At 38.9% G+C, this 42,940-nt stretch carries 36 protein-coding genes and 1 pseudogene; 31 read left to right on the forward strand and 6 right to left on the reverse strand.

Annotation, left to right across the window (positions count from 1 at the left end; translation table 11 throughout):
• Window positions 1–171 precede the first annotated feature (171 nt).
• The 11 genes from ACX3PU_RS09905 to ACX3PU_RS09955 all read left to right on the forward strand — a co-directional run bounded on the left by ACX3PU_RS09905 (window position 172) and on the right by ACX3PU_RS09955 (window position 16,470).
• Window positions 172–1,086, forward strand: a complete 915-nt coding sequence (locus ACX3PU_RS09905; protein ID WP_459084878.1) for a glutaminase — start codon at window positions 172–174, stop codon at window positions 1,084–1,086.
• Between the two features lie 345 nt (window positions 1,087–1,431).
• Window positions 1,432–1,779: a hypothetical protein gene (locus ACX3PU_RS09910; RefSeq protein WP_459084879.1), complete on the forward strand. Its 348-nt coding sequence runs from the start codon at window positions 1,432–1,434 to the stop codon at window positions 1,777–1,779.
• A 61-nt stretch (window positions 1,780–1,840) separates the two neighbouring features.
• On the forward strand, window positions 1,841–2,467 hold the full coding sequence (locus tag ACX3PU_RS09915) for a TlpA family protein disulfide reductase (protein ID WP_459084880.1): 627 nt from the start codon (window positions 1,841–1,843) through the stop codon (window positions 2,465–2,467).
• A 110-nt stretch (window positions 2,468–2,577) separates the two neighbouring features.
• On the forward strand, window positions 2,578–4,251 hold the full coding sequence (locus ACX3PU_RS09920; RefSeq protein ID WP_459084881.1) for a DUF6377 domain-containing protein: 1,674 nt from the start codon (window positions 2,578–2,580) through the stop codon (window positions 4,249–4,251).
• Window positions 4,252–4,493: 242 nt separating this feature from the next.
• Window positions 4,494–7,310 (forward strand): SusC/RagA family TonB-linked outer membrane protein, encoded by a 2,817-nt coding sequence (locus ACX3PU_RS09925; RefSeq protein WP_459084882.1) that lies wholly within the window; start codon window positions 4,494–4,496, stop codon window positions 7,308–7,310.
• A 12-nt stretch (window positions 7,311–7,322) separates the two neighbouring features.
• Window positions 7,323–8,894, forward strand: coding sequence for a RagB/SusD family nutrient uptake outer membrane protein (locus tag ACX3PU_RS09930; RefSeq protein WP_459084883.1), 1,572 nt, complete (start codon window positions 7,323–7,325; stop codon window positions 8,892–8,894).
• A gap of 13 nt (window positions 8,895–8,907) precedes the next feature.
• Window positions 8,908–10,026, forward strand: coding sequence for a SusE domain-containing protein (locus ACX3PU_RS09935; protein ID WP_459084884.1), 1,119 nt, complete (start codon window positions 8,908–8,910; stop codon window positions 10,024–10,026).
• 15 nt (window positions 10,027–10,041) lie between these two features.
• Window positions 10,042–11,148 carry a SusF/SusE family outer membrane protein gene (locus ACX3PU_RS09940; RefSeq protein WP_459084885.1) on the forward strand — a complete coding sequence of 369 codons (1,107 nt, stop codon included), beginning with the start codon at window positions 10,042–10,044 and terminating at the stop codon, window positions 11,146–11,148.
• Between the two features lie 35 nt (window positions 11,149–11,183).
• On the forward strand, window positions 11,184–12,548 hold the full coding sequence (locus ACX3PU_RS09945) for an alpha-amylase family glycosyl hydrolase (RefSeq protein WP_459084886.1): 1,365 nt from the start codon (window positions 11,184–11,186) through the stop codon (window positions 12,546–12,548).
• Window positions 12,549–12,566: 18 nt separating this feature from the next.
• Entirely contained in the window at window positions 12,567–14,546 is a 1,980-nt protein-coding gene (locus ACX3PU_RS09950) for a glycoside hydrolase family 97 protein (protein ID WP_459084887.1), read from the forward strand.
• A gap of 565 nt (window positions 14,547–15,111) precedes the next feature.
• A complete protein-coding gene (locus ACX3PU_RS09955; RefSeq protein WP_459084888.1) occupies window positions 15,112–16,470 on the forward strand; it encodes an ATP-binding protein in 1,359 nt (452 codons plus the stop codon).
• Between the two features lie 60 nt (window positions 16,471–16,530).
• On the opposite strand, the pseudogene ACX3PU_RS09960 reads toward ACX3PU_RS09955, so the two are convergent.
• Window positions 16,531–16,738 (reverse strand): annotated as a pseudogene (locus tag ACX3PU_RS09960) (transposase domain-containing protein); the annotation flags it as partial.
• Between the two features lie 76 nt (window positions 16,739–16,814).
• Between ACX3PU_RS09960 and ACX3PU_RS09965 the strand changes: the two are divergent.
• The 16 genes from ACX3PU_RS09965 (at window position 16,815) to xseB (ending at window position 32,432) form a co-directional block, all read left to right on the forward strand.
• Window positions 16,815–17,114: a hypothetical protein gene (locus ACX3PU_RS09965; protein ID WP_459084913.1), complete on the forward strand. Its 300-nt coding sequence runs from the start codon at window positions 16,815–16,817 to the stop codon at window positions 17,112–17,114.
• A gap of 244 nt (window positions 17,115–17,358) precedes the next feature.
• Window positions 17,359–17,550, forward strand: a complete 192-nt coding sequence (locus tag ACX3PU_RS09970; protein ID WP_459084889.1) for a hypothetical protein — start codon at window positions 17,359–17,361, stop codon at window positions 17,548–17,550.
• 249 nt (window positions 17,551–17,799) lie between these two features.
• Window positions 17,800–18,363: a Crp/Fnr family transcriptional regulator gene (locus ACX3PU_RS09975; protein ID WP_459084890.1), complete on the forward strand. Its 564-nt coding sequence runs from the start codon at window positions 17,800–17,802 to the stop codon at window positions 18,361–18,363.
• Between the two features lie 60 nt (window positions 18,364–18,423).
• Window positions 18,424–18,753, forward strand: coding sequence for a DMT family transporter (locus ACX3PU_RS09980; RefSeq protein ID WP_459084891.1), 330 nt, complete (start codon window positions 18,424–18,426; stop codon window positions 18,751–18,753).
• Window positions 18,754–19,267: 514 nt separating this feature from the next.
• Window positions 19,268–21,454, forward strand: coding sequence for a DUF4838 domain-containing protein (locus tag ACX3PU_RS09985; RefSeq protein ID WP_459084892.1), 2,187 nt, complete (start codon window positions 19,268–19,270; stop codon window positions 21,452–21,454).
• Between the two features lie 398 nt (window positions 21,455–21,852).
• Window positions 21,853–22,599 (forward strand): sensor histidine kinase, encoded by a 747-nt coding sequence (locus ACX3PU_RS09990; protein WP_459084893.1) that lies wholly within the window; start codon window positions 21,853–21,855, stop codon window positions 22,597–22,599.
• A 16-nt stretch (window positions 22,600–22,615) separates the two neighbouring features.
• On the forward strand, window positions 22,616–23,254 hold the full coding sequence (locus ACX3PU_RS09995) for a response regulator (protein WP_459084894.1): 639 nt from the start codon (window positions 22,616–22,618) through the stop codon (window positions 23,252–23,254).
• Between the two features lie 336 nt (window positions 23,255–23,590).
• Window positions 23,591–23,944: a response regulator transcription factor gene (locus ACX3PU_RS10000; RefSeq protein ID WP_459084895.1), complete on the forward strand. Its 354-nt coding sequence runs from the start codon at window positions 23,591–23,593 to the stop codon at window positions 23,942–23,944.
• A 6-nt stretch (window positions 23,945–23,950) separates the two neighbouring features.
• Window positions 23,951–25,054 (forward strand): HEAT repeat domain-containing protein, encoded by a 1,104-nt coding sequence (locus ACX3PU_RS10005; RefSeq protein WP_459084896.1) that lies wholly within the window; start codon window positions 23,951–23,953, stop codon window positions 25,052–25,054.
• Window positions 25,054–26,511, forward strand: a complete 1,458-nt coding sequence (locus ACX3PU_RS10010; RefSeq protein ID WP_459084897.1) for a glycosyltransferase family 2 protein — start codon at window positions 25,054–25,056, stop codon at window positions 26,509–26,511. Before ACX3PU_RS10005 ends, ACX3PU_RS10010 begins: the two co-directional genes overlap by 1 nt.
• 10 nt (window positions 26,512–26,521) lie before the next feature.
• Window positions 26,522–27,319, forward strand: a complete 798-nt coding sequence (locus ACX3PU_RS10015; protein ID WP_459084898.1) for a YaiO family outer membrane beta-barrel protein — start codon at window positions 26,522–26,524, stop codon at window positions 27,317–27,319.
• 10 nt (window positions 27,320–27,329) lie between these two features.
• Window positions 27,330–29,456, forward strand: a complete 2,127-nt coding sequence (locus tag ACX3PU_RS10020) for a hybrid sensor histidine kinase/response regulator (protein WP_459084899.1) — start codon at window positions 27,330–27,332, stop codon at window positions 29,454–29,456.
• A gap of 144 nt (window positions 29,457–29,600) precedes the next feature.
• On the forward strand, window positions 29,601–30,311 hold the full coding sequence (gene aqpZ / locus ACX3PU_RS10025; RefSeq protein WP_459084900.1) for an aquaporin Z: 711 nt from the start codon (window positions 29,601–29,603) through the stop codon (window positions 30,309–30,311).
• A gap of 150 nt (window positions 30,312–30,461) precedes the next feature.
• Window positions 30,462–30,677 carry a hypothetical protein gene (locus ACX3PU_RS10030; protein ID WP_459084901.1) on the forward strand — a complete coding sequence of 72 codons (216 nt, stop codon included), beginning with the start codon at window positions 30,462–30,464 and terminating at the stop codon, window positions 30,675–30,677.
• A 157-nt stretch (window positions 30,678–30,834) separates the two neighbouring features.
• Window positions 30,835–32,238, forward strand: coding sequence for an exodeoxyribonuclease VII large subunit (xseA, locus tag ACX3PU_RS10035; protein WP_459084902.1), 1,404 nt, complete (start codon window positions 30,835–30,837; stop codon window positions 32,236–32,238).
• Entirely contained in the window at window positions 32,238–32,432 is a 195-nt protein-coding gene (gene xseB, locus ACX3PU_RS10040) for an exodeoxyribonuclease VII small subunit (RefSeq protein WP_459084903.1), read from the forward strand. The genes xseA and xseB overlap by 1 nt, the downstream gene beginning before the upstream one ends.
• Window positions 32,433–32,486: 54 nt before the next feature.
• Here xseB and ACX3PU_RS10045 read toward each other — a convergent pair whose 3' ends face one another.
• Window positions 32,487–32,744 carry a hypothetical protein gene (locus tag ACX3PU_RS10045; protein WP_459084904.1) on the reverse strand — a complete coding sequence of 86 codons (258 nt, stop codon included), beginning with the start codon at window positions 32,742–32,744 and terminating at the stop codon, window positions 32,487–32,489.
• 300 nt (window positions 32,745–33,044) lie between these two features.
• The gene (locus ACX3PU_RS10050; RefSeq protein WP_459084905.1) at window positions 33,045–33,353 is read right to left on the reverse strand and encodes a helix-turn-helix domain-containing protein; all 309 of its coding nucleotides are present in this window, start codon (window positions 33,351–33,353) and stop codon (window positions 33,045–33,047) included.
• Between the two features lie 414 nt (window positions 33,354–33,767).
• On the opposite strand from ACX3PU_RS10050, the gene ACX3PU_RS10055 reads away from it, so the two are divergent.
• On the forward strand, window positions 33,768–34,238 hold the full coding sequence (locus ACX3PU_RS10055; protein ID WP_459084906.1) for a PH domain-containing protein: 471 nt from the start codon (window positions 33,768–33,770) through the stop codon (window positions 34,236–34,238).
• A gap of 124 nt (window positions 34,239–34,362) precedes the next feature.
• On the opposite strand, the gene ACX3PU_RS10060 is transcribed toward ACX3PU_RS10055, so the two are convergent.
• On the reverse strand, window positions 34,363–34,884 hold the full coding sequence (locus ACX3PU_RS10060; RefSeq protein WP_459084907.1) for a hypothetical protein: 522 nt from the start codon (window positions 34,882–34,884) through the stop codon (window positions 34,363–34,365).
• An 865-nt stretch (window positions 34,885–35,749) separates the two neighbouring features.
• Between ACX3PU_RS10060 and ACX3PU_RS10065 the strand changes: the two genes are divergently transcribed.
• From ACX3PU_RS10065 to ACX3PU_RS10075, 3 genes are read left to right on the forward strand one after another with little or no spacing between them, the layout of a single operon-like run.
• On the forward strand, window positions 35,750–37,048 hold the full coding sequence (locus tag ACX3PU_RS10065; RefSeq protein ID WP_459084908.1) for a TlpA family protein disulfide reductase: 1,299 nt from the start codon (window positions 35,750–35,752) through the stop codon (window positions 37,046–37,048).
• 34 nt (window positions 37,049–37,082) lie between these two features.
• A complete protein-coding gene (locus tag ACX3PU_RS10070; RefSeq protein ID WP_459084909.1) occupies window positions 37,083–40,259 on the forward strand; it encodes a SusC/RagA family TonB-linked outer membrane protein in 3,177 nt (1,058 codons plus the stop codon).
• A gap of 11 nt (window positions 40,260–40,270) precedes the next feature.
• Window positions 40,271–41,620: a RagB/SusD family nutrient uptake outer membrane protein gene (locus tag ACX3PU_RS10075; protein ID WP_459084910.1), complete on the forward strand. Its 1,350-nt coding sequence runs from the start codon at window positions 40,271–40,273 to the stop codon at window positions 41,618–41,620.
• Window positions 41,621–41,668: 48 nt separating this feature from the next.
• Here the strand turns inward: ACX3PU_RS10075 and ACX3PU_RS10080 are convergent, their stop codons facing one another.
• Window positions 41,669–41,989: a hypothetical protein gene (locus ACX3PU_RS10080; protein ID WP_459084911.1), complete on the reverse strand. Its 321-nt coding sequence runs from the start codon at window positions 41,987–41,989 to the stop codon at window positions 41,669–41,671.
• Window positions 41,990–42,174: 185 nt separating this feature from the next.
• Window positions 42,175–42,762, reverse strand: a complete 588-nt coding sequence (locus ACX3PU_RS10085; protein WP_459084912.1) for a MauE/DoxX family redox-associated membrane protein — start codon at window positions 42,760–42,762, stop codon at window positions 42,175–42,177.
• Window positions 42,763–42,940: the final 178 nt, after the last annotated feature.

Raw genomic sequence — 42,940 nt, forward strand, 5'->3', positions numbered from 1 at the left:
AAAAGCTACCGGAGGTTTAGTTCAACAAGGGTTTTGCAATAGTGGGGCGAAACTGCAAAATTCAACGGTTGTTCTTCGGTTTAACTTTTGTGCAAAATTGAAGATTTGTGCTTCGATTGCCCCACCATCACAAAGCCCCGAAACGTTGTGTACAATTAAATTAAAAAAGAGGTGAATTTAGAAGAAATAGTTAGGGCAACCTATGAAGAGGTTAAAAATACAGATGACAAAGGACGATTGGCATCTTATATTCCTGAGTTGGTTAACGTTGATTCGGAAAGTTTTGGAGTATTCATATCAACAATTGACCACACTAATTTTGGTATTGGCAATTTTAACGAAAAATTTTCGATTCAGAGTATTGCAAAAGTACTTTCACTAAGCTTAGCATATAGTATTCTTGGCGAGAAAATTTGGACAAGACTTGGAGTAGAACCTTCAGGAACAGCATTTAATTCTCTAGTTCAACTTGAAGCAGATAAAGGCATACCTCGAAATCCCTTTATAAATGCTGGAGCAATTGTTATTTCAGATATTCTACTTAGCAATCTGAAAAACCCAAAAGAAGAATTTTTATCTTTTATTAGAAGCATTTCCAATAATTCAGAATTAAACTATTCACGCAATATAGCTGCTTCAGAAAAAAGCGTAGGATTTCGAAATGTGGCATTATGTAATTTCATTAAATCCTTTGGAAATATTGAAAATGAACCCTCAGATGTTCTTGACTTCTATTTTGATCTTTGCTCTCTTGAAATGAATTGCAAAGAGCTTTCAGAATTATTTTTGTTTTTAGCAAACAATGGCTGTGACATATTTGCTAACAACTCGATACTTACCAAAAGCCAATGCAAAAGAATAAATGCACTAATGCAAACTTGTGGCTTTTATGACGAATCTGGAGAATTTGCCTTTAAAGTTGGACTTCCTGGAAAGAGTGGTGTTGGAGGAGGGATTGTTGCAATCCATCCAAATCATTATGCGATTGCAGTTTGGAGTCCGAAATTGAATGAAAAAGGAAATTCATATAAAGGGATGAAATTTCTTGAAGAGTTTACAACAAAATCTCAGTTATCGATATTTTGAGATGAAATAGCCATGATTGAAACAAATCACCAACCGAAGATGATATTATAACCAATCTGGCGTATTCCATGTGACCCATAAAAATAAATAATAACACATGAAAACTGTACACAACATGTGTTTTGCAAAATTTCGGGTTTGAGGTGGAACTAAAGTTTTTGGGTAAATACCGCAAAAGCCAATCATATTGGCTTTTTTATTAAATTAGCAAATATTAGTGGCTTTTGCTACGTTTCGGCTGAATTGAAACTTAACGCTTCAATTCTCCGCAACTTCGCAAAGCACAGAAACGTTATTTGAAACCATTTAAGAACGAATCAATCCAACCAAAAATTTTAAACATTTATGAACTTTGACTTAGCTGACGAATTAAACGAATATTTAAACGAGAATAGACTTGGTGAGGCAATTGATTTAACTGAAAAGAAATTTAACAAATTACCTAAAACTGAGTTTAATAATATTATTAATAGAAATTTAAAGCCTTTAACTGAAAATATTGTCGAATATATTTCAACATTTTATACTAATCATAAAAGTGATTTCAATATAAAAGCAATTTATTCTGAAATGAATGGATTCACAATAAATTATGATTTGTGGTTTATTGACTTATTTGCATATACTGAGATTGGAACTTTAGAAGATTTAGATTGGTTGGCAGATTTTGAAACTTCATCAGATGAAAGTTAAATAATTTTATACTTTTAAACCGTACTGTTTTCGGGGGAGCTTACACACTAATAACAAACCAATGAACAATCATAATCAAAATACAAAGCCTCAGAAAGGCCAAAATAAACTTTGGTCTTTCTTAAAAAAGAATGGATTTACGGTTCTTATGCTAGGCTTGATGGCCGCCATGTTCCTAAGTCCTGACTTTAAAGCTTTTACCATACGTGGACTTATGCTAACGGGTTTATTCAATCCAAAAATTGAATCGAACGCGTCAGAATCTGAAAAGCTTCCACCAGTCGAATTTGCTTTTGCGAATGAGAAGGGTGAAGTTCAAACGATATCCTCCTTAAAAGGGAAGGTGGTCTTTATTAACTTCTGGGCCTCTTGGTGCGGCCCTTGCCGCGCAGAGTTTCCTTCGATTCAGGCATTATACAAAGAGTTTAAAGACGATCCAAATGTGTTTTTTTTGCTTTTGAATGAAGACTCCGATCTTAGTCTAGCTAAAAACTACTTACAAAAGGAGCACTTTACAATGCCTTTTTATCAGACGCTCGGACCTGTTCCAAGTGAAGTGTACAAAGGAGTTCTACCTACAACGCTTGTCTTAGATAAAAACGGGAATATAGCACTTCACCACAAAGGTTTTGCCAATTACGACGCCCCAAAGTTTAAAGAGCAGCTTTCTAAATTGATGGCGGAGTAAGTCGCTACAGAGAAGATCGTTTTAATTTTGTTAGAATAAATCTTACCTTCGCCTTTTCAAGCCTTTTTTGTTGCAATCACATCGAAATAGAACAGAAAAGGCGACTTTTTATGGGAATATTAACAAAAGAAGCTTCAAAAAGAGTTTTGACCGCACTGCTAGTTCTAGTGGTGGGTTCGCTTTTTTATGGACAATCGAAACTAGATTCCTTAATCTCTGTTATTGATAAAACCATTGAGAATGAGGCGGATTATATTTCTTCGAAATCGAAGGCGATTGAGAAAATTAAAAAGCAGCTTCTTAAAACAAAGTCTTTGAAGGAGCGCTATTCACTTTATCTTTCGCTAGGAGAGAACTATCAAGTTTTTGTAGCCGACTCGGCGCAGCATTACTCCAATTTAGCCATTGGACTAGCAAAGGAGCTAAAGGATCCTTATAAATTAAACCAAAGTCGGATTCTACTTGCAAGTGTAGAGTCTAAGACGGGAATGTTTCCAATCTCTTTAGATATCTTAAAACAGATTGATCAGAGCGTCATGGACACAAAACAAAAGATTGCGTATTTAAAAACGCTTTCTGAGGTTTATATCTATTGGATGGAATACCAACAAGGACATGATACGCAGGGGCTGGTGCAAAGAAGAGATGAGGTTAGGGATTCTTTGATTGCCATACTTCCTGCTTCCTCCATGGAATACGCGGTCAATCTAGGCACGAAATACATTGAACAAAACCGCCTTGATGAGGCCGAGAGAATCCTTCGAAAAAATTACGAGTCGGGCAAAGAAAACACGAGAGACTATTCTATCTACATGTCCATTCTAGCCTATCTTTATGAAATGAAAGGACAGAGAGATGCGCAGATGCACTATTTAGCGCTTTCTGCTATCTCCGATGTGAGAGGCTCTATTATGGAGAACTTGTCGCTTCGTACGCTTGCTGTAAAGCTTTATGAAAAGGGCGATTTTCAAAGAGCTAACTTTTACATCAAAAAGAGTTTGCAGGACGCAAACCTTTTTAATGCAAGACTTCGAAATCTGCAGGTCTCTCGAATCCTTCCCATCATTGACAAAGCCTACGAAGAAGAAAAGCTAGCGCAGCAGCAAAGACTAAAGTCCCTGCTTATTGTCGTGACTATTTTGTCTATCGTTCTTCTAGGCGCTGCCGCTTTAATATTTCGCCAAATGAAGAAGGTTTCTCGTTCTAAAAAAGAGATCTCTTCCATCAATGAGAAATTAGTCTCTTTAAACCAGGAGCTTTTTCTCGCAAATGAGAAGCAGGCCCTTATGAATGAGAATTTGTCTGAGAGTAATCTTGTAAAGGAGCAGTATATTCATAGTTTCTTAGAAATGTGCACGGAGTATATCGCAAGACTCGAAAACTTCAAACGAATTGCAGGCGGAAAACTTCGATCCGGGCAGGGCGCTGAACTCTTAAAGATCGTAGAGTCCTCCCAGATGGTCAATGACGAGTTAAAGGAACTCTACCGCAATTTTGACAAAGCCTTTTTGAACGTGTATCCAAATTTTATGTCGCAGCTCAATGCCTTACTTCGCACAGAGGAGCAGTACGAAGAAAGGCAGGACGGAAGTTTAAACCATGAACTTCGTGTGTTTGCTTTAATTCGTCTGGGAGTAAATGACCAAAATCAGATTGCCACCTTTTTGCATTACTCGGTTCGAACCGTGTACAACTACCGAAGCAAAGTCAAAAACAAAGCGATTAACCCAGCGGCCTTCGAATCTCAAATTCTAGGGATTGGTCTTGAAAATGACACGATTTAAAAGCCAATGTGAACGGAATTTTAACGAATATTAAGACGTAAAGTTTACTTTAGGTCTTGGACTAAAATTCTTTATATGTTTGAATATAAACCCATTAGGGTTTATATCGATTTGTAATTCTTTACTTTGGCCTTCCCCCAAGTGGAATCGCGTGAGCAAATGCTATACTTTTGGACTAGATCGTAAAAGGTCCTCTTCGAAGCTTTTTTTTCAGCTTTGAAAAGCCAAAATCTAAATAGCAGATGAATACAATTTCTAAATTTGAGAGCGAGAATTTCCAAAGGATTCCGCTTGCCTTTCACTCGAAGATCGTTTTCCCACTAGTTCTCGTGGTTCTAGGTTCTGGGATACTTAAAGCCCAAGAGATTCCAAGTGATACCACAGGTAAGGAGCAGCTGATAGAACAGGTGGTTTTAATTGGGTACGGAAACGTAAAGAAAGGAGATGAGACCGGAGCTGTGACAGCCATTAAGGCAGATCAAACGACCAAAGGGTTTGCTCCTAACGCGCAAGACATGTTAGTTGGGAAAGTAGCTGGAGTTCACATTGTAAGCGAAGGGGGATCGCCAAGTGGCGGATCTGTCATTCGAATTCGTGGAGGCTCTTCTCTTTCCGCAAGCAACGATCCCCTCATTATTGTGGACGGGGTTTCGATTGACAACCAAGGTTTAGGCGGTGCAGGAAATATCCTGAACGCGATTAACCCCACCGACATTGAATCCTTCACCATTTTAAAAGATGCTTCTGCTACAGCCATTTATGGGTCGAGAGCGTCCAATGGAGTTATTTTAATTACAACCAAAAAAGGAAGATCAGGCGGACTACGAGTCACGTTTGATGGGAACATGTCCGTATCCACTCCAAAAGACGGAATTGCCGTCTTAGATGCAGAAGAGTTCCGCTCGTTTATTAATTCGCGTTACGCGAACCAAGGAAACTTTGAGGAAATTCTTTCCAAACTTGGGACGTCCAATACAGACTGGCAAAAGCAGATTTTCCGCACGACTTTTAATTCTGAAAGCAATTTAAGTTTACTAGGATCGATTGCAGACAAAGTTCCTTTTCGCGCGTCCTTAGGATACACCACACTGAGTGGAACCTTAAAGACTTCCGAGATGGAGCGCTACACGGGAAGCATCTCGCTTTCTCCCAGCCTTTTTGAGGATCATTTGAAAATTAATGTAAATGCCCGAGGCATGAGCATTAAAAATAGGTTTGCCAACCAAGGAGCCATTGGGGCGGCCATTTACATGGATCCCACACAAAGTGTAATGGATCCAACCAGTCCTTTTGGAGGTTACTACTCTTGGAGAGGAAACGATGGGAATCTAATTCAAGTCGCAACGATCAATCCAGTGTCTCTACTCACCATGGCTAGCGACGAGGCGCGCGTAGATAATTTCATCGGAAATGCACAGTTTGATTACAAGGTTCACTTTTTACCAGAGCTAAAACTGAATTTAAATCTAGGACTCGATTACTCAAAGAGCGACGGATCAAAATTAATTCCAGCACTTGCTCCCTCGGATTACTTGTACGGAGGGCTTAATTCGTCTTGGGATCAGCAAAGAAGAAACTCAAGTGTGGATTTCTATGCCCAATACATCAAAGATTTAGGCTTCTTAAACAGTAGGTTTGATTTGATGGGAGGGTACTCCTGGCAGCATTACTACCGGGAAGGGAGTAACATCGGACATCGCGTTTCAAGATTCGATGAGTTTGGAGATCCCCTTTTAATTAGTACCAATGATTACGCATCTGAAAACTATATTGTATCCTTTTTTGGAAGACTGAACTATACGATTAACGACAAATACCTGTTCACCTTTACCCTTAGAAACGACGGATCGTCCCGTTTTGCAAAAGAAAACCGATGGGCCTTATTTCCATCCGCAGCCTTTGCTTGGAAGCTAAGTGACGATTTGTTCAAAGACTCAAGCGTAGTTCGCGATCTTAAACTAAGATTAGGGTACGGGGTCACAGGACAGCAAGACATTAACCAAGGAGATTATCCTTACTTAGGAACCTACGAGCACAGTGTCGGAAACGAAGCGAGCTACTTGCAAGGCTATAACAACGGAGAGCCGATTTGGGTTTCCCTCCTTAGGCCTTCCGCTTACAATCCCAACTTAAAATGGGAATCGACTGAGACTTACAACATTGGACTTGACTACAGTTTCTTTAATTCACGTTTGGAAGGAGCAATTGATCTTTATCAAAGAAAAACAAAAGACTTAATTAATGCGGAGACCAAAGTCGCCGCAGGAACCAACTTTAGAGAGTTTGTTGCCGCCAACATCGGTACGCTCGAGAATAGAGGAGCTGAGTTTTCCCTAAACAGCAAACCGATCCAAACCGAGAATTTTTCTTGGGATCTTGGCGGAAACATTGCCTACAACGAGAACACCATTACTTCTCTTAGTTACGGCGACGACAAACAAACGATGCGTCGTTATTCTGTAAACGTACATAAGGTAGGGTACGCCGCAGGGATGTTCTATTTATACGAACAAATCTATGACACCAATGGAAAACCAATCGAAGGGTTTTACAAAGACCAAAACAACGACGGTCTTATAAACGAGAACGATTTAATTACGTACCATAACGCGACGCCCGACTATACCTTTGGGATTAACACCAAATTTAGGTACAAAGCATTTGACCTGTCGATGGCTAGCCATGGTTCCCTTGGAAACTACAACTACAATTCCATTGCAGCAGGAGCAGGCGCTTTAAGTTCTTCTTCAGTCTACGCCAATGAGTTTATCGTAAACCGCGCAGAGAGTAGCCTTTACACCCAGTTTGAAACGAGTCACAATACTTCTAATTACTACGTGGAAAACGCCTCGTTCTGGAGAATTGACAACATCACCTTAGGATGGAATTTCAAAGGCCAAAGTGGGGCACACCGAGGAGGTAGAGTATACGCCGTGGTACAAAACCCGCTTATAGTGACCGACTATTCCGGACTCGATCCGGAAGTGTTTGGAGGCTATGACGGCAATATTTACCCAAGACCTGTTACCTTCCTTTTAGGTACAAGTATTAATTTTTAAAATCGGACTTAGATGAAAACCTATAAATTATTATTCGCCCTTTCTTTCTTATCGCTTGGAATTTTAAGTTCTTGTGTAAGAGATTTGGACACCGAGCCTTTAACCGATTCCATTCTGACGCCAGAGGACGCTTGGGCAGGCGAGGGTTCTTACGAGCAATTTGCCGCTAAAATCTATGCAGGCTTTTCTCTTTCAGGAAACGAAGGCCCTGCCGGAATGCCAGACATAAACACAGGTGACCAAGGAGAAGCCACTTTTTTACGCTCGTATTGGAACCTGCAACAATTAGGAACAGACGAAGTGATGGGCGCTTGGGACAATGAGACCCTAAGAGGGATGCAGTTCAACCAATGGACTTCCAGCAACAGCATTATCAATCTTAATTACACTAGAATTTACTTGAATATCGCTTATGCGAATGAGTTCCTACGGGAAACCACAGCGGAAAAACTTGCTGGTCGAGGAGTGGATTCTGCTCTTGCGAGCAAAGTGGAAGGACTACGAAATGAAGTAAGAGTTCTTCGCGCTATGAGTTATTACTTTTTAATGGATCTGTATGGAAACGTGCCTTTCATTCCTGAAGAATCGGGAGTAGGGGCCTACTTACCGGAACAAAAGGATAGAAATTTCCTATTCACTTTCATTGAATCCGAACTAAAGGCGGTGGAATCTTCGCTTCCTTCCAACGGAAAGGTGAACTATGGAAAAATCAATACGGCAACTGCTCAAATGCTTCTTGCCAAAATGTATTTAAATGCAGAGGTTTATATAGGGGAGGCCAAGTACTCAGAAGCGATTTCTGCTTTGACCAAGATCATCGGGGGAGGCTTTAGCCTTGAGCCCAATTATAAAAACATTTTTGTGGCAGACAATGACCTATCCCCTGAAATCATTTATTCTTTTGTCTACGACGGAAGAAGAGCAACCACCTACGGAGGAACAACGTTCCTTATCGCAGGAGCTCTTAAATCGGATATGGATCCCCAAGGGAACTTTGGATTTTCTCAGGCTTGGTCAGGAATTCGCTCGAAAGAAACCTTATCCAATCAATTTGGAGAAAACGACAACCGCGCCCTTTTTTGGAAGCAGGACCGAACCAAGGAAACCACGGAATGGTTTGATTTTGCGCAAGGTTGGTCCGTCACTAAATTCACAAACAAGAAGAAAGACGGATCCGATGGATCCAGCAACGTGTTTGCGGATACCGATTTTCCACTCTTTCGTTTAGCCGATGCGTACCTGATGTACGCAGAAGCCGTCGTGAGAGGGGGAGCCGGAGGAAGTAGGTCCACAGCCCTTGGGTATGTGAACGCCCTTCGCCTTAGAGCAAATGCTCCACTCATCGGAGACAGCGGTCTTACCCTTGATTTCTTATTAGATGAAAGATCAAGAGAACTCTATTGGGAAGGACATAGAAGACAGGATTTAATCCGCTTTGGAAAGTTCACCAAGAATTATGCGTGGCCATGGAAAAACGGAGTCTACAGTGGAATTGCTACGATTGATGATAAATTTAAACTTTATCCCCTTCCGTCTCAAGAACTCACCGCCAACCCGAACTTAAAACAAAACCCAGGATACTAAACGAAAAGAAATTATGAAAACGATCCCGCACTTTTTTGCTCCGCTTCTGCTTCTCCTAGTCCTACTGGGTTGTCGAGAAGAGTCGCTTCTGACCCTAGATGAGGTCAGTCCAAGTGAGCTTAAGCCTTTGGCGCAATCGGAGTTTACCCTTTCAGAACCCGTAAGTGGACAAAATCCCCTTGTGTTTACAGCGAATTGGAGTGAAACCGTCTTTCGTTTAAGCGAAAGTTCTAGTCCTACCCCTGGAGGCCCTGTCAGCTACAATCTTGAAATTGACCGCAAAGGAAATAATTTTGCAAGTCCAAGTGTCCTAGCGGCCACTTCAGACTTATATGCCCATGTGTTAACGAAAGATTTAAACCAGCTGCTTTTGTCTTCCTTTCAGGCGGACCCCCTAGAGCCTACCGAACTAGAACTTCGAATCGTAGCCTACTACGGAGAAAACAAAGCAAGCCAGGCGATTTCAGCAAACACGGTGGATTTAAAAGTTACAGTCTTTAAACCCGTGGATACGGTTCCTTCCATCTACTTAATAGGAGACATGAACGGTTGGAACAATACAAGTACAGAATTTATCATGTACCGAGATTCCAACGCCGTGAGTGACCATACCTATACCTACACAGGTAGACTGGCGGCAGGTACGTACTTTAAGTTCACACCGGAAGAATCTCTAGGTACCTACAAAGCGTATGTTAGAAAAGACGATTCTACTCTTGCCTACGAAGAGGCAGAAGGCGGAGCCTTCTTCAACGAAGTAGAACGCTACGTAACCATCACAATCGATACAGAAAGTCTGACCTACAGCATTGTGGACTTTGATGTTGCAGGCAAACCTACCTTTAGTACGTTAGGTCCTATTGGAGGCTTTACCAACTGGGATAACGAGCCGCCAATGACTAAGTCCCCTTACGATGCGCACCAATGGAGTGGAACCTTTGATATTACCGTGGCTACCGCCCTTAAATTCAGAGCGAACAAAGATTGGGCAAACAATTGGGGAGGAAATGCAGAAGATCACCCTTACGGAAAAGGGGTCTTCGATGGAGCAGGAACGGATATTTCCCTTCCTGGAACCTACAAAATCCATTTCAACGATTTGACCGGTCATTACGTGATTTTAAAACAATAAAAAAGAGTTAAGGACATGAAAACAATACGCACTATATTCTTCCTAGTACTGCCCTTACTTGCACTAGTGAGTTGTGAACGTGAATACCACGAGGAGCAGGGAGGCGTGGTTCTTACTGCGCCAGAGCTAAACCCCCTTGCAAGCAATTCTTGGAGTTTGGAAAGACCTGCAGAGGGTGAAGATCCCCTTGCAGCAAGAGTAAGCTGGAGCAAAGCGAAGTTCTCGTTTGAGAATGGAGATTACATCCATGCGGACGACACCAAGTATACTCTCGAAATAGACCTTGCCGAAAGTGATTTCTCTAGTCCACTTATTCTTGGAGAAACGCAAGAGCTCTTTTTTGACGTACATGCGCAAAGCTTAAAAGCCGCTATTGATCAGTTGGTGGGCGCTGAATCCACAGAGGTGCATAACTTTAATCTTCGGGTACGATCGGAATCTTCTCACGGACTGAGCCTTTCGAACCTAGTGCCGGTCTCGATTAAGAGTTATCTACTTGTAGATCCCTTTGTTTCTAATATCTACTTGATTGGAGATATGAACGGATGGGATCCGTCCAATACGGATTACATCCTGTTTAGAAATTCCAATGACTATAAGGATGGCGAGTATACCTATACAGGCTATTTCTCGCAGGGAAGTTATTTTAAAATGGTTTCTGAAGAAAATCTAGGAGGCTACGATAAAATGTACTGCGCTGGAGAAAATGGAGAGTTAACCTTTGGAGATCTAGGTGCTTTCTATGTAGAAGAAGGATACCACACGATCACCATCAATACCCTTGATAAAACCTGGACGATTGAAAGTTTTGACGGCAGTTCAAAACCGGTTTTCCAAACCCTAGGACCCATCGGAGGCTTTAGCGGATGGGATAACGAACCCCTTATGACTCAAAGTTCCTTTGATCCCCATCAATGGAGACTTGAGTACGAGTTTACAGAATCGAGCGCCGTGAAATTCAGAGCGGATCATGATTGGGGGAAAAACTGGGGTGGAAACGATGCAGAACTCCCTTACGGACTTGCGGTCTTTGACGGCCCGGGAGCTTCCCTAAACGAAACAGGAAACTATAAAATTTACTTTAACGATTTAACGGGTCACTATGCTTTAATCAAGCAATAAGTAAAGGCCACAATTCACTATAAAATTGAATGAACATGAACCGATATAAATTATTTTTTCTAAGTCTTGTCCTACTGCTATCCTTCGCAGGTTGCGATCGCAGTTCGGATGCAAAAGGACAAGAGATTGACAAGGGACAGGTAAGTCCTGTCTCCATGGACAACAAAGTCATCTACGAGTTAAACGTAAGAAACTATTCTTCGGAAGGCTTTAAAGGAGTTGAGAAAGACCTAGCTCGACTGAAAGATTTAGGGATTGATATTATTTGGCTTATGCCAATTCACCCCATTGGAGAAGTGAACCGAAACGGATCGCTTGGAAGTCCATACGCTATCAAGGATTATACGGATGTGAATCCTGAGTTTGGAACTAAAGCAGATTTTAAGGCTTTGGTGGAAGCTGCTCATAGCCAAGGAATGGAAATTATGCTAGACTGGGTTGCTAACCACACGGCGTGGGATCACCCTTGGGCGAGCGAGCATCCGGATTATTACTCTTACTCCGACACGGGAGAAAGACCTTATTCTCCAGAAGGATGGCTTGACGTGATTGAGCTAAACTTTGATAATCCCTCCATGCGTAAAGAAATGATTGACGCCATGAAGTACTGGGTTACAGAATTTGATATTGACGGATACCGATGCGACGCCGTTGTGTTTACCCCGGTCGATTTCTGGGCGGACGCCAGAGCGGCTATCGATCCGCTAAAAAAGATTACATGGCTTGCAGAAGGCGACCAGCCCGAATACATGAGCGTATTTGATTACGATTATGCTTGGGATTTTAGTGCAAAACTAACGCAGTTTGGTACGGGGAGTGATGTAGGAATCTTAAAAACGGCAGTTCAAGGACTGTTTGACAACCCTGCTTACAAGGACAAAGGAAGAATGATCTACTTAACTAACCACGATGTGAACTCTCATGAGAATACAGAGTTTACTCGATTTGGAGCCAACGTACTTCCGTTAAGCGTATTTTATTTTACCGCTTATGACATGCCCCTTATTTACAATGGACAAGAAATCGGAATGAACAAAATGCTTAGTCTTTTCGATTACGATCCGGTGTTATGGGAACCCGCAAATAAGATTTACCTTAATTTATTTAAGGATTTGACTTACCTTCGTCGTACGCATCCTGCCCTAGAAGCCGGTAAGAATCGGGGCGCTATTAAGTTTATTGAGACCAGCGATTCTAAAGTTCTAAGTTACACGAGGACAAGAGGAGACAAGCAAGTTTTTGTAGTCTTAAATTTTGGAGCCGTGGCATCCCAGGTGCAATTTCCAGAAGGAATGCCTAGTGGAGAGTTTACCGATCTGTTTTCAGGAGAAAAAGTATCGTTCCCTAATTCCAAAGGACTTACCCTTATGGAGAAAGGCTACAGTGTATTTGTAAAGTAAAAAATGTAATTCGATATAATGAAGTTAAGACTAAGTGTAGTACTTTTATTTGTACTCTCCATTAGCCTTTCGGCGCAAAAAGTATTTAAACTCTCTTCCCCGGATGGGTCCCTTGAACTTACGTTTCAAGAGAAAAAAGGAGAAGTGTATTATTCCCTTAAAAAAGACCAAAAACCCGTTCTTTCTAGTTCAAAGCTAGGCTTTGAATTGAAAGAAGGAGAGCTGTCCAAGAATTTTAAAATTGTGGATACGAAAACTTCGTCTAAAGATGAGACTTGGTCTCAAGTCTGGGGCGAAGAGATTGATGTTAGAAATCATTACAATGAACTTTTTGCAGAACTGAAACAGAAGAAGGGAGAGAAGTATGCTCTCAATCTTCGTTTCCGAGTCTTTAACGACGGGATTGGTTTTCGCTACGAGTTTCCAAAACAGGCCAAGCTAACGAAGTTTACGATCGTGGATGAATCCACAGAGTTTAACTTTCCAAGCGAAGCTAAAACTTGGTCACTTTCGCACAAAGCGGAGTTCTACGAAGGACTATACCGTGAAATGCCGCTGTCAAAGTTAGATACGGTAAAAACGCCACTAACTCTTGAAACAAAAGAGGGATTATTCTTAGCTGCGCACGAAGCGAATCTAACGGAATTTGCTTCCCTTAATCTATTCCCTAAGGAAGGAAATTCAACTCATTTGAAAGCTTATTTGACTCCTTGGTCCAATGGAGATAAAGTGTACGCAGAAACGCCCTCCGTATCGCCATGGAGAACTCTAATCGTTGCAAAGTCTGCAGGAGATTTAATGCTATCCAGACTGATGCTCAACTTAAATGAGCCTACCCAAATGGAAGATACCTCGTGGATCAAACCTGGTCGCTACATCGGAATCTGGTGGGGAATGCATATGAAAACCAATACCTGGGACATGGGTCCAACCCATGGCGCAGAAACAAGCAATGTACTTAGGTACATTGATTTTGCTGCTAAGCATAACTTTGCAGGCGTTCTCGTAGAAGGATGGAACAAAGGCTGGGAAGACTGGAAAAGCTTTGAGTTTTCTACTCCTTATCCTGATTTTGATATCAAGAAAATCACCGACTATGGAAAGTCAAAGGGCGTTCAACTCATTGGCCATCATGAAACCGGAGGAAGCACAATTAACTACGAGAAGCAAATGGATGCTGCATTTGACTTCTACAATAAGTATGGAGTAGATGTGGTAAAAACAGGCTATGTAGGAGGTGTCCTTGATGGAAAAGAAAACCACGGAAGTCAATATGGAGTAAGACATTATCGAAAAGTAATTGAAAATGCTGCGAAGCACAAGATCATGATTGATAACCATGAACCGGTTATGCCTACTGGACTGCAAAGGACTTTCCCGAATTTAATGACGCAAGAAGGAGTTCGCGGCCAAGAATGGGACGCGTGGTCTAAAGACGGTGGAAATCCACCGAACCATACCACCATTATACCATTTACAAGAGGACTCGCAGGTCCTATGGACTTTACTCCCGGTACCTTTAATTTCAATAATCCTGTGATTCCAGGGACTCGAGTATGGACTACACTCGCTAAACAGCTTGCCTTGTCTGTAATTATCTATAGCCCCCTTCAAATGGCCTCCGATGAAATTGAAAATTATGAAAACAAACCTGCATTTGAATTCATAACCAAAGTGCCAACCACCTTTTCTAAGACGGTAGTACCTGCTGCTGAAATTGGGCAGTTTGTGACCATTGCAAGAAGAGACGTAAACGGAAAAGATTGGTACATCGGAAGTATTACCAATGAAAAACCAAGAGATATCAAGATCCCTTTAGATTTCCTTGAAAAAGGAGCAAGCTACAAAGCAAAGATCTTTAGAGACGGACCTGGGGCGGATTACAAAACGAATCCTTATCCGGTCGTAATTGAAGAGAAAATAGTGTTCGATAAGGATATCCTAGAGTTCCACCTTGCCCCAGGCGGTGGACTCGGTATCCTACTAATAAAGCAATAAAAGTAAAGTTTAAGGATTACCAAATTGCGGCCACTCTAGAAATAGGGTGGCTTTCTTGGTGCGGATAAAGCTAAACTAATAACTGAACTTGTACGCGAAGGCCGAAAGTTGAAAAGAATCTATGCTTATATAGGGTGATGGAGGAACTCACTCGCTATCTAGTGGACTATTTTTTTTATTGTTGTCCGATAAAAGAGTAGCCAAATAAATGGCTACTCAATTTTTAGTAAGTTTGAAGTTCCAACACACCAAACTACTATGGGTAAAAGTACGTATTTTTCGTTAAGAATTCTGAGACTACTTCAGAAATTCAATACTACTTACATATCCACGGAAAGGATAACTTTAGTTTGATCCTAATTAATTTTTCATTGTTGTCCGATAGAAGTATTCTTTTCTGCAATCGGCAGAATTTTGGCTGTGCATCGTTTAACAGTAAGTAGTTTTGTGAAACGCCAAAAATTGAGAATATTAATAAATTCACCTTTGTTTTGTTACGAGATAAAATTAAAATCACCCTTGTTTTGTTACGTGAATTTCATATATTTGGGTTTGTTTTATGATAATGAAGAGTTTTAAACGACATATTTTTGATGAATTGGTTCTATGGAAAACAAGTCCCAATCCTAAACCGCTGATATTAAGAGGAGCTCGGCAAGTAGGGAAAACAACCTTGGTTCGTGGTTTTGGGGAAAGTTATTCTCATTTTATAGAGCTAAATTTAGAAAAAAGCGAAGATGCCAATCTCGTAAGTCGGAGTGAAAGTGTGCAGGAATTGATTGATTTTTTGGCATTGAAAAATGAAATTTCTCCAAAAGATTTTCCGAAAACACTGCTTTTTATTGATGAAATTCAAGAATCCGAAAAGGCAATTTCTTTTTTGCGTTATTTTTATGAGGATTTACCGAAACTGAATGTAATTGCTGCTGGTTCTTTGTTGGAACATACTTTAAAGAAGACGAAAAATTTTCCAGTAGGTAGGATTAATTATCTATATCTGTTTCCTTTAAATTTTCAAGAGTATCTGGAAGCACTTGGAAAAAAGAATTTATTAGAACGGTTTCGGAATATTCCTATTGACGATATTGCCCACGAACTGCTGATGAAAGAATTTCAGACTTATTGCATTATCGGTGGAATGCCCGAAATTGTTGCTAGCTATGTTGCACATCAGGATTTGCTCGCACTTCCAAAGATTTATGAAAGTATTTGGAATACGTATAAAGACGATGTGATAAAATATGCAGATCGCAAATCGGAAGAAAAGGTGATGAAACACATCGTCAATACCGCCGCATCCTATGTTGATCAACGGATTAAATTTCAAAATTTTGGACATTCCAATTATAAATCAAGGGAAGTGAGTGAGGCGTTCAACAATTTGGATGCAGCAAAGGTTATTCAAGTCATTTATCCTTGTACCAATGTAGAACTACCTATTCTTCCAGATTATAAAAAATCGCCTCGATTACAGTTTTTAGATACAGGAATTTTAAATTTCGACTTAAATATACAAGCTGATTTGTTGCTGATGAAAGATTTAAGCGACGCGTATAAAGGTGCCATAATTCCGCACCTTATCAATCAAGAGGTTTTATCTTTGAATAAAACCAATTACAAAAAGACCAACTTTTGGGTACGCGACAAAACGCAATCGTCGGCAGAAGTGGATTTAGTCATTGCGCACGGCAAATTCCTGATTCCTGTAGAAATCAAATCGGGGAAAACCGGAAGTTTGAAATCCTTGCATCAATTTGTAAATCAAGCACCTCATTCTTATGCAGTCAGAATGTATGGAGGAAAATTTAGCATTGAAGAAACCATTACACCAGAAGGAAAATCTTATTTACTGATGAATTTGCCCTATTATTTGGGAACTTATTTAAAACAATATATCCACTACTTTATTACAAAAAGTCACTAGTATTCCATTAAAATTGAGACGATTTAAAGGGGACAATAGTGTAGTATTGTTGTATTCGCCCTACGAACTACAAATTACAGACTCATGTAGGAGTTTGTAATTTTGAGGCAGTAGATCGGCTAGATTCTGATGATTGATATTCCTGATGTTCTCGAGAGTGTACTTGAGCCATTCATATGGGTTTACGTCGTTTTTTTTTGCAGGTGAAAAATAGGGAGTAGATCATAGCTGCCCTTTGGGCTGCCTCATGACTACCTGCAAAAAGGTAGATAGCAAAGAAAAAGATCAAATTGGGTAAAATCGGAGTGTACACCTTTGGGCTTTTTGCGGGCTTCTTTTCAGGAGTGTTTTCTGCGGGAGGCCCCCTTCATGTAGTTTGCTTGGAAAACTCAGTCAAAGAAATCAAAACCTTTAGAGCGACCATGATTGGGCTCTCTGCTGTCACCACTGTCACAAGGATTCCAGCATTGGCAATCAGTGGAATCCTAACCACTACCCATTTTCGAATGACTCTTTTCGTTTTGCCTGTTTTCCTGTTTGCGCAGTTTTTAGGCAAACGTACCTTCACTAGAATTCCCGAACTATTCTTCCGGAGAATTCTGACAGTTCTGCTTTGTATTTCAGGAGTGTTACTTGTAATTTGAATTAGTCCACTTTTAAGGAAGTCAATACCTGAAGGAACATTGGAACTAGCCAAGTTAAGTGATTTACGAATTAACGTATGATGTGATACCATGACCGATTTTTACCCGAAAGCTAATTGATCTGTTTTTATAGGTGAAAGTGCATAGTTGAGTACTATTTTGTTATATTTGAAAGGAATGTCACCCTAATTGATGGGAAAGATTATCAGGCAATTTTCAATTACCAATACAAAATTAAAATTCTATGGCTGCTTCACTTCTTATAATTGGAATAATCGCCTTTGTCTGGCTTTTTCCTTTTTTTATTATTTTAGGTTCAAGACGAACGACTGGAACTGAAAAGTTTGCATGGATTCTTGCCGTTATTTTTGTCTCTTGGTTTGCTTGGATCTTTTACCTGCTTTTAGCACCTATTGGTAGAAGAAGACAAGTATAAGGTAAGGTGTTGAATTGATTTGATGTTACTTGTTGTGCAAACGAAGAAATAATTTAAGATAATACATTCATTAAATTATTTTACCACTCTTGAAGCACCGTATTATATCACTTAAACTGTAGGATATTAAAAGTGACAACAATCATCAGCTAGGATTTGATTTTATTATTAGAGGAAATAAATGAACCTACAAGAGGTACACTAAAGCCATCTTCTTTTTGTATTTTCGCCTAAAGAATAGAATTGCCCATGAACCCTTTACTTGCACAATTTAAAAAGTTTGGATCTTTTTCGCCTGAGGTCGAATCTGAATTTAATAGTCGTGTAAAGCGCTTTGATAAAAAGAAAGGGGATTTCTTTTTGAAAGAAGGGCAAATAAGTTCAAGCATTTTTGTTCTTGAGAAGGGGCTAATCCGTGCCTATTTTAGGAATGGGGATAAGGAGTTCAACACTTGGTTTGCCCTAGAAAATGAGCTTGTAGGATCTGTTTTCCCCTCTTATTTGGACAGGCCGTCGTACGAGTATATCCAGTTTATGGAAGATAGCGTTTTGTTTTCCATCACTGTAGAGCATTTGAACTATTTTTACCAATCCTATCCAGAATTAAACCTAATCGGAAGAAAAATAGCAGAGCAGCTTTGTGGCATCTTAGAAGAGCGAATCATTGAGCTTCATACCCAAGATGCGAATCAGCGTTATAAAATGTTACTTCAAAAATCTCCTGAAATACTTCAACGTATATCACTAGGACATATAGCTTCTTATTTAAGCATTACTCAAGAAACGCTAAGTCGCATTCGAAGCCAATTTTGATGTATGTCAAAAAAAAGAGTGGAATAAGGACGTAATTTTGCAGTTGAAATAAAATACAAAATGAAGTATCTCTATTTATCGCTAGCCATTATCTTTGAAGTGATGGGTTCTAGTTTTTTGAAAGCATCCAATGGGTTTAGCAAGTTAATTCCGTCGAGTATAACTGTTGTCGCTTATATTGCTTGTTTTTTCTTTTTGTCCCAAACCTTGAAGCATATGCCTTTAGGCGTTGCTTACGCAATTTGGGGAGGACTTGGAATCGTTTTAACAGCAATTATCTCGGTAGTCCTATTTAAGCAACCTTTAGACTTGCCAGCAATTCTTGGAATAGTACTGATTTTAATCGGTGTGGTTGCTATGAATGTCTTTTCAAAAACAGCGGGGCATTAGGAGGAATTCCAAATTTAAAGGTATCCCTATAATGAAGGATAGTTCGCGCTGAGAAAAGGGATTCCTTCTTTCAAATTGCGTACAAGTGTATTCTTGCGAATCCCATACGAATGGTCTTTCTTTTTATAAGTAGTCTAGAATGGATTAATTAGTTGATTTGCAATCTTTATATTCTATATTTACATGCTCAGAAAAACTTAAATTTACATATAGTTTTGAAGGCGTTTTTTAGAAAATGAAGGGTAAACAGTCATCAATAGTGATTCTAACTTTAATGCGCGCCTTTGGAAAGGATCCAGATAGCAAAAGCTTAGATTTTACACAGGATTTTATTACGAATAAAACCTAATTTGTTGGAATTGGAGGGGAAAAAAGTTGGAGCTCCACCGTATTTAATACAAACCATTACTCCACCGGTAGGAAATTCAATCAGTTTGATTTTTACCTAAATTTGTTGTATGATTTTTAATAGATGAAAGTTCGATTATTTCTAATATTTCTCTTTTTTAATGGCATGGCGCAAGCAGCACAACATTTTGAATCCACGGTACTGGCTTCTGGTGGATCATCTGACTATCAGATTTACCATCGGCCAAATGCAACGTTTGCAGAAAAAGAGTGTGCTGAGATTTTAAGATCTTATTTTAAAAGGGTGACCGATTTCGATCTACCTATTCAGACTGAACTTACTCCTGAATATTGGTCAATTCTTGTGAAAATCTCACCCTCCAGCAGCAAGCGCAAGTCAAGTTTAAATGATGATTTTGAAATTAGAAATGAGGCTCGAAATTTAATTATTTCAGCATCGACAAGTGAAGGGCTTTACAATGCGACTTACCAGTTTATTGAGTCCGTACTGGGGTGCAAAAAATGGGCGCCAAACGAGGAGGCCTTCTGTCCAGAAATTGAAAATTTGGTTCTTGATTTACCCTTCAAAATCAAATCTAAGAGAGCCTTTGCTTACCGTGAAGTCTATGGCCTAGCCAACCTAGACAAAGAATACCTTAGATGGCACCAGCTACAAAACCTGAATGAAAATTGGCTACTCTGGGGACATTCCTTTGAGAATCTAGTCCCTTCATCCCTTTTTGATAGGCACCCAGACTATTTCGCGTACTTTGAAGGTAAGAGGACTCCAAAACAGTTGTGCTTAACCAATGAAGCTGTTTTTGAGCTCAGCAAGCAAAAGATTAAAGCTCTACTTAAACTGCATCCTGAGGCAAAATACATTTCAGTTAGCCCAAATGACACGGGCGAATACTGTCAATGCGAAACCTGCTCCTTGGTTTCAAAAAAAGAAGGTGGGCCCCAAGGCCCACTAATACAATTTGTCAACCGGATTGCGAAAAGATTCCCTGAGTATAAAATAGCGACCATTGCTTATCAACAATATAGAAATGCACCGCTTAAAACGAAGCCTGCAAAAAATGTTGTGGTTTTAGTCAGCACAATAGAGGTAGATCGAAGCCAACCTATTGAAAAAGAACCTTCTGCTCAAAACTTCCGAAAGACCCTAAATGACTGGCTAAGCCGTTCTCCAGAAGTCTGGATCTGGGATTACTATGCTCAATTTACAAACTATTTAGCCCCATTCCCCGACTATGCGAATTTAGGTCCAAATATAGCCTACTATCACACGCAAGGAGTCAAAGGAGTCTTCGCTCAGATGGCGGAGCAACATTATAGTGACCTTAGTGAACTTAAAAGCTATCTATTGGCTAAGTCGCTTTCTAATCCCAATAGTGATATTCAAAAATTAACTTCTGAGTTTTTGAAGGGGTATTATGGCCCTAATGCACAAATAGTAGAAGAGTATATTGCGGATCTACTAAACAAGGTCAAGGAAAGTGAAGCCAGGCTGGATGTCTATGGGAATCCAGTAATGGCTTTAAAGACTTTCTTACCTTCTTCATTCTTAGAGTCAAACCGGAATAAATTAGAAAATGCAATTGCTAGCACCCAAGAGGAAATCTACCATACCCGTATTGAACGCCTACTTCTATCCACTATTTACGCGCAATTACAACAGGCAAGACAACTTGGATATCAGCCCTACGGGCTCTATCAAGAAGAGCAAGGGAAAGTTTATAGTAGTCCCCAAATCCGAAAAGAGGTCTCACGATTTTTTCAAATAGTAGACAAGAACAAAATCACGCAATTGGCAGAATTTGGACTCAGTGCTTCGCAGTACAAAAAGGAGTGGAATTCCCTACTTAATCATCCCCCACAAATAAATAAGGCGCGAGGAATCATTCCAAAGTTTGAGACGAATTGGATTCCCGATTACCCTGCTGTAGAGGAAAGGACACTAACGGATGGAATCCACGGGTTTCTTGATTTTAGTTACAACTGGCTCCTATTCGAGCAGTCAGTAGAGTTTACAATGGATGTGGCAGCAATTAGCCCTATAAATTCGATTTCAGTCCAATTTCTTGAAGATCCAAATCATTGGATTCATCTACCGTCAACCATTGAAATCTGGACCTCCCATAATGGGATCGATTATAAATTAGCAGCGCAAGAGAACCATATACAAGGCAGTGAAAAAGAGGAAATACAGATAAAATCCTTTCACTTTAGTATGGGTGAAGATTTTCGCTACTTAAAATTAAAGGCATCCACGGCCGATATTTTATCTTTAAAAAAGAGCACAGTGGATAAAAAACCAATCCTTGCCCTTGATGAAATATTCATCCAGTAAAAGAATCTATCCCTCTAAGGGTACTCTTTCAATAGGGATTTATCATGCCTCTATTTATGGAGAGTGATTCCCAGTTATATCATTCATTTTGTTACCTTTGATAATCGACTTCTTAATTGCATGCGCAGTTTTGAGGATCATAACAAAATAACCCCTAAAATCAAACTATGGTTTCTCTCGTTGTTCTTGGATTAATTGCCTTTGTTTGGCTTCTACCTGTTTTTGCGATTATGGGTTCAAAGCGAACTCGTGGAAATGAAAAGCTAGCCTGGATTCTTGCTGTCATTTTTGTTTCATGGTTTGCTTGGATCTTCTATCTACTACTAGCGCCAATAAGTCGAAGACAAGTTCGATAAGATTTTCTAAAAGTACCCACTAAATAAGTATCACGCTAACCAATGAACTCACTATCAGTAAACGAACTAAAAGAGAAGATCAGCAGTCTAGAAAAGAAACTCGCGCAGGCTGAAACGGCAAATAAGAACAATAAAGCTTGGATATCTTTGCTTTCACATGATTTTAGAGGGTTTTTCGCCAACCTAACCTGGCTTTCGAATTTGTATGAAAACAAAACGATTCCTCTTGAGGCATTTGTTGATTTGATACCCGAATTGGATCAAAATGCACAGAAGAATTTAACCGCGTTAGAGGATACTTTCTTAGCTCTAAAATTTTTGATTGAAAAAGAATCGGTAGGCAAAGATTCCATTTCGCTAGTAGATAGCTTTGCTAGACTTAAGGCCTTTTTTAATGAGCCGCTTTTAAAGAAAGAGCTTAGTTTCACGTTCGTGGGAGAGCAGGATTGTAGCGTTATTGGGAACGAGGTGATTCTTAGTAGTGTCCTTCGAAAAGTGGTGGACAATGCCATTAAGTATTCCCATCGAGGAGGAGAGATTTATTTTCATGTCGAAACGACTAGGGGCAACCGATGTCAAGTTCGAATCCAGGATTTCGGAAGCGGTATTGATGAGCATACCCTTGGTCAAGTGTTTTCTTTTGATGTGGTTTCTGCCAGAGGAACGGATGGAGAAATTGGAGCTGGCATTGGTTTGGTATTAGTAAAGGAAGCTTTACACACTATAGGAGGGGAGGTCTCAATCGAGTCCACGAAGGACAAAGGCACCCAAGTAAAGATAATTTTGTAAATAATTTTTTTTAGCCATGAAGTCACTTACGATCTTAATCGCAGATGATCATAATATTATTCATTTAGGATTAGCGAGCGTAATCAATAAAATAAGTCCGGAGGCAAAAGTTCGCCATGCGATTGATTTCCCATCCGTTCTAGATTTGGTTCGAGAACATCCGTTTGATTTAATCATTATGGATGTAAATATGCCTAGTGGCAACTTCCAATCCACACTTTCACACGTAAAACAAATTCAGCCACAAGTAAAAGTTCTAGCTTTTTCTTCTGCAGATGAATCTCTCTTTGCACCTCGATTTATTAAGCAAGGAGCCGATGGATATTTGAATAAACTCTCTTCAGAATCTGAGCTCAAGATCGCCATTGAAAGTATGTTGAATTCAGGAACTTATTTCAGCCCTAAGGTGAAGGACATCCTAATCCAGGATTCTATAAGCGCAGGCAATAGCTACAAGAACCCTTTAGACGTTTTGACGGATCGAGAACTTGAAATAGCCACGCTCTTAATTAATGGGGATTCTTTAAAGACCATCCATGAGAAGCTATTTATCCATGTTTCCACAATTAGTACTCATAAAACCCGAATTTTTAAGAAATTATCCATTTCTAAACTTCCGGAACTTATCGATATTTTTAGGCTATACAATTCCTAGATCCCTAATTTCAAAGAAAGCAGCAGTCTGCAATCCTATTACGAACGATTCGTTTTGTGATCCAAATCTTGCATTTGCTCGCAAATACAACTCATTGAGCGCTAAGGGAAGGTTCGCACTTTTGAATTCCTTTTTTTACTTTTCCATTTCGGATTTCCTTTTTTGAAGTCAAGATCTTCAGATTTCAAGACCTTTTTCTTGTAGTAAATTTACTAAGGCAACTTAAAGATTGTACTACAAGGGATTAGGACTGAATAAAATATCTTTGGACATTAAGTTATTACTCGATCGCAACCAGTTTGCGAGCAAAGTAATTTAAATACCAAAGGATGCAATATGAAAAAGATTTTAATAATTGAAGACGATCCCATTCTTCTAAGTACCATCAGTGCCATTTTGAATGTCCGAGGGTATTTAACCACGCTTGCTAAAAACGGGAAAGAGGGAATGGAAATGATTTCTAAAAATAAGTATGATTTGGTTTTAACCGATTTAATGCTTCCGCACTCTAGTGGACTTGAGATTATTTCATTACTTAACCAAGGTAAGGAGAAAACTCCTGTGATTATTATATCCTCAACACGCACCGAAGAAGCCATCATGGATGGATTTAGCATCGGGGCGGATGATTACATTCGAAAACCCTTTACGCCTTCCGAACTTATTCTAAGAATTTCACGATTAATCTAGTTTGCTTTGAGCCCATACGATTCCTTTCCTTTATTTATACAAGTAACGTTAGCTGTTATCGTGCTACTTTTTTTAGCACTAGCGGTAGCCTACATCTCTATTCTAGGGGTGCGTGCAAAAAGCAGTCGGGACAATAAACGCCGAACAAAATACCAAGCGAAATTCCGAGAAGTTTTAATAGATGAAATTTTCACAAAAGAAAATTTGAAAGTAAACAACCTAGGAGTCGTCGCTGATAAGCTTCAGGCGATTCATGGAGATCGACAAAGTCGAAAGCGCATTTTGATCGAGGATATAAAGCATTTTCGCACTCAATTTGCGGGCATCACAAACGAAGCTTTGCAAAAATTGTATTTAGAGCTTAATCTTCAATCGCAGGCCCTTAAGGGTCTTTCTTCTTTCAGCAAACATAAAGTGATTTTATCCATTAAGGAGCTCATGCAAATGGGTATTGTAGAACCGGGGTTCCAGAGCGATAAATTTCTTAATAATAAAAATCATTATATCCGTCAGATCACAAGACTGTACGTGATCGAACTGGAAGAGGGGGGCATTGAAAAAGTCTTTAACAATCTTAATAAACCAATAAGTGGAATTGAGAGTCTTGAACTCTTTGAATCGATCACGAGTTTAGGGACTGCCACGATGCCTGATTTTAGCCGATGGATGGGTTTAGATCGTCCTCTAGGGCTCGTGTCTTTATGTTTGAAATTATCCGTGTATTTTCAGCAGTTTGCAAGCGCCCCTAGTATTGAGAAGCTGCTTTCGAGCGAGAATGAAGTTTTGAGAAATGAAGCTATAAATGCGATCGGCAAACTACTTCAAACGGGTTCTGAACTGAGTTTAGTGAATCGGTATGATTTAGAGAACGAGGTGGGCAAGACTGAAATCATTAAAGCTCTAGGTAGAATCTCAAGTGGAAGTCAACTAAATTTTTTGAAGTATATTTTTGATAACGAACCCAATGTGCTATTAAAGAAACACGCGGCCAAATCGGTGGTCAACCATAGTGCAATTGGAAGAGTGTTTCTCACCAATATGTACAAAAAAGCATCCCTAGAGAATCTACACGTATTAAATCACGTCCTTAATAACAATATCAAATACTAATGGAAGAGGCGGTCATTAAGAATCTTGGCGTAATCTATGAGCATGCAATCTTTTTTTATTGCATTGCTCTGTTTAGCATTTACCTTGTTCTCACTGTATTCTCACGTTTGGTGATTCATAAGAATCGTTTTTTCACGCACTACAGACGTGAATCGACCATTTTGTCTTCTCCAATTGCACCCGGCATTTCTGTAATTGCTCCTGCGTTTAACGAAGCGTTAAACATTATCGGAAATGTCCGTTCCCTGCTCACGCTTGATTACCCACTTTTTGAAGTAATCATTGTAAACGATGGTAGTACCGATGGAACCCTTGAGGTTCTCATAGAAGAGTTTAGTTTAACGAAAGTGGACTTTGCCTACAATGCTTTGATTGAGACTAGGCCCGTACGAGGCATTTACCGTTCAACCCAGAAAGGGTATGCCAAACTAACCGTAATTGATAAAGTAAATGGGAAGTGCAAAGCAGATGCTGCCAATGCAGGACTTAATATTGCGCATCATCCTTATTTCTTAAATACGGATGTGGACTGCGTACTAGACAATAAAACACTTGTAAAATTAATTCGACCTATTCTGGAAGAGCTAAGACCCGTGATTGCCGTAGGCGCCGGATTAAGAATCGCGAACTCATGCGAGATCGATGGCGGTATGATGACCATGGTGAAAGCACCCACAGCGCTGCTCCCTCGTTTTCAAGAACTAGAATATATCCGTTCTTTTATTATGGGAAAACTAGGATGGTCTTATATCAATTCCGTACCCAATGTTTCGGGAGGACTGGGTCTATTTAAGAAGGATGTGGCACTTCGTGCTGGAGGATACGATTCCAAGTCGTTTGCGGAAGACATGGATATTGTCGTGCGAATGATAAAGAATTGCATTGAGAGTGGGGAGCCCTATGCGGTACGTTATATTCCTGAAACTTTATGCTGGACAGAGGCTCCCGAGAGTTTGTCTGTATTCGTAAGGCAAAGAGTTCGATGGTCAAGAGGTCTGTGGCAAATCTTCGCCACTCATTTCAAAGTGCTTTTTAATCCGAAGTACAAACGATTAGGGGTGGTGGTCTTCCCCTATAATTTCCTATTTGAGCTGTTAGCCCCCATCATTGAAGTACTGGGTATCCTGTTTTATATCTGTATTATTCTTCTTGCCCTAGTGAACTGGCAGACTGCTATTATTTTACTGGTCTTTGTCTATATCTACATGGTGGTCATTACCTTACTGTCGGTGCTATGGGACCAATTTGTCTTTAAACAGTACAAAAGCTGGAAAGTCGTTGTCAACTTAAGCTTCATGGCTTTTATAGAGCCCTTACTATACCATCCTATTGTCCTTTATAGCAGTCTGAAAGGCTATCTGTATCAATTGGTAGGAAAAAAGCATAGTTGGGGGAACATGCAGCGAAAAGGATTTGCAAACACAATACTCCCCCTTATATCTGATGAAAAAAAATAATTTATCGCTCTTGATACGAACTTCCATGGTGGTAGGGTTTTTCCTTATCACGGGAGCTCTGAAGGCACAAAAGGACTCACTTTCGATAAAGGATTCCGTACGTAATGAAATTGGCGTTACGCGACTACAAAGTTTTTATGACTCGGGCGCAAGTTCAAGTTCTGTAACTTCTCTAGAGTATATCCGAAGATTTGAAAGTAAAAGTACGCTCATAGGCCGAGTCAACTATGCGGATCGAAATGCCGTAAACGGGCTGCAAGTTGAAGCGGAAACCTACCTAATGCATTCTCCCAAGTACTATTCCTTCGCTTCCGTAAGTGTAGGGGCCAAAGGAGCTTTCCCCGAGTTTAAGGCAGGGTACTCTTTAAACCGAAACTTTAAAAAGGGCTGGGAAGGAGAACTGGGCTATCGATTCCTAACTGCTCAGGGATACGATGTCCATTCCGCAGTATTAGGAGTTGGGAAATATGTAGGAAATTATTGGTTGAATTTGAAGGGCTATCTAATTAAGGACAGTGAGAATTACCACCACTCTTACCGATTTACTTCCCGGTATTATCTGAATGATGAATTAGATTATCTAACTTTGATTCTGGCCACAGGAACTTCGCCTGACGATCGAAGCCGAAACTTTGACGCTAGTAATTTTGGAAGTTTCCTTTCGAAGTCCATCGCGGTAGGGTATAAGAAGAAGTTTAAAAGAAATTTAAGTGCTTCTTTTACAGGAGCATGGAACAATCAGAAGATCAGTGCGACGAATTACTTAAATCAGTTTGATTTATACATTTCACTGAGTAAAGGTTTTTAGAAATTAGAATATGAAGTTAAAACCCCAACATAATACATTTTACAATATAGTGGCCATCGTAGTGCTTGTCTTAGCGCTAAGTGCGATATCGATTATATCCTTTGTCACCAATCGGAATTCTGAGAAACTAGCTGTGGTCGTTACCAATCTATCGAAGAACAAAATAGAAATTGACAGGATTGATAAAGCAATTCAGCTTTTGTACAAAGCGGAAAACAATTCGAGGCTCTATGTGGTCACGCGGGATCCAAAGCTCTATACCGCTTATGTAGAGCAATTAAACGGAGTCTCCGCAATTATTGATTCCATCCATAAGAACGAAGACAAGGGGATTGATGGACTCGTTCAGGATAAGAAACGCAAAACAGAGTTGTACATAAAAGCTAGGCTACTAGCAGATTCTTTACTTAAAGATAGAAAGATTGCCGTTCAGCCTAAGGTTTTGCCGCCTGTTCAGAAGGCTCCCATCGTGATAGTGGAAAGGGTTGAAAGTGCGCCTGAGTCCAAAACCGTTGTCGAAGAATATGCTGTTGAGAAGAAAAAAAGCAAAGGCCTTTTTGGGAGAATCAAAGATGCAATAGCCAATAAGCCTCGGGAAAAAGAGTTGAAATCGGTTACCACTACCAGTAGCGTGCCTAAGGATTCGAAAGCGACCATCCGCGAAGAAAAGGAGCTGCCCACTGCGGCCGTAGCCCCTACGCTTCAGTCCGCTTCCTCTAACTATCCGAATTTAGCGAGATTGACGAATCAGGAAAAATCACTCCTGATGGCAAATAATGAACTTTTTGATGGTCTGAAGAATTTACTTGAAACCCTTAAACAGGAGCAGATCACAATTCAAGCGAAGCGTCAATTAGAGTTAGGCAGCAATGCAGCCACTCTAATGCAGGATTTAAAGAGTAACAATCAATACAACCTTATTCTAAGTCTATTATTGACGGGGATTATTCTTACCATTCTTTTGCTGCTGTACAACAATATGAAAAGGCTTCAAGTTGCCAAATACGAAGCTGAGCTATATGCGCAGCAGAAAAGTGATTTTGTAACCACGGTTTCTCATGAAATGAGAACGCCGCTGCATTCCATTCATGCCTTTACGGATGAGCTTTCGAATCGGAATGTCAAAAACGGAGAAGACTCTGAAATCATTGATGCGATTAAGCTGTCCTCCAACATGCTAATCTCCGTAGTGAACAATATACTTGACTTCACGAAAATGGAGCAGGGGAAATTTAAATTGAACCAAGTGCCCTTCGTTCCTAGCCAAATCATGAAAGAAGTGATTTTAGGTCTTGCCATTCAAGCCAAGAGAAAGAACCTTACAATCACAAGCACAGTGGATGAATCCACGGATTTGAAAATTTATGGGGATGCATTTCAGTTCCGACAAGTTTTGGTGAACACGATCAACAATGCGATTAAATACACGGAAAAAGGAACGATTACAGTTTTTGCAAACTTCAAAAAGATCGATGCCATTTCCGGAATTCTTGAACTTTCTATCGCAGATACAGGGATCGGGATCGCAGAGGATCAGCTACCTTATATTTTTGATGCCTATACGACACAAAACGTGAATTCAGAGATTAAAGAGGGAAGAACGGGTCTAGGGTTAAGTATCATAAAAAGAATTGTAGATTATCATAAAGGAGATATTAAGGTGACAAGCAAACTTGGAGAAGGGAGCTGCTTTGCTTTTGAATTGCCCTACGATATCTATCTAGACGAAGAGTCGATCGCTTCGACTTATAGGAGCGGTACCCTTAGCAAAATACTTCTTGTCGAGAATGACCCACTCAATTTGAAAATATTGAATCTTCTGCTTGTAAATGATAGCTATGAAGTGACCAATTCTCTAGACGGAGCAGAGGCACTTGAGCTCTATTTAAGCAAAGACTTTGATTTATTAATTACCGATATTTCTTTACCGGGATTAACTGGCTATGAGTTAGCCAATCGAATCAGGCAGCTTCCCGAATCCAAAAAAGCATTAGTTCCCATTATTGCAATATCAGGATTTGAAAAACCCCAAGATGGTAGTGATTCCGATTTTAGCTGCTGGCTCACTAAACCTTATGATACAGAGGAACTACTATCTATTGTAAAAGAATGTCAAAAGGATATGGGAAAGGCCTAATGAACTCATAAAGCAAAAAATAAATTATATAACTTTGAGTAACAAAACTTTAAATAAGGTAGACCTTCCAAGTTCTTTATAAGGATTCTTTTTTAGAACTGTCTTTTTAATTTTTAGAACCGTATTAATAATAAATTTAAGGATATGAAAAAGTATTTTGCAGAATTTTTTGGAACCTTTTGGTTGGTTTTTGGGGGATGTGGTAGTGCCGTTTTCGCGGCAGGAGTTCCTGATATTGGAATTGGACTTTTAGGAGTTGCACTCGCTTTCGGATTGACCGTTTTGACAATGGTTTATGCAGTAGGGCATATTTCTGGAGGGCATTTCAATCCCGCTGTTTCCTTTGGATTGTTCGCAAGTGGGCGATTTGAAGCGAAACAATTATTGCCCTATATTGTTTCCCAAGTATTGGGCGCAATTGCAGCCGCAAGTGTTTTGTATTTTATTCTAAGTGGTGCGGATGCGTTTTCGACTGTGGGTCCTGGAGCATTTGCTAGTAATTTTTATGAAATGCCAGGGTATGCAGGACGGAGTTTCAGTATGGCCGCAGCCTTTACTGCAGAATTTGTTTTAACTTGTTTTTTCGTGATGGTTATTCTGGGAGCAACGGATAAGCATGCCAATGGAAAATTCGCGGGTATAGCCATAGGATTAGCATTAACCTTAATTCATTTAATCTCCATACCCATTACCAATACATCTGTAAATCCAGCTCGTTCGACTTCTCAGGCACTCTTTGTACAAGGTGAAGCCTTGAGTCAGCTGTGGTTATTCTGGTTAGCTCCCATTGCGGGCGCTGTGGTTGGAGGTTTAATTTATAAATTTCTCCTTCAAAAGGAAAGAGTTATAGCGTAGGTTGTCTTCGGATTAGGGACACTTAAGTTTTGGAATCTCGCTGCTATAGAATCAGTGTTAGTACAGCATGTTGTTGTAGACTCTTATGGCAATTAGTATATTAGTTCAGATGCGGTACTCAATGAAAAACCCTTTAAAGTGAGAAAACTTATGAAAAGTCCATATACAGGAAAAAAGATGCAACTGATCAAAGAGAAAAGAACAGTCAGTTTCAGAAAGCAAGAGATTGAATATGCAAACCTTAGTTTTTTCTGTGAGCAAAGCAAAGAAAGATTTGTAACCACGGAATTAGAGGAATTGAATATCAAACAGATTCACAACAATTGTCGGGAATTGAGAGCTAATCCATTCCCAGAAAAAACCTAATTGCGAATAATAATGAAATTGTTGTTTGATATTTTTGAATGCATTCTATGAAGGTTGAATTTGGTTTTGTGAGTGACCAATCAAATTTGAAATAGAACTATGCATTAATTTTCCTAATTTAGTCTTCCTATACGAAAGAGTAAAATCTAGTCCAGATATGTCCGTTGAAATTAATAACCGAAAAGTCTTTACGCTGTCCGAAGTGACAAGTAGCATTCAGAAAACGATTCAAAATCGGTATTCTTCTGAGTTTTGGGTAATAGCGGAGATAAACAAACTCAATTACTATTCACAGTCTGGACACTGCTTTCCAGAACTTGTGGAAAAAGAAGGTTCTAAAATCAAAGCCGAGCTAAGAGGAATTATTTGGAACCGAGATTTCGAGTTCATAAGTAGTAAGTTTCTAATGATACTTAAAACTCCAATTCGAGACGGGATAAAAGTTCTACTCCTTGCCAAGGTGACTTTTCATCCGATTTCAGGAGTGCAGCTTAGTATTCAAGATATTGATCCAACCTATACCCTAGGAGATTTGGAGCGAGAGAAGAACGAAAGTATTGAAAAATTAAAGGCAGAAGGGCTATTTGCAGTAAACAAAGAACGGTCCCTTGCACTAGTTCCGCAAAGGATTGCGGTCATATCTGCAGAGTCGAGCAAAGGCTACAGTGATTTCATTCAAATCTTAGATTCAAACGAGTGGGGATACAAGTTTTTCCATATGCTCTTTCCTGCCGTATTGCAAGGTGAAAAATCAGTCACTTCCATACTTTTACAGTTGAAGAATTTAAAGAAGGTATTGCATCATTTCGATGCGGTAGCAATCATTCGAGGGGGAGGAGGCGAAGTCGGCCTTTCTTCATTCAACAATTATGAACTTTCAAAAGCCATAGCGCAGTTTCCAATACCTATAATTACAGGAATAGGGCATTCAACCAACCTGACGGTGGCTGAAATGGTTTCGTATTATAATGCCATTACGCCTACGAAAACCGCAGAATTTTTAATTCAAAAATTCCATGAATTCTCTGTACCGGTTTCTGAAGCTCAGAAAGTGATGGTTCGCTACACGGATCAACTTCTTAAAGCTTCCAAGGAAAACGTATACAATGCAGGCTATATTTTGAAGATAAAAACTGTAGGTGCGGTTCAGCAGGAAAACGAGCACCTTAATTCAATTTCAACTCAGCTTGCACAGCATATCCGTTATCGTTTCAAGGAGGGCAAGGAGCGTGTGAATCAAAATGAAGAAAAGATATTTCGTTCGGCTACTTCGTTATTGGCTGAATTTAAAGTCCTGTTGGATCAGAAGCATCTCGACCTTAGAAATGCAAATCTTCGCTTAGTTGAGAATAAACGAAATGACTTAGCCACCCAAGAAAAGATTTTGAAGATTGTCGATCCTGAGAACACCCTGCGACGTGGGTTCAGTATAACTCGCTATAGGGGTAAAGCTTTAACAGATCCTTCTACAATTGAAAAAGGAGAACAGATGGAGACTATTCTATACAAAGGAACTATAACCAGTACCATAACCAGTACCATAACCGAAACACAAGACTAATGGAGCAGACTATCAATTATACAGATGCTTATAACGAACTTCAGAAGATTGTTTCTGAAATTGAACAAGGCAATATCACAGTTGATCAACTTACTGAAAAGGTAAAGCGAGCGACTGAGCTTATTAAAATTTGCAAAAATAAATTATCGACCACCGAAGAGGACGTTAAGAAGATTCTTGCTGAATTAGAATAGAAATGGTAGTGTTTCACTAACTGTGTAAGTTGAAAAGTAAACTACCTTCTTTTTTTAGTCTTCATCCTCGTCGTCTCTACGCAAAGTATGCTTTATTAGTTCAATCGGTGAAACTCCTAGAGAAGTAGCAATATTTTTAATAACCTTAATTTTGTCTTCTGCGTCTCTTCTTGCCCGTAGTCCACGTTCTTCTTTTGTCATCTTGCTTTCTTCGTCAGCCCATTTGCGAAAACGATCTCCAGTGGCTTGTAGGTCTTTGAAATGGTCATCCAAATTATAGTAGCAGTTGTGTTTTGGTTCTTCTTCTTCCATGGTATTTTTAATTTATGTTTTTATTGGAAATTCTGACAATTTCCTTTGTAAATATACTTAATTCTATAAAATCTTTAGGGGTTGTGAGTGATTATATTTTGCTTGCACAAGATGCTACCGCTTTGAAAACAAAGCTTTTGCCTTTGTGGAGCGGAATTAAGAGTGGTTACAACACGATTGTGCATTGGCCTAGCTCTTGCCAGCTATTGTTGATTATGAAAGTTGTTAGAGTCAATTGCTCTAGTAAGATTCAATCAAGATTATCTTTGACAAGATTCTTGAATCGCTATTCGACTGTGCTTAGTCTGGTAGGTTTGTGCCGTATTTTTCTTCGAACTCCTTTAGTAGGTCTCCAAGAGAAATATTTTCTTGCCGGCAAATTTTATAAAGGGTGCTTAATGGGATGTCATACCCATTTGTGGATTTGATCTTTGTCATTGTGGAAGAGGAAAGTCCGCACAATTTCGCGTATTGATTTTGAGAAATTGTATTTCCGTTGTCATCTTTTAAGTCCACAAGAAATTTTGAAGCAATAAATTGGCAGATATACTTCTGAAGGTAGGCTTCTGAAGTATTAGTGTTATTGAGGTTATTAGTCGTATTGGCCATATTTAGTCAACTGAATCAAAATAAGAGAAAAAGTGAAAATTTTCTGTTTGTGATGACAAATGATTCAGATGGTTTTCGTATCTTTGTAAAAGATGCCACACAGGTGGGGTTTTGCGACTATTCAGGTAGTAAATGAGGGCAAATTCTAATTAGGTTCTACTAATTGTTGCCGCTTTAATGCTAAGGTTCGCACGGACATAACTTATAGGTGAATAAGCCTACGGATCTCTATTTCTGGTTAGAGATACTTCATTAAAATTTTTACGACGTTGTACTTATGGGGGGAGGCTTTTGCATTGAGTGATGTTGGGTTCATTTGATTGCGAGATTTGCGGAACCCCGGTACAGCGTAAATAGATTGAACTATTCTATAAAGTGTTTTCTGTCATTGTTTAATTTTTTTAAAATTTCATTATGAAAATAGCTTCTAATACTCCCGTTATTTCTAGTGCTCCTTCAATTCTTTACAAGGCCCATTTGCATTGGACATGCTTCCTACCTGCAAGCATTTTAATGGCTATAGGATCTGTTAGCATTCCATTTGTACTGCTTGATATCTACCGTATGGCAATTCATGGAATTACATCAATAATTGCCTGGGGTTTGTTTTATCTTTTTGTGAAAGGGTTTAATCTCTTTGTTGAAACCTATTTTACAACCATTACGGTAACTAAAGATCATCTCACCGTTTCTAAGGGATTTATGTATCGTAGAGAAACAGATCTTCCCATCAGAAAAATTCAAGGAAGTCATTTAACGATTCCTTTAGTAGGACAATGTCTTAACTACGGTAGATTGTATGTAGCCACTGTTGGTTTTTGGTGTGCTTTACGTGTCGCACATCCAAGAAAACTCCGAAATGTTCTGGTGAGCATTTCAAACTGATAGACTGCTTCGCTGTTTGAAATTGTAGCTTCCTATTTTGAACTACATTCTAATCATTATACAAGAGCTCAATTGGTAGACCTGGCTATTTTAGTCAGGTCTATTTTTTCATCATAGTTCTATATTACTTGCTTCCATTAATATAAATGTTTTTGTGACCTTCTTTGTCCTTGATTTGTACGACATTTTCTTTTAGTAGATTCCTCATGACGCCAGAGATATACTTTGAAATATCCTTAGAATCGCTGATTTGCTCTAGTTTAACTAGTTCCTCTTTTATTTCAGCTACAGTTTTTCCAGACCGTAAAAATCCACCTTGAATTATAAGGGATCTTATTTTAGCGGTTAATTGAATTTTATTTCTGCCCTCTTCTTCTGCTGGCAAGCTAACCTTCGGAATTAGTTCTATCCCAAACTCTTTAAAATTTCCAAAGTCATAACCGACTGCCTTCGCATATTCTACGTAATAATCAATGTTTGTCGTTTTGCCATTCTCTATTGAATGTATAGTATTTAAAGTTGCAGTGGTCATTAATTCAAGATCACTTAAAGAATAACGTAGTTTTAATCTTTCGGCCTTTAATTTACGGCCAAGCTTGATTCGAAATTCGGGCGATACAAGACGGCTATTTCTAGTTTTCTTCATTTGAAGTATTCATTATTTTTATTTAATTAGATAAAAATTTGCGCGGTATTCTAAGTTTTACTATATTTGTATTAATAATAAAACCAGAAAAATGCGACTTTAAATTACAGAGTCTTGTTATCTAAAACAGCTATTTTTAAGATGACGCAAGACCATTGGGAAGTCGCTACCTTGTATTTTGTATATTTGCAATCTATAGGGTAGTCTCCCTATTGGATGCTTCGTCAACGGTTCATAGCTGTACCAAGATAAAAGTGGAAGATAGGTAGCTACCCTATTTCTTATTAGGACTTCTGTTGTACTTCTAAAATTCGGACAGGAGAAATCATTTCCCTTTTCCGCACATTGCCAACATTGCCCACTTTTGATAGTGGGGTAGAGACAACATTGCCTATTTAGGTAACTGATTCTACATTTCCCAATCAAAAAGCAACCCAGCCCTTCAATTTGAGGTTGACGGAACTTACTATCTGCTAAACTAACTCGCACGTTAAAAGTAAGATGTTTTTTCCACTTACCCAAATCGATTGAAGATTGATTTGCGGGTAGTGTTGGTTTTTTCTTTCAAACTATTTAGTCAGGTGTTTAAAACCCCTGATATTGAGCATCAGATGGCTTTCGATGCCATCTTTCAACCCATCTTTACATTCATATCTTCATTATATTTTTTTGGGAAGGATTTTCCTTCGCAATGGAGAAGCTATATGCCGATGAGAGGGGAAATCTAACTCCAAAAAAGAGCTAAGCTCAGATGCCAATAACTTACGTTTATGCATAAAAATGCCCTTTCCCCAAAGTTTGGAAGCCGATGAGGAAAGAGCGTGGTCTTAATAATTGTTTAACCAAAAAAACCAAGAACAAAACTATGAAAAGAAAGTTTTGCAGGGACACTTTATCCCTATTATTTTTAGTACTTCTATTTCTCCAGATTCCTGCGCAGCAGAGAACTTTCAAAGTAGGGGATGTACTTCCCGAAGATTTCTGGACAAAAAGCCATCAAATCGTGAATAGTTCTGAGAAATCAATTAGTCTTTCCGATCATCGAGGCAAATTAATTTTGCTTGATTTCTGGAATACATGGTGCAGTGCTTGCTTAATTGCTTTTCCTAAAATGGAAAAACTGCAAGAACAGTTTGGAGATCAGATTTTCATTCAAGCCGTAACAGGGCAGGACCGCCTACTTCTTGACAAATTCTTTTCGTCAAAAAATGGTCAAAGATTTAAGGGTATTAAGTCCGTTACAGAGGATAAATACTTCAATCAAGTATTCCCTCATATCGGTGAACCTTTCATTGTGTGGATTAAAGATGGAAAGGTTGTCAATACGACAGATGGTCAGCAGGTTACCAGTGCAAATATTACTGAAGTCTTAAAAGGGCATTCAGAAAGCCTTCAGACAGTTATTAGTATAGACAGGAAAAGACCTTTTATGCTAGATGAAAATTTTGATCGACAACGAAATGTGTCGATGCTTAATTACTCTATTTTCATGAAAGGGCATGTCCCTGGTATTGGTAGTGGAGGTAAATATAAATATTCTGCTTCCAAAAAAGAAATCGGACGTCAGTTCACAAATTTACCATTGAGTGATATTTTTTTTGGAATTGGACTTAAAGCCTTCAATTCGATTAAGTCCGAGGGTCGTTTCAATAAAAAGAGAATGATTCTCAATCTTAAAGATCCTTCCAAGTTTTATGCAAAAAATGTGTCAGATGGAACCTTTGAAAATTCTGATCTATACAGTTTTGAGCACAATGTACCAGACGACAAGGCAGATTCACTCTATGTAAATATGCTTGACGTACTTGATCGCTATTCTAATTATAATGCTAAGATCAAAGTATTGCAAACGGATTGTCTTGTCTTAAAGAGGACGACAGATAAAAATTTAATTGCAACCAAGGGCGGAAAGCTAATATCAACCTTCCTGCAAGAACCTTCCATTTTGCAAAATGCTCCTATTTGGCACATGGTCAACATGATTAATGGAAATACTCCAATCGAATTTCTGCTAATTGACGAAACGGATATCGCTGAAAATGTTGATTTAAAGATTTCTGGAGTTTTTTCTGTAGAACAGTTAATAAGAGAATTAGCTCCCTACGGGCTAACCATCGTTAGAGAAAATCGACCCTTAGAAATGCTTGTGATTTCAGAAAAATAATTGATAAGATTCTAAACTAAACACTAACTAAACTATGAGATATTTATTACTATTTCTGCTAGCAGGTTGCTGGCTGACTTTAAGCGCGCAGATGTCAATTTCAGGAACTGTCATTGATGGAAGCACTGGTGAGCCTGTCGTCGATGTGAATGTCCAGGCAAAGGATAATAGAATTGTACCTACCGATCAATTTGGAAAATTCAAAGTTTCTGTTAAGGAAACAAAGGGTAGTTTGTCTTTTTCCAAAAGTGGATTTGAAACTCATACCACTAATTATGATGTTCAACTGGGTGCCCAAATAAAAGTGATTTTGTATGAAAGAATGCAAGATATTGAGGGGATCACGCTATCTACTGGTTACCAAAGCATACCTAAGGAACGATCCACTGGATCCTTTTCATTGGTTAGTAATGATATGCTGAGTAAACAGGTGACCATGAATATCATGGATCGACTTCCTGCTGTTGCTAATGGAGTTATGGTTTCAAATGGAACTTCTTCTGGTCAGCCCCAATTAATGGTTAGGGGGCTTAGCACAATCAAAGGACCCAAATCCCCACTTATTGTTTTAGACAATTTCCCCTATGAAGGAGATTTAGCTGCAATTAACCCTGATCTGGTTGAAAATATTACGATTTTAAAGGATGCTGCTGCTTCTAGTATTTGGGGTGCGAGGGCTGCTAATGGCGTAATCGTGATAACCACTAAGAAAGGGAGTTTTGCAAAATCATTTTCTGCCGATTTTAACACATCGCTTTCTGTTAGCCAAAAGCCGGATTTAAATTATATTCCCTCAATGAGTAGTTCAGATTTCATAGATGTTGAAAGAGAACTATTTGGAAGAGGTTACTATGATAATGATATTAATTCATTTAATCATATTGTTTTATCACCGGTGGTCTCACTTCTAGAAAAACACCGTAGCGGATTAATTGGAAGTTCTCAATTGGAGGCAGAAATTCAAAGATTGAAATCAATTGATTCTCGAGATCAGTTTTCCAAATATGTTTATTCACCCGCAGCGAATAGACAATATTCATTAAACTTGTCAGCAGGTAGTAATAACCTTTCGTGGTCTGCAATGATTGGGTATGATGACAACATAGGAAGTTTAAGTGAGAAGTATGACAGATTAAACCTACGATTTGAGAATAGTTGGAAGCCGATAGATCGATTAGTGCTGTCCACAGGAATTTGGATAAACCAAATTAATACAGAAAGTGGAAAAGATGGAATTAGTTCTGTTTTTGTTAAGAACGCTGGCTTACCCTATATGGAGATTGCGGATAAAGTGGGTAATGCTTTAAGCCTACCTAAAGACTACAACCAAGACTACAAATTGAGTTTGGGTGGAGGTAAACACCTTGATTGGAATTATTATCCTTTGACAAATTGGGAACATGAAAAATCAACATCGGAGCAAACTGAATTGAGATTGAATGCAGGACTCAAGTATAACATCATTGAAGGTTTGGATGCGATCATAAATTATCAAGTACAGAAAAGCACTGGGGTATCAGAAACTTTATATGATGAGCAAAGTTATGCTGCCAGAAATTATATTAATCTTTTTTCAACCATTGATAGTCAGGGTAAAGTAAGTTATATCGTTCCTAAAGGTGGGATTTTCTCACAATCTAATTCAGGCGCTTCTGTTAGTAATTTGCGGGCGCAGGTAAACTTAAATCGCCAATGGGGTAGACATGCTGTAAATGCAATTTTAGGCTCAGAAGTAAGAAATTCGAAGTCAGATTATCGAAGCTCACGATACTATGGGTATGATGCAGATAATAAAACATTTGTCAATGTGAATTATAGCATTAGATATCCCACGTTAATGGGTACATATAGTTCACTTCTAGATGGTGCCAGAATGGAAGATAGGACAACTCGTTTTATTTCTATGTATACAAATGCAGCCTATACATTTGATAAAAAATATACGATTTCGGCAAGTGCAAGGCGTGATGCAAGTAATCTATTCGGTTTAAATATTAACGATCAATGGAATCCGTTCTGGTCCGCTGGATTTGCTTGGAATATTTCCAACGAAAAATTTTATAATTCAGTTTTAGTACCAAATCTAAAAATCAGAGGATCTTATGGTTTTAATGGCAATATAGATCCTGCAATGGTCGCTGTTTCCACGATTAGATATTATGGAGTGTCTCGTTTTACCCAAACGCAAATGGCACAATTTTCTAATTTTTTCAACCCAGAACTAAAATGGGAAACGACCCAGATAATTAATTTAGGGTTAGACTTTTCAAGTCGCAATAGTCGAATTTTAGGATCCATAGAGTGGTATCAAAAGAAAAGTGATGACCTATTTGGTCAAGCTCCTTTAGATTATACTACAGGTATTACTAGCCTCTTGTGGAATGTTGCGGGAATGAAAGGGAGTGGCTGGGATATAAACTTGCAAAGCAAGAATGTTGTGCGTATGTTTTCATGGAATACTTCAATGAATCTAAGTTTTCAGCGAGATGAAGTTACAGACTATTATCTTAATAATATGATTGGTAGACAGTTTGTGATTTCATCTGTCCCTATTTCAGGGGCGATTGGTAGGCCGGTTTATTCAATATTCGCCTATAAATGGGGTGGTCTTGATCCGCAAACAGGTGATCCAAGAGGCTATCTTAATGGAGAGCTAAGTAAAGATTACCTAGAGTTAACAGGGCCTGATACTACAATTGAAGATCTCCATTATTATGGTTCGGCAGTGCCTACTGCATTTGGTAATATCACCAATACGTTTGGATATAAATCTTGGAGCTTAGATGTTGGAATTTCTTACAAACTCGGTTATTGGTTTAGACAAAATTCAATTGATTATACGAGACTTTATTCAAATTGGTTAATGCACAATGATTTTGACAATAGATGGCAAAATCCAGGCGATGAACTTTCAACGAATGTTCCTTCTATTCAATATCAAACAAATAGCGCTCGAGACGAATTTTATTTAGGCTCCGAAGCGCTTATTGAAAAGGGTGATCATATTCGGTTGCAGTACATACATTTAAATTATAGATTTAATCCCTTCCGGAATGCATCCTCAAATTCGATGCAGCTTTATGCTAATATGAACAATTTGGGAATACTATGGAAAGCGACTAAATCAGATCGAGATCCAGATCATAACATGGGTTCTTACAATGCATTACCGCCGCTAACATTTTCTCTAGGTTTAAAAGCTCAATTTTAAAAGTAATTATTATGAAAAAATACTTCAAACTTCTTTTCTGTGTTTTTGTATGTATACAATTAACGAATTGTAGAGATTTCTTAAATGAAAAGTCAGACTCCAAATTATCGATAATTCAAGATTTGAGTGATATTCAAGCTCTCCTTGATGGCTTTGGAACTCTCAATACATTATTTGTATCTGACGGTGAAACAAGTTCAGATGATTTTTATCTAACAGATAATCAGTATAACAGTCTTAATTTTGAAGAAGATAAAAGATTGTATATATGGATGGAAGATAATGTGTCGAAGTCATCTTCACTAGGCAATGCTTGGCTTCACACTTATCGTGCTATTTTTACGTGCAATTCTGCACTATCTAATTTAGAAACTCTCGGAGTTAAGAGTGCAGAGGCTGATTATATTAAGGGACAAGCATTATTCCTGAGAGCAGCTAGATATCTTGATGCTGTGCAAATTTGGTGCGTTGCATATGATGAGGAAACGGCTTCTGAAACTCTTGGTTTGCCATTGAGATTAGATCCTGATATGAATATACCTTCACAAAGAGCTAGTCTAGAAGAAACCTATGATCAGATAGTTAAAGATTTGGAGGAAGCAGTTATTTATTTGAAAGACCAAGAGTTTTCAAAGTTACGTGCGTCTCGACCTGCGGCATTTGGTTTACTAGCTAGAGCTTACTTATATATGGGCGATTATGATCAATCCTTAATCTATTCTGAAAAGGCATTATCGATTACAAATTCATTGATGGATTATTCAAAGTTGGATGTAAATGCTGCTTATCCATTCAATGAGATGAATGAAGAGGTTCTCTTCTGGTGCGGTATGGATTATGAATATCATTTGCGGCCAGCCAGAATTGTGAGTAGTCTTTATGAGAAATATGACCATAATGATCTGCGAAAGCAATTGTATTTCTATTCTGATAATGAAGATGAAATATATTTTAAAGGTTATAGTGCTGGAAGTAATGGTTCAAACGTTTCCGCAAGTGTAAGTGAAATGTATTTAATTAGAGCTGAATCTCTTGCTCGAAAAAATAAAGTCTCTGAAGCGATGGTAGTTTTAAATGATTTGTTAAAGTGGAGATGGGTGCCAGGCACATATGTACCGTTTACGTCATCTACCCAGGATCAAGCATTAAGAATCATTCTGGAGGAACGTAGAAAAGAATTGTTAATTAGGGGATTACGCTGGCCTGACATTAAAAGATATAATCGTGATGGCGCGAACATTACATTAAAGAGGACACTTAATGGGCAAGTCTTTACTTTACCGCCTAATGATCCTAGATTTGCGATTGCTATCCCTGAAGAATTAATTAAACTCTCAGGAATAAAGCAGAATCCTAGATAGTAATAAAGCTGCCTTGCAAGTCGCAAGGCAGCACTTTTAAAAAAGCTTTTAAGGCTTTCTTTCATCCGGGTGAATCGCTAATACTTCATCGTTAAGTAAACCAGAGATCTGAGAGTCCAAAGTTAATCCTGCCGGTACTGTAATGTTACATGGTCGAACACCAATAACGTCACAAGTTGGCGGTGTTTGAACTACCATTATCCAATTGGAAGATTTGGCAAATTCTCCTTCCGCGATGGAAGAACTGTTGTAAGTGTAAATTGTATCTACAGCTTCCTTCTCTGTCATCTGAAATGACATTGTAATTCCTGCTGTTAGCAGGGCGACTACCAACATTGCGTTGGTTCTGAAAAATGAAATAGTTTTCATTGTTTAAAAATTTAATCATTAAAATAAATATTAATAAATTTGGTACTTGACTATTTCTAGTCAATCGGTTGCTATGTATTTGGGAGAACAATGGGTTCTCCCTTGTACATTGTAGCCAACTGGAATTCACAGTTGACAGGTGTCAATCATGCTGCAGCATGCAATTAAGAAGTTCGCGCACCTTCTCAATATCTTTTTTCAGGTTCAGCACCAGATTTCAGTTTTGGTTGGTCTGAGTCTAAGTTTGTGTCTAAATCTGCGTATAAATCTAAGTCTGGATCTAATTCTAAGTCTGAATCTAATTCTAGTTCATAGTCAGAGTCTATTCTTAAGTATAAATCTAATTCATCGCTAGTTATAGAACTCGATATGCTTTTATAAATGCCGTATACTACAATAAGTAATAGCCCTATGTTAACCCCCAAGTTTACCTCCCAAGACCACTTCTCATAGAATCCAATACAAGTGCAGGGTCGGTTTTCAAAAAAGATTAATAGGACTGCATTGTAGAGCGTAAATAAACTCAGAAGAATAAATGTCAACAAAAGTCCTATCTCGTGTGTACTCGTGAAACTAAGGAGCAGAATCGTTAGAAACAATAGGATTAAAACGGTGTACGCCGTTAGTATTCCAATATCCGCTAGATTGGGGGCATGCACAATTTGAGCTTTGAAGTTTTCAAAATCGTTGAATTTATTTATCAGTGTGTATGTAAACAAAACCACAAAGAAAGCTCTGCAAAGTGTTACTGAAATGGATCTCTTGGTTTTCATGATTAGAATTTTTTAACATTAAAATTTATTGTTAAGGTCGGTCCATGGGTATCTGAACAGCACTTAGGCTAGTTGATTTGACCTTCGTTTAATTCTTACCCTTTCTTTCTGAGTTTCCAATAGACCTTCCTTCTCAGATAGGAGGGAGTGAGTTGGTCTTTGGCTAGGACAATTCGAG

It is taken from the genome of Chryseobacterium sp. A301 (assembly GCF_054489425.1).

What these genes read in the sequence shown, in the direction of transcription:
- ACX3PU_RS09910 (WP_459084879.1), top strand. Translation starts at nt 1,432, where the DNA reads ATGAACTTTGACTTAGCTGACGAATTAAACGAATATTTAAACGAGAAT.
- ACX3PU_RS09915 (WP_459084880.1), top strand. Translation starts at nt 1,841, where the DNA reads ATGAACAATCATAATCAAAATACAAAGCCTCAGAAAGGCCAAAATAAA.
- ACX3PU_RS09920 (WP_459084881.1), top strand. Translation starts at nt 2,578, where the DNA reads ATGGGAATATTAACAAAAGAAGCTTCAAAAAGAGTTTTGACCGCACTG.
- ACX3PU_RS09925 (WP_459084882.1), top strand. Translation starts at nt 4,494, where the DNA reads ATGAATACAATTTCTAAATTTGAGAGCGAGAATTTCCAAAGGATTCCG.
- ACX3PU_RS09930 (WP_459084883.1), top strand. Translation starts at nt 7,323, where the DNA reads ATGAAAACCTATAAATTATTATTCGCCCTTTCTTTCTTATCGCTTGGA.
- ACX3PU_RS09935 (WP_459084884.1), top strand. Translation starts at nt 8,908, where the DNA reads ATGAAAACGATCCCGCACTTTTTTGCTCCGCTTCTGCTTCTCCTAGTC.
- ACX3PU_RS09940 (WP_459084885.1), top strand. Translation starts at nt 10,042, where the DNA reads ATGAAAACAATACGCACTATATTCTTCCTAGTACTGCCCTTACTTGCA.
- ACX3PU_RS09945 (WP_459084886.1), top strand. Translation starts at nt 11,184, where the DNA reads ATGAACCGATATAAATTATTTTTTCTAAGTCTTGTCCTACTGCTATCC.
- ACX3PU_RS09950 (WP_459084887.1), top strand. Translation starts at nt 12,567, where the DNA reads ATGAAGTTAAGACTAAGTGTAGTACTTTTATTTGTACTCTCCATTAGC.
- ACX3PU_RS09955 (WP_459084888.1), top strand. Translation starts at nt 15,112, where the DNA reads ATGAAGAGTTTTAAACGACATATTTTTGATGAATTGGTTCTATGGAAA.
- ACX3PU_RS09970 (WP_459084889.1), top strand. Translation starts at nt 17,359, where the DNA reads ATGGCTGCTTCACTTCTTATAATTGGAATAATCGCCTTTGTCTGGCTT.
- ACX3PU_RS09975 (WP_459084890.1), top strand. Translation starts at nt 17,800, where the DNA reads ATGAACCCTTTACTTGCACAATTTAAAAAGTTTGGATCTTTTTCGCCT.
- ACX3PU_RS09980 (WP_459084891.1), top strand. Translation starts at nt 18,424, where the DNA reads ATGAAGTATCTCTATTTATCGCTAGCCATTATCTTTGAAGTGATGGGT.
- ACX3PU_RS09985 (WP_459084892.1), top strand. Translation starts at nt 19,268, where the DNA reads ATGGCGCAAGCAGCACAACATTTTGAATCCACGGTACTGGCTTCTGGT.
- ACX3PU_RS09990 (WP_459084893.1), top strand. Translation starts at nt 21,853, where the DNA reads ATGAACTCACTATCAGTAAACGAACTAAAAGAGAAGATCAGCAGTCTA.
- ACX3PU_RS09995 (WP_459084894.1), top strand. Translation starts at nt 22,616, where the DNA reads ATGAAGTCACTTACGATCTTAATCGCAGATGATCATAATATTATTCAT.
- ACX3PU_RS10000 (WP_459084895.1), top strand. Translation starts at nt 23,591, where the DNA reads ATGAAAAAGATTTTAATAATTGAAGACGATCCCATTCTTCTAAGTACC.
- ACX3PU_RS10010 (WP_459084897.1), top strand. Translation starts at nt 25,054, where the DNA reads ATGGAAGAGGCGGTCATTAAGAATCTTGGCGTAATCTATGAGCATGCA.
- ACX3PU_RS10020 (WP_459084899.1), top strand. Translation starts at nt 27,330, where the DNA reads ATGAAGTTAAAACCCCAACATAATACATTTTACAATATAGTGGCCATC.
- aqpZ (WP_459084900.1), top strand. Translation starts at nt 29,601, where the DNA reads ATGAAAAAGTATTTTGCAGAATTTTTTGGAACCTTTTGGTTGGTTTTT.
- ACX3PU_RS10030 (WP_459084901.1), top strand. Translation starts at nt 30,462, where the DNA reads ATGAAAAGTCCATATACAGGAAAAAAGATGCAACTGATCAAAGAGAAA.
- xseA (WP_459084902.1), top strand. Translation starts at nt 30,835, where the DNA reads ATGTCCGTTGAAATTAATAACCGAAAAGTCTTTACGCTGTCCGAAGTG.
- xseB (WP_459084903.1), top strand. Translation starts at nt 32,238, where the DNA reads ATGGAGCAGACTATCAATTATACAGATGCTTATAACGAACTTCAGAAG.
- ACX3PU_RS10045 (WP_459084904.1), bottom strand. Translation starts at nt 32,744, where the DNA reads ATGGAAGAAGAAGAACCAAAACACAACTGCTACTATAATTTGGATGAC.
- ACX3PU_RS10050 (WP_459084905.1), bottom strand. Translation starts at nt 33,353, where the DNA reads ATGGCCAATACGACTAATAACCTCAATAACACTAATACTTCAGAAGCC.
- ACX3PU_RS10055 (WP_459084906.1), top strand. Translation starts at nt 33,768, where the DNA reads ATGAAAATAGCTTCTAATACTCCCGTTATTTCTAGTGCTCCTTCAATT.
- ACX3PU_RS10060 (WP_459084907.1), bottom strand. Translation starts at nt 34,884, where the DNA reads ATGAAGAAAACTAGAAATAGCCGTCTTGTATCGCCCGAATTTCGAATC.
- ACX3PU_RS10065 (WP_459084908.1), top strand. Translation starts at nt 35,750, where the DNA reads ATGAAAAGAAAGTTTTGCAGGGACACTTTATCCCTATTATTTTTAGTA.
- ACX3PU_RS10070 (WP_459084909.1), top strand. Translation starts at nt 37,083, where the DNA reads ATGAGATATTTATTACTATTTCTGCTAGCAGGTTGCTGGCTGACTTTA.
- ACX3PU_RS10075 (WP_459084910.1), top strand. Translation starts at nt 40,271, where the DNA reads ATGAAAAAATACTTCAAACTTCTTTTCTGTGTTTTTGTATGTATACAA.
- ACX3PU_RS10080 (WP_459084911.1), bottom strand. Translation starts at nt 41,989, where the DNA reads ATGAAAACTATTTCATTTTTCAGAACCAACGCAATGTTGGTAGTCGCC.
- ACX3PU_RS10085 (WP_459084912.1), bottom strand. Translation starts at nt 42,762, where the DNA reads ATGAAAACCAAGAGATCCATTTCAGTAACACTTTGCAGAGCTTTCTTT.